Source organism: Streptomyces sp. NPDC041814 (assembly GCF_055590565.1).
The window spans coordinates 110,005-165,127 of the sequence record NZ_JBVJAM010000010.1 but is presented as its reverse complement, the minus strand read 5'-3'; the positions used below and the strand labels follow the sequence as shown (position 1 = coordinate 165,127).

The window sequence follows — 55,123 nt, the reverse complement described above, 5'->3', positions numbered from 1 at the left end:
GTCGAACGAGGAAATTCCACGGGCCCCCTTATGAATCGGCACGGCCGTCACCCGACACCGATAACTCCCCGTAAACTCCTGCCGCCAACCGCACGGAGCATGTCGTAAATACGTCAACCGGGATGCGTATTGGGGCATCTTGGGGTGATTCACGGGGGCTGACCGGCCTCCCCGAGTGCGCTAACTTGGTCCACGCCACAGACTTAGCGATCCCCGGGGGGGGAAATGAGTAAGTCGGACAAAGGTAGCGGAGTCAACGAAAGAGAGCTAAGGCTCCTGCAACTCCTGTATTCCGGATATGAGGACGCCCGGGCAGCGCGCGCCCTGGGCCTGAGTCACCGCACCGTGCAGCGTGATGTGAAAGGGCTGATGCTCAAGGTCGGCGTGAACAGCAGGCTGGCGCTCGGCGCTCGGGCGCAGGAACTCGGCTGGCTCGACCGGCCCCGTGGGAGCGGTGAGGGCCGGCACCCCGGAGCGCCGTGGGAACAGGAGGCGGCCGACCGGAGTGCCGCCTAGCTGAAAAGCGGGCGCCGGGCCGGGGGCGGACACACAAGTGGGCGCCCCCGGCCGGGGGCGCCCACCTCGCGATGCGTCGCGGCTACACGTCGAGCTGGTCCGCGACCGCTCTCAGCAGACCGGCGATCTTGGTGCCCGCGGCCTTGTCGGGGTAGCGGCCGCGCTCCAGCATGGGCGTGATGTTCTCCAGGACGGTCGTCAGGTCCTGGACGATCGACGCCAGCTCGTCCGGCTTGCGGCGCTGTGCGGCCGCGACGGACGGGGTCGGGTCGAGGATCGTCACGGAAAGCGCCTGGTCACCCCGCTGTCCGGCGACCACGCCGAATTCGACGCGCTGACCGGGCTTGAGAGCGTCGACTCCGGCCGGGAGCACGGACGAGTGCACGAAGACGTCGCTGCCGTCGTCGCGGGAGAGGAAGCCGAAGCCCTTCTCACTGTTGAACCACTTGACCTTGCCAGTCGGCAAAGCACGCACCCCATCTCAACCCGTATGCCGGAACGAATGCCCTCAGCAGGTCAGGCCGTCCTGTGGTCGTGCTCCCCTGCTGGCTGAAGCCTCCACAGGGGAAGTACCCCTCGTCAAGCCTGGTCATCCGGACTGTGTCCGGAAACGGCACCTGCTTCACCCGGACACGGTTTCGCCCCGTCCGGGAACTACCCTGAAGGGGTGAGTACCAAATCTTCCGGCGCGGGCGACCGGCTGGTCCGGATCGGCGCGATCGTCTTCTTCATCGGCGCCCTCTCCACCCTCGCCACCATGGCCCCGCTCTTCCTCGGCACCCATCCGCTGCCGTCCGTCGCCTGGTCCCTCTGCATGCTGATGGGCGTCGGCTTCCTGATCGCCGCGGCGGGCGTCATCCGCTCGGCCCGGGCGGGGTCGCGGGGGCAGTAGGCCCCTGCTCCCGGGCGCACAGGGGGCTTTGACGGCCCGACAGGGGTGTTTCGGGGCGGCCGGCCCGCGTCAGCGCGCGGTGCGCTTCGTGTGCGCGTCGAGCCAGGCGGGGAGTTCGGTGAGGGAGGCGAGGACGGTGACCGCTCCGGCCGTGCGCAGTTCCTCCGCGTCGCAGGGGCCCGTCGCGACGCCCACCGGGACGGCGTTCGCCGCCTGGGCGCCCCGGACGTCGCCGATGTGGTCGCCGACGTAGACCGTGGCGCCGTGCTCCTTCAGCGCGACCGCCTTCTGCTCGGCCCAGAGGTCGCCCGCGATGACGTCGGGCTCGATGCCGAGGTGGGCCAGGTGCAGCTTGGCGTTCGGCTCGTACTTGGCGGTGACGACCATCGTGCGCCCGCCGCGCTCCCGTATCGCCTCGATCGCCTCCCGGGCGCCGGGCAGGGCGAGGGTCGGCTCGATGGCGTACGTGGGGTACATGGCCCGGTAGCGGTTCGCCACGGCGGGGACGTCGGCGGCGGGGAACCAGTTCGCGAGCTCGTCCTCCAGCGGGGGACCGAGGCGGCTCACCACGAGGTCGGTGTCGATCGGGGTGCCCGTCTCGGCGACGAGGGCGTCGTAGACGGCCTTGATGCCGGGGCGGGAGTCGATGAGGGTCATGTCCAGGTCGAAGCCGACCGTGAGGGGTGCGGGGCTCATGCCCCCATTGTGCCGGGCCGTCCGGCGCCCGGGGCGGGTCCGGGCCCGCCCCGGGCGCCGCCCTCCTACCGTCGCCTCGCCCGCCACACCAGGAACAGGGCCGACGTCACCGCCGCCGCGCGGACCGTGACCGGCCATACGTCGCCCAGCGCGTCCCGCATGCCGTGTTCCGGGATCGGGGCGCCCCAGCGGCCGTCCATGCGGCCCCAGAGCCAGACCAGGGCGGCCGCCGCGACCACGCCGGGGAGGCCCATCGCGGCCCACTTCGCTTCCGCGCGGGACAGTTTGCGGGAGCTGTACGCGAGCAGCCAGCCGCCCGCGAGGGCCAGCAGGGAGCCCATCACCGCGCCGACCACGAGGAGCGCCGCCGCCAGCAGCAGTACGGGGTGGCCGAAGCCCCGGCGGGGGGCCGCCTCCGGGGCCGCCGGGGCCGGGCGGGCGCGGCGGAGCCGACGGCGGCGGGCCTTCTCCGGAGGGGCCTCCGGCTCCTCCGCCTCGTCCGGCGCCTCGTCCTCCGCTTCCTCCTCCGGCTCCGCCTCCTCCTCGGGCTCCGGCGGCCGCAGCAGCGCCGGGATCTCGACGCCGCCCCGGAACCCCGGCACCTCCGTCCCCGGGCCGAACTCCCCGAACGCACCGGGCCCGGTCTCACCGAACGGCCCGGGCTCGTCCCGCCACCACTCGTCGTCCCCGGCGTCCGTTCCGAGCTCGTCCATGCCCACCCGGTGCGGGGCGGAGGCGTCGGAGGCGTCCGGGACCACCCGGTCCGGCACCGGAGCGTCGGCGCCCCGGGCCGCCCGACGCTGGGCGAAGGGCCCCTTGCCCGTGCGACGCGGCCCCGAGGCACCCTTGCCCGCACCGCGCGGGACAGCGGCGTCCGGGTCGGCTCCGCGCGACGCCGAAGCGTCCTGGCGCGTCCCGCCGTCCGCGGCGTCCGGGCCCGGCCGAGGCGGACCGGCCGCGTCCACGCCGCGCGCCGCCGCCGCGTCCCCGCGCGGCGCGGCGTCCGCCCCCCGCCGCCCCCCGCCGCGGAGACTCGCGCGGCGCGGTTCAGGGATTTCCGGCGGCTCCGGGCGCTCCGACGCCCCCGCCCTCGCCGCTGCCGCCACCAGTTCGTCCGGGGTGCCGAGCGTGCTGATGATGCGGCGGACCTGGCCGGGGGTGTGGGCCCGCTGGGCCTCGCGGCGCCGGTCGATCTCCGTGCGGAGCTCCGTTACGAGGCGCATTCGCGCGCTCGACGGCAACTGTTGCTGCTGAGCCAGGTCGCCGACCCGGCTCAGGTAGTCGTAGACGAGCTGGTCGCTCTCGATCCCCACGCGTCGCTTCCCCTCGGTTCCCCGCCACCGGCCTGCACCGACGGTAGCGCCCTCAGGGCTGTCCGGAGCGGCTACCGTGGGGCGGATGGGGACGACCACACCACCGCGGACGCTCGCCGAGGCACTGCGCGCCCGGGACGACGAGTCACTGGCCGGGCTGCTGCGGGCGCGGCCCGATCTCCTCTCCCCCGTTCCGGGTGACATCACGCAGCTCGCCACCCGCGCGGGCACCCGCGCGTCCGTGGTGCGCGCCCTGGAACGCCTGGACCGGTTCGCCCTCCAGGCCGCCGAGGCGCTCGCGGTGGCGCCCGACCCGGCCCCGTACGACACGCTGCTCGGGCTGCTGACCGGCGACGGGCAGGACGACGGCGAGCAGCGCGACGGCGTGGGCGCCGCGATCGTGGCGGCGCTGCCCGGTGCGCTCGGGACCCTGCGCGAGCAGGCGCTCGTATGGGGCGACGACGACCGGCTCCGGCTCGTACGCACGGCGCGGGAGCTTCTGTCGCCGTCGCCGCAGCACCCCTCCCCCACCGGCCTCGGGCCGACCGTCGCCGAGGCCACCGCGGGCATGTCGCCCGGCCGGCTCCAGGAGATCCTGACCGCCGCCGGGCTGCCCGCCACGCACGACCCGGTGTCCGCGGTGGCGGCCCTGACCGGGCTGTTCACCGACCGGGCCCGGATGGGCGGCCTGCTGGACACCGCGCCCATGGAGGCCCTGGCCGTCCTGGACCGGCTCGTGTGGGGGCCGCCGTACGGGGAGGTCACGCCGAATCCCACGCCGCCCGTGAAGTGGCTGCGCGACCGGGGCCTGCTGCTGCCCGTCTCGACCCGGACCGTCGTGCTGCCGCGCGAGGCGGCCCTGCATCTGCGGGCCGGGCGCGCCCACCGGACACCGGAGCCCCGGCCGCCGGCCGTGACCGCCGTCGCCGAACGCGATCCACAGGCTGTGGACAGCGCTGCGGCCGGCCAGGCGTTCCTGGCGGTGTCCACCGTCGAGGAGCTGCTGAAGCACTGGAACGGCGGCGGCCCGGCCGTCCTGCGCGCGGGCGGGCTGAGCGTCCGGGAGCTGCGGAAGACGGCCGCCGCGCTGGACGTCCCGGAACCGGCCGCCGCGTTCTGGGTGGAACTCGCCTACGCGGCCGGACTGCTGGCCTCCGACGGCGAGGCGGACGAGCGGTACGCGCCGACCCCGGCGTCCGACGAGTGGCTGGAGCTGCCCGCGCAGGAGCGCTGGGTCTCCCTCGCGACCGCCTGGCTCACCGCCACCCGGACCTCCGGCCTGGTCGGCGGCCAGGACGCGAAGGGGCGGGCGCTGTCCGCGCTCGGCCCCGACCTGGACCGCTCCGCCGCGCCGGAGGTACGCCACCGGGTCCTCGCCCTGCTCGACGCGCTGCCGCCCGGCACCGCACCCGACCCCGAGTCCGTGCTCGCCCGGCTCCGCTGGGAGCGGCCGCTGCGCGGGGCCGCCGCCGAGGGGACCACGGATCTGCGGTCCCGGATCGCCCTGTGGACGCTGAACGAGTCGGAGCTCCTGGGCATCACCGGGCGCGGCGCCCTCGCCGCCCAGACCCGCGCCCTGCTCACCGAGGGGCCCGCGAAGGCCGCCGGGCTGCTCGCTCCGCTGCTGCCGGAGCCCCTGGACCACGTCCTGCTCCAGGCGGACCTGACGGCCGTCGCGCCCGGTCCGCTGGAACGCCCGCTGGCCGCGATGCTCGGCACGCTCGCGGACATCGAGTCCAAGGGCGGGGCGACGGTGTACCGCTTCACGCCCGGGTCCGTACGCCGGGCCCTCGACGCCGGGCAGACCGCCGTCGAACTGCACGCCTTCCTCGCCACGCACAGCCGTACGCCGGTGCCGCAGCCGCTGAGCTATCTCATCGACGACGTGGCCCGCCGCCACGGGCACCTCCGGATCGGCGCGGCGTCCTCGTACGTACGCTGCGACGACGAGGCCGTGCTCGGCGAGATCCTGGCCGACAAGCGGTCCGCCGCACTGCGGCTGCGCCGGATCGCGCCGACGGTGCTGGCGGCGCGGGCCGATCCGTCCTCGCTGCTCGACGGGCTGCGCGAGATGGGGTACGCCCCCGCCGCGGAGTCCGCCGACGGCGACGTCCTGATCACCCGGGCCGGGGCCCACCGCACCCCGCCCCGCTCCGCGCCCGCCCCCGTCCCCGAGGGCCCGCCCGTGCCGGACACCACGCTGCTCGGCGCGGCGGTCCGGGCGATCCGCGCCGGGGACGACGCGGCGACGGTCGTCCACGCCCAGAAGGACACCGCCCCCGCGACACCGCCGGGCGCGCTGCCCCGCACCACCGCGGCGGAGACCCTGGTCACCGTCCAGGCCGCCGCGATGACCGGCTCCGCGGTGTGGATCGGCTACGTGAACGCGGAGGGCGCGGCCAGCCAGCGCGTGATCGCCCCGGTCCGTGTGGAGGGCGGCTACGTGACGGCGTACGACCACACGGCGGACGAGATCCGCACGTACCCGCTGCACCGCATCACGGGCGTGGCGGAACTGGCGGAGTAGGGCGAGCTGTTTTCCCCGGTCCGGAGCAACCGCGCGAGGCCCCCGGTCCGGTCCGGGCCAACGACACACCGCCCCCACATGCGGCACACTGGAGGTTTCCCCCGAGCCGGAAGGGCCAACGCGCGTGAGCGGACCCCTCATCGTCCAGAGCGACAAAACGCTCCTCCTCGAAGTCGACCACGAGCAGGCCGACGCCTGCCGTCGGGCCATCGCGCCGTTCGCCGAGCTGGAGCGGGCGCCCGAGCACATCCACACCTACCGGCTGACCCCGCTCGGGCTGTGGAACGCCCGCGCGGCCGGGCACGACGCCGAGCAGGTCGTGGACGCGCTCGTGACGTACTCCCGGTACCCCGTGCCGCACGCGCTGCTCGTCGACATCGCCGAGACGATGGACCGCTACGGCCGCCTCACCCTGTCCAAGCACCCCGTGCACGGGCTCGTCCTGACCACGACGGACCGGCCGGTGCTTGAGGAGATCCTCCGGTCGAAGAAGGTCCAGCCCCTGGTGGGCGCGCGGATCGACCCGGACACCGTCGCCGTGCACCCCTCCGAGCGCGGCCAGGTCAAGCAGACGCTGCTCAAGCTCGGCTGGCCCGCCGAGGACCTCGCCGGTTACGTGGACGGCGAGGCGCACCCGATCGAGCTGGACGAGGACGGCTGGGCGCTGCGTCCGTACCAGCAGCAGGCCGTCGACGGCTTCTGGCACGGCGGCTCCGGCGTCGTCGTGCTGCCCTGCGGCGCGGGCAAGACGCTCGTCGGCGCGGGCGCGATGGCGCAGGCCAAGGCGACGACGCTGATCCTCGTCACGAACACCGTCTCCGCCCGGCAGTGGAAGCACGAGCTGGTGAAGCGGACCTCGCTGACCGAGGACGAGATCGGCGAGTACAGCGGGACCCGCAAGGAGATCCGGCCGGTCACGATCGCCACGTACCAGGTGCTCACGACCCGCCGGAAGGGCGTCTACCCGCACCTGGAGCTGTTCGACTCCCGCGACTGGGGCCTCGTGATCTACGACGAGGTGCACCTGCTCCCCGCCCCCGTCTTCAAGTTCACCGCCGACCTCCAGGCCCGCCGCCGCCTCGGCCTGACCGCGACCCTGGTCCGCGAGGACGGCCGCGAGTCGGACGTCTTCTCGCTCATCGGGCCCAAGCGGTTCGACGCGCCGTGGAAGGAGATCGAGGCGCAGGGCTACATCGCCCCGGCGGACTGCGTCGAGGTCCGGGTCAACCTCACGGACTCGGAGCGGCTGGCGTACGCGACCGCCGAGGCCGAGGAGAAGTACCGGTTCTGCGCGACCACCGCGACGAAGCGGAAGGTCACCGAGGCGCTGGTGCGCAAGCACAAGGGCGAGCAGACCCTGGTCATCGGGCAGTACATCGACCAGCTGGACGAGCTGGGCGAACATCTGGACGCCCCGGTGATCAAGGGCGAGACGAGCAACGCGCAGCGCGAGAAGCTGTTCGAGGCGTTCCGGCAGGGCGAGCTGAACGTGCTCGTGGTGTCGAAGGTGGCGAACTTCTCCATCGACCTGCCGGAGGCGACGGTCGCCATCCAGGTGTCGGGGACGTTCGGTTCGCGCCAGGAGGAGGCCCAGCGCCTGGGCCGGGTGCTCCGGCCGAAGGCCGACGGGCACGAGGCGCGGTTCTACTCGGTCGTCGCACGCGACACGATCGACCAGGACTTCGCGGCGCACCGCCAGCGGTTCCTGGCCGAGCAGGGCTATGCGTACCGCATCGTGGACGCGGACGAGCTGCTGTCGGAGAGCTGAGGGAGCGGCACGGGTGCGGCGGTCAGCGCCGCCGCACCCCCGCCTCCTCCGCGTACTCGCCGAGGACGACGACGCCGAAGGCGGCCTGCGCGAAGACCTTCACGGCACGCAGGGCGCCGGAGGCGCGGTTGTGGGGGTGACCGGGGGCCGCGGTGGCCCCGGTCCTTCGCGGGTCAAGGGTGACGGTGCTCATGTATCCATGGTGCTCCGGACGGGTGCGCCGGGGCGTCGCCCCGCAGACGGAACCGCGACGCCCCGCGCGTACACCTCCGGTCGCACGGCACCCCCTACGGGAGGACGGCTTCCCCTACGGGACGGACGGGCCCCGGTCCTCGGAGCCGTAGGAAAACCATTCGCGTCCGCCCCCGCCCCCCGGTACACTCCCCGGTCTGCCCGCCTCCCGCACCGTGGTACCGGCGGCCCCCGAGGGGCCCTTCCGGCAGCCGGGGGAGCGCCGCCGACCGGACGGAAACCGGCCGACAACCGTACGCACGATCGATCCCCGAGCGGACCGCACACCCCGAGGGTGGGACGCGGTCCGCCGTCCTGCGTTGAATGCCGGAGGCAACACCGTGCCCGCGCACGAATTCGAGAGCGACACCACCACCGACCCCCTCGCCCACGAGCGCGCCCATCTCGCGGCGTCCCGCGCCGCGTTGCGCGCCATGCGGGAGGACGCCCAGGCCCTGGACATCCGCGATGTCACCGCGAACTGGGTGAACGCGGCGGTGCTCCAGGCCCAGATCGACGAACGCATCAAGTCGCTCGCGGACCTGGCCCACACCCCGCTGTTCTTCGGGCGCCTGGACTATCTGCACGTCGTCGGGGCGGAGCAGGCGGAAGGCGCGGAGGGCGAGCAGTTCTACATCGGGCGCCGCCATGTGCACGACGCGCAGGGCGACCCGATGGTGATCGACTGGCGCGCCCCGGTCTCCCAGCCGTTCTACCGCGCGTCCCGCAAGGACCCGCTGGACGTCGGCCGCAGGCGCCGCTTCGGCTACACGGGCGGCGACCTCACCGCGTACGAGGACGAGCACCTGACCGACCCCGCCGAGGCCGAGCAGACCAGCAAGCTGCTCCAGGCGGAGATCGAGCGCCCCCGCGTCGGCCCCATGCGGGACATCGTCGCGACGATCCAGCCGGAGCAGGACGAGATCGTCCGAAGCGAGCTGGGCGGCACGGTCTGCGTGCAGGGCGGCCCCGGCACCGGGAAGACCGCCGTCGGCCTGCACCGGGTCGCGTATCTGCTGTACGCGCACCGCGAGCGCCTGGCCCGCACCGGCACCCTGGTCGTCGGCCCGAACCGGTCCTTCCTGCACTACATCGAGCAGGTGCTCCCCGCCCTCGGCGAGCTGGAGGTCAAGCAGGCGACCGTCGAGGACCTCGTCACCGCGCAGGTCGAGGTCCGCGGCGCGGACGAGGCCCCGGCCGCCGTCGTGAAGGGCGACGCCCGCATGGCGGAGGTCCTGCGGCGCGCCCTCCGCTCGCACGTCACCCCGCCGACCGAGTCGGTGATGGTGGTGCGCGGCTCGCGGCGCTGGCGCGTACCGGCGTACGAGATCGAGGAGATGGTCCAGGAGCTGCTGGCCCGGGACATGCGCTACGGCGCCGCCCACGAGGCACTGCCCCAGCGCATCGCGCACGCCGTCCTGGTGCGCATGGAGCAGGCGGGCGAGGCCCCCGACGACCGGGTGCAGAACGCGGTGGCCCGCAACCCCGCCGTGAAGGCGGCCGTGAAGGCGGTCTGGCCCGCCGTGGACCCGGCGAAGCTGGTCCTGCGGCTGCTGTCCGACGCGGACTTCCTGGCGGAGCACGCGGACGGGCTGCTCACCGAGGACGAGCAGAAGGCGATCCTCTGGGCCAGGCCCGCCCGCAGTGTGAAGACCGCCAAGTGGTCGGCGGCGGACGCGGTGCTGATCGACGAGGCGGCCGACCTGGTGTCGCGTACGCACTCGCTCGGCCATGTCGTGATCGATGAGGCGCAGGACCTCTCCCCCATGCAGTACCGCGCGGTGGGCCGCCGCTGTTCGACCGGTTCGGCGACCGTGCTCGGCGACCTGGCGCAGGGCACGACGCCCTGGTCGACGCAGAGCTGGGAGCAGGCGCTGCACCACCTGGGCAAGGCGGACGCGCTGGTGGAGGAGCTGACGGCCGGATTCCGCGTGCCGCGCGACGTGATCGCGTACGCGTCGCGGCTGCTCCCGGTGATCTCGCCGGGGCTGACGCCGGTGGAGTCGGTGCGTGAGTCGCCGGGGTCCCTCTCCGTACGCGAGGTGACGGAACTGGACGCGGCGGTCGTCGCGGCCTGCGAGGAGTCCCTGACGCACGAGGGCTCGATCGGCCTGATCGCCGCCGACGCCCGCGTCCCGGCCCTGGCCGACGCGCTCACCGCGGCCGGGCACACGTACCTCTCCCCCGGCCAGGAGACGACCGCCGAGACCCGGCTGACCCTGGTCCCGGCGTCGCTGGCGAAGGGCCTGGAGTACGACTACGTGGTGCTGGACGAACCGGCCGCCGTGGTCGACGGCGAGCCGGACGAGCGCACGGGCCTGCGCCGGTTGTACGTGGCGCTGACCCGTGCGGTCTCCGGGCTGACGGTGCTTCACTCGGCGCCGCTGCCGGAGGAGTTGGCGTAGCCGGGAAGTGAACGGGGGCGGGGGGACCGTTGTCCACCCCCGCCCCCGCCCGGTCTATTCGGCGGCGCAGGCCCGCCCGTTCAGCTTGACCGTGCCCGGGTCCGCCGCCGGGCCGGTACGGCTGCTGTTGAACCCGAAGTCCACGGAGGCACCGGGCGCGATGGTCCGGTTCCACGACAGCGGCGTCGCCGTCACCGTCCTGTCGAACTGGCTGATCGCGGCGCTCCAGGTGTGGCTGAGCTTCTGGTCACCGGGCAGCAGCCAGGTCAGGGACCACGGGGTGACGGGCTCGGTGCCGGTGTTCTTCACCGTGACCGTGGTGGTCGAGCCGGTGCTCCACGGGTGCGAGGAGTACGTCACCTTGCAGGCCCGCTCCGGACCCGTGGCGTCGCCCGCGTCGTCCAGGTAGGAGGCGATGTAGGCGAGCGGGGCGTTCCAGTTGATGGCGACCTCGTTGGTGGCGTACGAGCCGTTGTCGTCCAGGTAGCACATCGCGGCCGCACACCCCTTGAGCTTCGAGGCGGCCTCCGGGTCGCCCGAGGTCGGGGCGGTCAGGTTGGGCCCGCCCGCGAGGGACCCGGCGGGCGGGTGCGGCAGGGACGGGTCGGACTCGTGCGCCCAGAACCGGTGGTGCTGGTTCTGCGAGAACCGCTCGCCGTAGCCGGTGACGTACGACTGGTTGAGCGGGTTGCGCCCGAAGAGGTAGTCCGCGCCGCGCAGCACGGCGTCCCGGTAACCGGCGTCACCGGTGAGGTCGGCGGCGGCCGCCAGCACGATCATGTTGTTCAGGACCTGGCTGTTCGAACCCCAGGCGTAGTTCTGGTCCTTGGGCGCGTACGGCACGCCGTACAGCTGGTCCTCGGTCTGCGCCTTGTACCGGTCGGCGGCCGTCGTCACGACGTTCCGCACGTCCGCGAGCTGGTCGGCCGTCAGGTCGTTCGGGACCGTGGCCAGGGTCAGCACGCCGAGCCCGGCGGTGCCGCCCCACCACATGCCGCCGTCGGCGGGGAAGGCCCCGTCCACGTCACCGTGCAGCGGCGAGTCCAGCAGCGCCTGCCGGTACGCGTCCTTGCCGGTCGTGGTGAACAGCTCGGCGGCGGCCCAGTAGAACTCGTCGCTCACGTTGTTGTCCTCGTACGTCCCGCCCCCGACACCGTCGGCCGGGCTGGCGAGCACGTCCGGGTGCGCCTTCGCAGCGGTCCACGCCGTCTCGGCGGCGGTACGGCACTGAGCGGCGAAGTCCGCGTCGAACGGGGCGTAGAGGCGGGCGCACTGGGCGGCCGTCGCGGCGAGGTTCAGGGTCGCGGCGGTCGTCGGCGGGTGCAGTTCGCGCTGCTCCGGGTCGAGTTCGGGGCGCATCGGAAGGCCGGTCCAGTTGGCGTCGTGCACCTTGTGGTGGACCATGCCCGCCAGCGGCTCCCCGGCCGGGACCTGCATGCGCATCAGGAACTCCAGCTCCCAGCGCGCCTCGTCCAGGATGTCCGGGACGTCGTTCCCGTGCTCCGGCACCCGCAGCGCGCCGTCGCCCAGCTCGGCGGACTCGGCGCCGTCGGCGGTGAGCGTGCGCTCGTAGGTGTCCATCAGCTCGGCGACCGCGATGCCGCCGTTCACGACGTACTTGCCGTGGTCCCCGGCGTCGTACCAGCCGCCGCGCACGTCGAGCCGGTAGTCGCAGACGCCCGCCTGGCACGGCACGTCCGTGTCGCCCTTGTTCGGCGCCACACCGAGGTGCCCGGCCGGGCGCGCGTACTCCTCGCCGACCAGGTCCGCGTCGATCGCGATGCCGCTGCGGTTCTGGTAGAAGTACGCGAGCGAGTCTGACCGGAGGCTGTCGTACAGGTCCGCCCGGATCGAGAAGGGCTCGCTGACCTGCCCGTCCGCCTCGATCGTGAAGCCGTCGCCGGTGGCGGTGGCGTCGCTGAAGTCGAAGGTGTGCACGTTCTGCCGCGAGGTCGGGTCCTCGCCGCCCGGGGTGGTCGTCCCGCTGGCGACGGCCGTCCCGTCGGCCGCCTTCAGCGTCCACGGCAGCGGGTCGGTCGCGTCGGTGACCAGGGTGCCGGTCTTGGGGCCCTTGGGGAGGTAGCCGACCTGGTTGACGCGGACGGGCGACCCGGTGTCGGGCACGTACACGGGCGGCTCGGCGCCCCCGCGCAGCGACACGTCGTCCACGCAGAAGGTCGCCGCCTCCGCGCCCCCGCCGACCTGGAACGCCACCTGCGCGCCGTCCTGGTCGGCGGACGCGGTGAAGACGTGCGTGTAGGCGGTCGCCTCGGCGCCGATGTGATCGGTCGCGGACAGATCGGCGGTGTACGGATCGGTCGCCATCTGCACGTTGGTGTGAATGGACAGCGGTGCGGTCGAACTCGCCGTGTACGTAAGGGTGTACGCCTCCCCGGCGACGAGCGGGATGTCGTTCTGCCCGATGATCGCGTCCCACGGGTTGGCGGTCCCGCCCGGCACGTCGGCACACAGCCGCCCGTCGACGACGGCGACCGGTGCGTTGGCCGTCGACCACCAGGGCGCGGTCCCGGCGGAGAAGTCACCGTTGACGACCTGCTCCGGCGCGGGGTCGCCATCGGCGGCGACGGCGCCCGGCGCGGTCAGAATCCCACCGCAGAGGGCGGCAACGGCCAGCACGCCGAGCGCACGCCTTCGGCGCCGGACGGAGGAGGGGGGTGAGGAGGCGTTCACCGGAGGCCTTTCGTCGTGGGGACGGACGACAACGAGATGGGAGCGCTCCCACGACACACGGGCATGCCGGGGAGGCGCGCCATGGGAGCGTTCCCATCACCGCGAGGCCATTGTGGGGCGGGGGGCGGCAGTTGCGCCAGGGTCATGACAGGGCGACGTTCCGTCGCGGGGTGAGTGGGCGCCGCCGAGGTGCCCCGGTCCGGGCCGAGGGTTCCGTCCTCAATCGCCGGACGGGCTGGGTTCCCCCGGGTCCGGCGCCCCATTTCAGCGCCACCACCAAACCCAGCGCCGCTGACACATTCAGCCCCTCCGGCGCTTGAGGAGCGGGGGTCCGGGGGCAGCGCCCCCGACACCACGACCCGCGCGGGGGACGAACTAGGCGCGGAGGCGAACCGGGCACCGCCGACACATCCAGCCCCTCCGGCGATTGAGGAGCAGGGGTCCGGGGGCAGCGCCCCCGAAACCGCGGCGCCACGCACGCGGGCGGGCCCAGCGCCACCACCAAACCCAGCCCCTCCGGCGATTGAGGAGCGGGGGTCCGGGGGCGGCGCCCCCGCAGGAACGGCGCGCGACGGGCGCACCCGGGGCGGCACCGCACCACCCCCAGGCCCCGCGCCTAGCGGTCGAGCACCGCCCGCCACTCCCGCACCGCATCCGCGTCCACCGGCCCCGCCCAGCCCTTCGGGCGCGCGGCGCCGCCGATGTGGACGGCGTCGATGCCCGCGTCCAGGAGCGCCGGCAGGTGCTCAAGCCGCAAGCCGCCCCCCACGAGAATCCGCGGCTCGTACCCGGGCCGGCCCCGCCGCCCCGCCTCGGCCACCAGTGTCGGTATCCCCGCGTCCACCCCGGACGCCGCCCCGGCCGTCAGATACGTGTCCAGCCCCGGCAGGTCCGCGAGCGCCTTGCGCAGCGCGTCCCGGTCGGCCGCCCGGTCGATCGCCCGGTGGAACGTCCACCGGCAGCCGTCCAGCACGGCGACGAGCCGTTCGACCGCGACCAGGTCCGGGTTCCCGTCCGCGTCGAGGAAGCCGAGGACGAACTCGTCCGCCCCCTCGGCCCGCAGCTCGCGCGCCTTGCGTACGAGTATCTCGACGTCACCGGCCGCGAAGCCGTCGGCGACCCTGAGCATCACCCGCAGCGGAATGTCCACCGCGGCGCGGATCGCCGCGAAGGTCGCACAGGACGGGGTGAGGCCGTCCGCCGCCATGTCGGTGACCAGCTCAAGCCGGTCCGCACCACCCGCCTGGGCGGCGACCGCGTCCTCCGCGTCGAGAGCGATCACCTCCAGGACTGCACGGTTGCTCATGGGAACCCAATCCTCCAGGAAGCAGCTACAGGTCTAGTCCAATGACCCAGCCTACGGGGCGGTAGGCCCACGGCGCAGCCCTGACCGTGAACGTGAAGATACGCGAGCCCGAACGGGCGGCGGCCGACCGACCGGCCCACCCCGCGCACACCGCGAAGGATCACCCTTGCCCCGACATAGGGGGTGGGGGTATACATGAAGGAGAGAGATACCCCCGGGGGGTACCTAGAGCGGGTACCCAGGGACCACCACGAGGAGGCCACCGTGTCAGCGCCCACAGCGCAGACCGCGCACACCGCGCGCACCGCGCAGCCCGCCCAGGCCGAGGTCGAGCTGGCCATCGGCGGCATGACCTGCGCCTCCTGCGCGGCCCGTATCGAGAAGAAGCTCAACCGGATGGACGGCGTCACGGCCACCGTCAACTACGCCACGGAGAAGGCCCACGTCACCTATGACGGCGCCGCCGCCTCCGTACAGGACCTCGTCGCCACGGTCGAGAGGACCGGCTACACCGCGCACGAGCCCGCACCCCCGGCGCGTACGGGGGAGGACGAGGCCGCACGCGCCCCGCAGGAGGCCGACACCTTGCGGCAGCGGCTGATCACGGCCGTTCTCCTCGCGGTGCCGGTGATCGCGATGTCGATGATCCCGGCGCTCCAGTTCGACAACTGGCAGTGGCTCGCCCTCACCCTCACCGCGCCCGTCGTCACGTACGCGGGCTGGCCGTTCCACCGGGCGGCGTGGACCAACGCCCGGCACGGCGCGGCGACGATGGACACGCTCATCTCGCTCGGCACGTCCGCCGCGTTCCTGTGGTCGCTGTGGGCGCTGTTCTTCGGCACCGCCGGGATGACCGGCATGACGCACCCGTTCGAGCTGACCATCGGCCGCACCGACGGCGCGGGCAACATCTATCTGGAGGCGGCCGCCGGGGTCACCGCGTTCATCCTCGCCGGGCGCTATTTCGAGGCCCGGTCGAAGCGGAAGGCGGGCGCCGCCCTGAAGGCGCTCCTCGAACTGGGCGCCAAGGAGGTCACCGTCCTGCGCGACGGCCGCGAGGTGACCGTGGACACGGCGGACCTCCACGTCGGCGACCGCTTCCTCGTACGCCCCGGCGAGAAGATCGCCACGGACGGCACCGTGGTCGAGGGCTCCTCGGCGGTGGACGCGTCCATGCTCACCGGCGAATCCGTCCCGGTCGAGGTCGGTGTCGGCGACACGGTGACCGGCGCGACGCTGAACGCGGGCGGCCGCCTCGTGGTCGAGGCGACCCGCGTCGGCGCGGACACCCAGCTGGCCCGGATGGCGAAGCTGGTCGAGGACGCGCAGAACGGCAAGGCGGCGGCCCAGCGCCTCGCGGACCGGATCTCGGCGGTCTTCGTCCCCGTGGTCATCGCGCTCGCGCTCGGCACCCTGGGCTTCTGGCTGGCGGACGGCGCGGGGCTGACGGCCGCGTTCACGGCGGCGGTGGCGGTCCTGATCATCGCCTGCCCCTGCGCCCTCGGCCTCGCCACCCCGACCGCCCTCATGGTCGGCACGGGGCGAGGCGCCCAGCTCGGCATCCTGATCAAGGGCCCCGAAGTCCTGGAGTCCACCCGCCGCGTCGACACGATCGTCCTGGACAAGACCGGCACCGTCACCACCGGCCGCATGACCCTCCAGGCCGTCCACACCACCCCCGGAACCACCGAGACCGACGCCCTCCGCCTCGCCGGAGCCCTCGAACACGCCTCCGAACACCCCATCGCCCAAGCGGTCGCCACCGGAGCCGCCGAACGCACCGGCACCGCTCTCCCCACTCCGGAGGACTTCGCGAACGTCCCCGGCCTCGGCGTACAGGGCGTGGTCGACGGCCACGCGGTCCTCGTCGGCCGCGAACAGCTCCTCGCGGAGTGGGAGATCCGGCTCCCGGCGGACCTGGCCGCCCGCAAGGCCGAGGCGGAGGCCGCCGGACGGACGGCCATCGCGGTCGCCTGGGACGGCGAGGCGCGCGCGGTGTTCGAGGTGGCCGACGCGGTGAAGGACACCAGCGCCGAGGCGATCACCCGCCTGCGCCGCCTGGGCCTGACGCCCATCCTGCTGACCGGCGACAACCGGGCGGTGGCGGAGTCGGTCGCGGCCGAGGTCGGGATCACCGAGGTCTACGCGGAGGTCATGCCGCAGGACAAGGTGGACGTCGTCAAGCGCCTCCAGGCGGAGGGCCGCTCGGTGGCGATGGTCGGTGACGGCGTGAACGACGCGGCCGCGCTGGCCCAGGCCGACCTGGGCCTGGCGATGGGCACGGGCACGGACGCCGCGATCGAGGCGGGCGACCTCACCCTGGTCCGCGGCGACCTCCGCGCGGCCCCGGACGCGATCCGCCTGGCCCGCCGGACGCTGAGCACGATCCGGACGAACCTGTTCTGGGCGTTCGCGTACAACGTGGCAGCGCTTCCGCTGGCCGCGGCGGGCCTCCTGAACCCGATGATCGCCGGAGCGGCGATGGCGTTCTCCTCGGTCTTCGTGGTCGGCAACTCGCTGCGCCTGCGAAGGTTCCGGGGCACACCCGGCCCGTCCGCCACACCCAGCCCGTCCGGCGTTTGAGGACGGAACCGTTCACGGGGCGTCCCCGAACCCACGGGGGCGCCCCGGAAAGCCGCCTACGCAATCCCCATCCGCGCCTCCAGGCGCCCCCGCACACCCGGCCACTCCTCCCCCGTAATGGAGAAGATCGCCGAATCCCGCAACCGCCCCTCCTCTCCCGGCACCCACGACGGCGACCAGTTCCGCAGCACACCCTCGAACGTGGCGCCCACCGACTGGATCGCTGCCCGCGAGCGCTGGTTGCGCGCATCGGTCTTCAGGTCGACGCGCGAGACGCCCCACTCCTCGAACGCGTGCCGGAAGAGCAGGTACTTGGACTCGGTGTTCACCCCGGTCCCCTGCGCGGACGCGGCGAGCCAGGTGAAGCCGACCTCGATGGCGGTGAGGCTGTCGTCATCCATCCAGTACCGCGGCTCCCAGAACGCGGTGGCCCCGATGACCTGCCCCGATGCCCGGTCCACCTGGACGTACGGCGCCAGCTTCCCGGCGGCAGCACGCCCCAACTGGGCGTCGATATAGCCCTCGACCTCCCCGGGCCCGGGCACCCAGGTGTATCCGTACGAGCTCCGGTTCTCCTGCCCGGCCCGCAACAGCCCTTCCGCATGCCGGTGTTCCAGCGGTTCGAGCCGCACCCGAGAACCTTCCAGAACCGGCCCCACCAGCACAGAAGTCATCGCTCACCCATCCAGTCGGAAGCAGGGAATCAACGGGCCCGAGCCCGCACGCAGATTCCCAGAGCCGCGCCGCCGATGTCGCGCGAATAAGGCCGTCCGGACCCACCGCCCCCTGCCCCCAACCCTGTTGTCGGTCCCCCCGTCTACGCTCGCCGCATGACATTCATCGACAGTGCGTACGAGTTCCCCGGCCACGAGGTCAACCTCGTGTTCGCGCGGGGGTTGTCCCGGGACGCGCTCGTGGCAGGGCTGCGCGAGCAGGACCGTGAGCCGCTGGCCGATGGCGAGGCGGGGGGCTGGGCCTGGGCGGTGCATGACATGGCCAACTGGGAGACCGAGGACTACGACAACATCGACTACACGCGCCTCTGCGCCCCTCGGGGCGAGGTCGTGGTCATCGTGACCGAGCCGTGCAGTGCCAAGGCGCACGGTCCGGACTTCACGTATCTGCGCGACGGGAAGTGGATCGTCCACTTCAGCTTCGAGGACGTGGAACAACGCGTCGGCGACAACCCGGACCACATGTCCGCCGAACTGCTCGCGGCGAACCTCATCGGCCCGGACGCGGAATGCCTCGCCTGGGAGACCGATCCGAGTCACGACTGCGACGCACACGAATCCGGCAAGGAGGAGCGGATCATGCGCGCGATAGCCGCCTGCTTCGCCCTGCCCTCGCCGCCGCTGGCCCGCGAGGTGGCAGCGCTGTGAGCACCGTCGCCCTCCCTCCGGACACGTTCGTCACGTACGCGAGGGGCCTCGCCCTTCCCACGCTGAGCGGGATCTACGCGGACCTCGGCCTCCCCGCTCGTACGGCGGGCGCGTCCGACGGCTGGGTCTGGCTGACGCACGACGCGGCCACGGCCAAGGGCGGCGACGTCGCCACCCAGGCGGGTTATCTCACCGGCTTCCGTTACGAGGAACGCTTCGGCCGCCCCAACCCCGTGGACACCGTGTTCCTCGCCTCCACCCCGGCCTGCGAGTGCCCCCACGGGCAGAACTACTCGGTCCCCCACTGCGAGGCGCACCCGTTCCAGTTCATCCACAGCAGGCGCGGCTTCTCGACCACGTACTTCAACCTGGGTGCCCGCCGCGAGACCCGCCGCCACGGCGACCTGCTGGTGCGCGAGCTGCTGGCCGCCGGAATCGTCGGCCGGGAGACCCCGCGTTACGAAGCGGAGCCCGGGTTCAACGCGGACGGCGCCGCGACCCTGCGGATCATCACCGACCACTTCGGCCTACCCTCGTGCGCATGACGGACGACCGCACGCAGGACGAAGCGCTCCGCACCCGCTGGCACGACACCCTCGTGGCGGCCCGGGGCGGTGCGGACGGCCCCGATCCGCTCCCGTACGCCGACCATCTCCTGGGCCGCTGGGCCGAGCCCCAGCGCAAGTACCACACGACCGCCCACCTCGCGGCAGTGCTGGACCGGATCGACACGCTCGCCGGGCACGCCGCCGACCCGGACGCCGTACGCCTGGCGGCCTGGTTCCACGACGCGGTGTACCGGCCCGACCGGTCGGAGAACGAGGAGCGCAGCGCGGTGCTCGCCGAGCGGGCGCTCCCGGAGGCCGGCGTGCCGGACGCGGTGACCGAGGAGACCGCCCGGCTCGTCCGGCTCACCGTCACGCACGACCCGGCCCCCGGCGACACCAACGGCGAGGTCCTGTGCGACGCGGACCTGGCCATCCTCGCGGCGCCGCCCAAGGAGTACGGGGAGTACGCGGCGCAGGTCCGCGAGGAGTACGGGTTCGTGCCGGACGAGGCGTTCCGGGAGGGCCGGGCGGCGGTGCTGCGGCAGCTCCTGGGACTGCCGCGGCTGTTCCGCACGCCGTACGGCACGAGGGAGTGGGAGCCGAGGGCCCGGCAGAATCTGCTGACGGAGCTCGAACTGCTCACGCGCTGACCAGGTGCGGCGGGCGGCGACGCACCGGCACGGGCACCGGCAGACCGGGGAATGTCAGGAACGTTTCCGCTGTTGCCACCTGTCATGCCTGACTCCGCCGTGCGCGCCCCTTCCCGTATGCCCCTGGCCGTATACATTCTCGGCCTCTCGGTCTTCGCCCTGGGCACGAGCGAGTTCATGCTCTCCGGGCTGCTGCCCCCGATCGCGGACGACATGAACGTGTCGATTCCGCGCGCCGGACTCCTCATATCCGCGTTCGCGATCGGCATGGTGGTCGGCGCCCCGCTGCTCGCCGTGGCGACGCTGCGACTGCCGCGCCGCACCACGCTCATCGCGCTGATCTCGGTCTTCGGCCTCGGCCAGGTCGCGGGTGCGCTCGCGCCGACGTACGAGGTGCTGTTCGTGTCCCGCGTGGTCAGCGCGTTCGCGTGCGCCGGTTTCTGGGCGGTCGGGGCGGCCGTCGCCATCGCGATGGTGCCGGTGAACGCGCGGGCCCGCGCCATGGCCGTGATGATCGGCGGTCTCTCGATCGCGAACGTGCTGGGCGTCCCGCTGGGCGCCTTCCTCGGCGAGAACCTGGGCTGGCGGTCGGCGTTCTGGGCGGTCGGCGCGGCCTCGGCGGTGGCCCTGGTCGGCGTGGTGACGCTGATCCCGCGCATCCCGCTGCCCGACGAGAAGCCGCAGCTCAAGCGGGAGATGGGCATCTACCGCGACCGCCAGGTGTGGCTGTCGATCGTGATCACCGCGCTCGCGGCGGGCGGCGTGTTCTGCGCGTTCAGCTATCTTGCGCCGCTGCTCACGGATGTAGCCGGTCTCGACTCGGGCTGGGTGCCGACCGTGCTGGCGCTGTTCGGCGTGGGCGCCCTGGTCGGTACGACGATCGGCGGCCGGGTCGCGGACGCGCACCTCTTCGGGGTGCTGCTGAGCGGGATCGCGGCCTCCACGGTCTTCCTGTCGGCGCTGGCGCTGTTCGCGTCGAACCAGGCGGCCGTGATCACGCTGTCGTTCCTGCTGGGCCTGTCGGCGTTCTACACCGCGCCCGCGCTCAACGCCCGGATGTTCAACGTGGCGGGCGCCGCGCCGACGCTGGCGGGCGCGACGACGACCGCCGCGTTCAACCTGGGCAACACGGGCGGCCCCTGGCTCGGCGGCGCGGTGATCGACGCGGACTTCGGCTTCGAGGCGACCGCCTGGGCCGGGGCGGCGATGACCGTGGCGGCGCTGGTGGCCGTGGTGGTCTCGCTCCGGCTCCAGCGGGCGCGCGGCACGGCCGCCTCCCGGCTGGTGGCGCGGGGTGCGGGGGCGCCGCTCAAGGGGGCGCCGGCGGAGTCGACGGAGTGCGCGACGGGCTGAGCCGGGTGCTCAGGGCGCCGGGCGCTCGGGCGCCGGGCGCTCGGGCGCCGGGCGCCCCTTGGGCCTCCGCAGGCCGGCTTCCGTGAGCCGGCGGACCAGCTCCTTCGAGCCGATCTCCCGCGCCCCGGCCCGCACCGCGTCCTCGTAACGGGCGGCCGGGATGTCGTAGTGGTCGCGCTCGAACGCCCGCGCCGGGGCGCCGATGGACGCCGCGAAGGCGTGCAGTTCCTCGAAGGACACATCGCTGACCAGGTGCGACCAGAGGCGCCCGTGGCCGGGCCAGGTCGGCGGGTCGATGTAGAGCGTCATCGCCTCACCGCCGGAGTATCCCGCTGAGAGCGCCGACCGGGGCGACCGCCACCGCGGCCTTGGTACAGACCCAGTGCGGGTGCGGCCCGAGCTCCGGCTCCACCTCCAGCGCGTGCGGGTCCCCCGCGTCGCAGACCGGGCAGAGCGGCCATCGGCCGTACGCCTCCAGGAGCGCGTCCTGCACGTCCTGGGCGATGAGGCCGGCGACGAACTCCGTGCCCTCCGGCCACTGCTCCACCCACCACCGGCGGTGCGTCACGGCGTCCTCGACCATGGACACGATCTGCGCCTCGGCGACGTCCCCGGCGGCGAGGTCGGCCATGACGAGGGCGCGGGCGGTGTGCAGCGCCTGTTCAAGGCGGTCGGGCTCCGGCGGATTCTGCTCCATGCAGCCATTGTCCACCCCTCCGGCGGCGTCAACGGTTTTCGCCAAAGGTCACACCAAAGAGGGTTGACGCACCCCGGACTTGAAAATATCTTTCAAAGGTGACCAATGACCTGAAGGAAAGTTTCAGTACGGACTCGCCTCCGGCTCCGGCGGCCCTCGCCGCCAAGGTGCGGACGCTGGCGCCGTCCATGACCCGCTCCATGCAGCGCGTCGCCGAGGCCGTCGCCGGCGACCCCGCGGGCTGCGCCGCCCTGACGGTCACCGGTCTCGCCGAGCTGACGGGCACCAGCGAGGCGACGGTGGTCCGCACCGCCCGCCTCCTGGGCTATCCGGGCTATCGCGACCTGCGCCTCGCGCTCGCCGGTCTCGCCGCCCACCAGGAGTCCGGCCGCGCCCCCGCCGTCACCGCGGACATAGCGGTGGACGACCCCATCGCCGACGTGGTCGCCAAGCTGGCCTACGACGAGCAGCAGACCCTCGCCGACACCGCCGCCGGGCTCGACACGGTGCAGCTGGGCGCGGCGGTCGCCGCCGCCGCCACCGCGCGCCGGATCGACATCTACGGCGTGGGCGCGTCCTCCCTCGTCGGCCAGGACCTGGCCCAGAAGCTGGCCCGGATCGGCCTCATCGCCCACTCCCACACGGACCCGCACCTCGCCGTGACCAACGCCGTGCAGCTCCGCTCCGGCGACATGGCCATCGCGATCACGCACTCCGGCTCGACGGGCGACGTCATAGAGCCGCTGCGCGTCGCCTTCGACCGGGGCGCGACGACGGTCGCGATCACCGGCCGCCCCGACGGCCCCGTCACGCAGTACGCGGACCACGTGCTGACGACGTCCACGGCGCGCGAGAGCGAGCTGCGCCCGGCCGCGATGTCGAGCCGCACCAGCCAGCTCCTGGTGGTCGACTGCCTGTTCATAGGCGTCGCGCAGCGTACGTACGAGACGGCTGCCCCGGCCCTCGCCGCCTCCTACGAGGCGCTGGCCCACCGCCACACCCCGCGCACCCGCTGACCGTCACCCGGACGCCCTCCGGCAGCGCCCCGCACCCGCCCCGCATCCGCACGCCGTACGAGAAAGCAGAGCCGCTCTCCATGACCTCCCTCACCGACGCCACCCCCGACGGCTACGGCGAGCTGCGCGCCCAGCTCGCGACCCTCACCACCGAGGAGTTCCGCCCGGAGCTCGCCGAGATCGACCGGCTGGCCACCGCGGACATCGCCCGGATCATGAACGGCGAGGACCAGACCGTCCCGGCCGCCGTCGCCGAGCGGCTGCCCGAGATCGCCGCCGCGATCGACGCCACCGCCGAGCGCATGGCCCGCGGCGGTCGCCTGATCTACGCGGGCGCGGGCACCGCGGGGCGGCTGGGCGTGCTGGACGCCAGCGAGTGCCCGCCCACGTTCAACACGGACCCGGCCGACGTCATCGGCCTGATCGCGGGCGGCCCGTCCGCCATGGTCACCGCCGTCGAGGGCGCGGAGGACAGCAAGGAGCTGGCCGCCGCCGACCTGGAGGCGCTGGAGCTCACCGCCGACGACACGGTGGTCGGCATCTCCGCCTCCGGCCGTACGCCGTACGCGATCGGGGCCGTGGAGCACGCCCGCGCGAAGGGCGCCCTGACCCTCGGCCTGTCGTGCAACGCGGCCTCCGCGCTGGGCGCCGCCGCCGAGCATCCCCTGGAGGTCGTCGTCGGCCCCGAGCTGCTGACCGGCTCCACCCGCCTCAAGGCGGGCACGGCCCAGAAGCTCGTGCTCAACATGATCTCGACCATCACGATGATCCGCCTCGGCAAGACGTACGGGAACCTCATGGTCGACGTGCGTGCCTCCAACGAGAAGCTGCGGGCCCGCTCCCGGCGCATCGTTGCGCTGGCCACCGGCGCGTCCGACGAGGAGATCGAGGCGGCGCTCGCCGCCACGGACGGCGAGGTGAAGAACGCCATCCTGACGATCCTCGGCCAGGTCGACGGCCCCACGGCCGCCACGCTCCTGACCGAGTCGGACGGCCACCTCCGCGCCGCGCTCGCCGCCGCTCCCCGCACCACCTGACCTAGGGGCCTGTCCGGCGGATCAGGGCCGGGGTCGCGACGCCTGGCACGGCACCTCGCCGCGCCCTATCCGACCCTGATCCGCCGGACAGGCCCTACGCACCACCTCCCCCGCACAGCAAGGCACCACGCACCATGGCTACAGAAGACAAGAACCGCGCCACTGCCGCCGCGATCCTTCCGCTCGTCGGTGGCGCCGCGAACGTCAGCTCCATCGCCCACTGCATGACCCGGCTCCGGCTCGGTCTGCACGACCGTTCGCTCGTCCAGGACGACGCGCTGAAGGCCGTCCCCGCGGTCATGGGCGTGGTCGAGGACGACACGTACCAGATCGTCCTCGGTCCCGGTACGGTCGCCCGCGTCACGCCGGAGTTCGAGAAGCTGGTCGAGGAGGGCAAGGCGGAGGCCCCGGCCTCCCCGGCCCCCGCCCCGGCCGACGCAGCCCCGCTCACGGCGGAGGAGCTGGCCGCGCAGGGCGCCGCGATGAAGGCGGCCCGCAAGTCGAAGAACGCGACGCCGTTCAAGCTGTTCCTGCGCAAGATCGCCAACATCTTCGTGCCGCTGATCCCGGCCCTGATCGGCTGCGGCATCATCGCCGGGCTCAACGGCCTACTGGTCAACCTCGAATGGCTGCCCTCGGTCACCCCGGCGCTCGCCGCGATGGCCTCCGGCTTCATGGCCCTGATCGCGGTCTTCGTCGGCTACAACACCGCGAAGGAGTTCGGCGGCACGCCGATCCTGGGCGGCGCCGTCGCGGCGATCATCGTCTTCCCGGGCGTCGCGAACATCGAGGCGTTCGGCCAGAAGCTCTCCCCGGGCCAGGGCGGCGTGCTCGGCGCCCTGGGCGCGGCGGTCCTCGCGGTGTACGTGGAGAAGTGGTGCCGCCGCTGGGTGCCGGAGGCGCTGGACGTGCTGGTCACGCCGACGCTGACGGTCCTCATCTCCGGCCTGGTCACGATCTTCGGCCTGATGTACGTGGCGGGCGAGGTCTCCACCGCGATCGGCGACTTCGCGGACTGGCTGCTGTCCAACGGCGGCGCGGGCGCGGGTCTGATCCTGGGCGGCTTCTTCCTCCCGCTGGTCATGCTCGGCCTCCACCAGGCGCTGATCCCGATCCACACGACGCTGATCGAGCAGCAGGGCTACACGGTCCTCCTCCCGATCCTCGCCATGGCCGGTGCGGGCCAGGTCGGCGCGGCCATCGCCACGTACTTCCGCCTCCCGCGCAACGAGTCGATCCGCAAGACCATCAAGTCCGCCCTGCCCGCCGGTTTCCTGGGCGTCGGCGAACCCCTGATCTACGGCGTCTCGCTCCCGCTCGGCCGCCCGTTCATCACGGCCTGCGTGGGCGGTGCCTTCGGCGGCGCGTTCGTCGGCTTCTTCAACCAGCTGGGCGACGCGGTCGGCTCCACCGCGATCGGCCCGTCCGGCTGGGCCCTGTTCCCCCTGCTCGACGGCAACCACGGCCTGGGCGCCACGATCGCGATCTACGCGGGCGGCCTCGTCGTCGGCTACCTCGCGGGCTTCCTGGCGACGTACTTCTTCGGCTTCAGCAAGGAACTCCTGGCGGAGTTCAACGTGAGCCAGGAGGAGGCAGCCCCGGCAGCGGCCCCGGACCCGGCCACGCCTTCCGAAACGGCGAAGGCGCCGGCGGCGGTCTGAGACACGCACGGAACGGAGCGGCGGCCCCTTCACCACGGGGGCCGCCGCTCTGTCGTCACGGCTCGGTTCTTGCCGGAACCGAGGGGAATGGCCGGAAACTTTCACCAGGGATGACTGGAAGTCGCCCCCTCCAATGAGGGTGGGCGCGGGTCGATGTGAACACCAGCTGATTCAAGCCTGAATCACTCCCGTCCCGCTGGTGACACCCATACGCGGAGAATCCCTGGGGGGACATTGTCTTCCGCTACACCCGGCCGTTTCGGTCCCGCTGGCGCGAAGCGCGCGAGACGCATCTCGGCCTGCACGGCACTCGTTCTCTCCGCCGGCATGCTGCTGGCGGCTCCGGCCTCGGCCGACGACGCCTCCAAGGGCTCCGGCGGCCCCGAGACGCCGGCCATTACGAAACCGCGCCTGGACCTGAACGGCAACGGCGACAACGACCTCCTCTACCGAGGCGTGGACGGCGTCCTGTACGTCAAGGCGGGGGGGTCCACTCCGGACTACCCGTTCCGGATCCCCGCCACCGACGAGCGGGAGATGCACAAGGACATCATCCCGCTGGGCGACCTCGACAACGACGGCCCGCCCGCGCTCGTCACGCTGTCCCAGACCGGCACGCTCACGCTGTACCCGAGCGCGGGCGAGGAGAGGGCCTCCCCCGCCACCTGGTCCGGTGAGGGCTGGCAGAAGTACAACAAGGTCCTTTCCCCGGGCGACCTGACCGGTGACGGCCGCAACGACCTGCTCGCGCGCACGCCTTCCGGGGACGTCTACCTCTACGCCTCCACCGGCGCCGTCAAGGGCGAGCCCTTCGCGCCCGCGGTCGAGGTGGCCTCCGGCTGGGAGACGTACGACCAGATCGTCGGCCTCAACGACAGCAACGGTGACGGGTTCGGCGATGTCGTCACCCGCACCAGGGGTGGCGACCTGTACTTCTTCGCGGGCACCGGCGACGCGGCGAAGCCCTTCAAGACGCCGACCAAGAGAATTGGCTACGGCTTCCAGATCTACAACCAGCTCGTGGGTGTCGACGACCTCAACGGAGACGGCCACGGCGACCTCATGGGCCGCAAGCCGAACGGCGACACGTACATCTACCGGTCCACCGGTCAGGGCACCTTCCGCACGCGTGTCGCCGATACCTTCGGCTGGCAGAAGGCCGCCCTGTTCGTCGGCCAGGGCGGCAACCCCGACTTCGGCAAGCACGAGGCCGTGGGCACCACCGACAACGGCAGTTCGTGGTGGTACGACTCCAGGAACAACGGACAGTTCTACCCCCGCACGTTCCACTACGCCGACGGGTCCGGGCTGACGAGGCTCGTCTCCTCCCTCGACGCCGACGGCCGGGCCGAACTGCTCCAGGTCCAGGACGGCCGGCTGACCATCGGGGACCACTCATTCGGCAGCGGCTGGGGCGGCTACGACGATCTCATCGGACCGGGCGACCTGAGCGGTGACGGCAAGGGCGACCTGCTGGCCCGCGACGCCAAGGGCGACCTGTACCTGTATCCGGGCAACGGCCTCACCGCGTTCGGCGCCAAGATCAAGGTCGGCTACGGCTACGGCACGTACCGCCACATCGTCGGCGCCGGCGACCTCACCGATGACGGCAGGACCGATGTGGTGGCCGTCGCCAAGGACGGCACGCTGTACCTGTACGAGGGCACGGGCAAGGCGTCCGCGCCGCTGAAGGCGCGCGTGAAGATCGGCTACGGCTTCGACATCTACTCCAAGTTCGCCGCGCCCGGCGACATCAACGGGGACGGCAGGGCCGACCTGATCGGTGTCAACGGCTACGGCGACCTGTACCGCTACACGTCCACCGGGACCGGCACGATCAGCAAGCGCATACAGATCGGCTACGGCTTCGACATCTACAACGGCCTGTACTGATCACCACACCGACCAAGGCGGTGGCCCCCTCGGGTGAGGGGCGCCGCCGCTTTGCCGTACGCCTCAGGCCGGAAAGCCGTCCGTGGGCAGCGTGACGCCGAAGGGCGCGGGAAGCGCGAGCGGCTTACCGAACGGCACCGCGTCGGAGTGCTTGTACGTGCCGTGCTCGCCCGGCTCCGTGAACAGGGTGGCCACGGCACCCCGGGTGTCGAACCGGTCGATCAGCAGGTACATCGGCACACCGGCCCGGGCGTAGGCCCGGTACTTCTTCGTACGGTCCTCGCGGGCGTTGCCCTTCGAGGTGATCTCCACGACGAGGATTGCTTCGGAGGCGTCCATGGGGGCGCTGACATCGGGGTCGGCAGCGTCGATCAGCTCGGACGGCATGACCACGAGGTCGGGGACGTACAGCTTGTCGAGGGGCGCGACGTGCACGCCCAGCGTCTGGTAGATCTCCAGTTCGTCCGGCAGATTCCCGTAGAGACAGCGCTGCACCTTGGCTGCGATCCCGTTGTGATGTGCATGCGGCGGCGGTACCAAGACGATCTGCCCTTCGTCGATCTCGGCGCGCCATCCCTCGGGCACGTCCAGCTCCTGCCAGGTGCGCAGGAGGTAGTCCCACTGGCGGCCTTCAGGGTCCTGCTGGTGTTCGACCATCGCGGCGGTCATCGCGGGTCCCTCCTTCTGAAGCCTGTCCGGGGAGCGTAGATCGACGGTTTCACGGCGCGAGACCGTTTTCCTCAGCGTCCCACGTTCGTGTGGGCGGCGCACCGAGCGCCGCTCACCGCTGCCGCTGAACCAACCCCATCAACGCCCCGTGCGTCTCCCGGTCCGCAGCCACGATCAGCCCGCCCGCGCCCTCGTCCACCGGCAGCCCGTCGAGCCCCGTCACCACGCAGCCCGCCGCCTCGCAGAGCGCGATGCCCGCCGCGAAGTGGACGCTGTCCAGGCGGAGGCCAGGGCCGCCGTCGGTGATGTACGCGGCCCGGCGCCCCGCCGCCACCCACGCTACGGCCACCGTGCTGGAGACGACGCGCGGACGGAACCCCGCGACGAACTCCGGCGCGGCCATGAGCTCCACCGCCCGGAACCCCGGGGCGTGCGGGAACGGCGGGTCCAGGTTCAGGTCCACCAGCCGGGAGCCCGCCGAGGGCATGAGGCGGTCGTTCCGGCCGTCCGAGCCCCGGACCCACGCGCCGGTCCCGTCCGTCCAGAAGACCTCGCCGCTGAACGGATCGGCGGAGGCCGCCGCCACGATGCGGGAGGAGGCGGCGTCCCGGAGCGCGACGTTCACCGCGACCAGCATGTTTCCCACGGCGTAGTTGAGCGTCCCGCACAACGGGTCCACCAGCCACCGGCGCCCCGCCCCGGCCGCCCCGGTGGCCCCGCTCTCCTCACCCGTCACCGCATCATCCGGCCGGGCCGCGCGCAGCACGTCGAGGACGGCCTCCTCCGCCGCGATGTCGGCGGCCGTGGCGAAGTCACCGCCGCCCTTCTCGTACCGCGTCAGCGACGCCCCGTACATCTCGCGTACGACCGCCGCGCCCGCCGACGCGGCCCGAAGGGCCACCTGCGCATCACTGTCCATGATCACCATCCCCGCAGGCTAACTCCGGCCCCTTGACGCCCCGTTCACCCACCGGCGCCGGACCGCCCCGCACGCGCCCGCCCCTCCCGCAAGGGAGGCGACGCCGCAGCCGAGCCCGCCTCCCACGCGCTCACCTGGGCAACTGCCCTTCCCGGTTGATCTCCGTCACCCGCGCCCGCAGCACCGCCCCGGGCGTCGCCTGCCGTACGGAGTCGGCCGGGCAGTCCCACACCACCCCGCCGCCCGGCGGCCGCAGCCGCACGTACGGCCCGACGCGCCCCAGCACCCGGCCGATCCGCCCGTCCCGCACGTCCACCGCGAAGGACCCCGGCTCCGGCGTACAAGCCTCCAGGCCCTCCCCGCCCGTCATGACGCCGCCGCCTTCTCCTCCAGCACCCGGCTGAGCTGCTGCGCCGCCGCGAGATTGCAGCGCCCCAGGTCCACCAGGACCGCCGGGTCCTCACCCGCACACGAGGCCGCGTCGATCCGCAGCGAGGGCAGCTTCACCCCGGCCCGCGCGAAGCGCTCCTTCAGCAACGCCACCAACTCCTCGGCCTCCCGAATCTTCGCCACTGCCGCCCTGCGCCGTTCCGTAGTCGTCATGATCCATTCCTTCCACACTGAGTAACGACGATGCATACCCAGAGTGGTGATTCTCTCGCTAGCCTGGAAGTGGCGCAGGCCCAACAACCGCACGTGTGTAACAGGGAGTTGTCATGCCAGGTCCCAGGAAACTGGATCCCTCCTCTTCTCCTCGCGCTCTCCTGGGTGCGGAACTCCGCCACCGGAGAGAACGCGCGAACCTCTCCCAGACCGACCTGGGCGAGCTGCTGTACGTCAGCGGCTCCTTCATCGGCCAACTGGAGAACGGCCACCGCCGCATGCAGATGGACCAGGCGCTCAAGCTTGACGACGTCCTGAAATCGGACGGCTTCTTCAAGCGCAACTGCGCGGCCTTGAAGAAGTCGAAGTACCCGGATCACTTCGCGGAAGCGGCGGAGGCGGAGGCGCGCGCGACGGAGATCAAGGAGTACGCGCCACAGCTCATCCCGGGCCTGCTGCAGACGGAGGCGTACGCGCAGGCCGTGTTCAGGAGCGGGCTTCCCACAGCCGCCGAGAGCACGATCGAGGAACTGGTAGCCGCCCGCCTCGAACGAACTCAGATCCTCGCCGATCCAACTACGCCGTTGTTGTGGGCCGTGTTGGACGAGGCGGTATTACGTCGACGAGTGGGCGGCCCGGACGTCATGGCAGCGGTGCTCCGCCACATCGCGGGGCTGATGAAGCGGCACCGGATCATCGTGCAGGTGCTGCCGTTCGACGCAGGCGCACACATGGCCCTGGAGGGCTCACTCAAGCTGATGGCGTTCCCCGACGCGCCGCCACTCGCGTATCTACAAGCCCTGGGCACCGGGCAGTTGCAGGACGATCCAGCGACGGTCCGACAGTACGAACTGACCTACGATCTGGTCGTGGCCAGCGCGCTCTCACCGGCAGCGTCCCTGGCGTTGATCGAGTCGGTGGCGGAGGATTACGAGCATGAGGCGCAACAGTTCTAACTACGACCTGTCCACGGCCATCTGGTACAAGTCGAGCTACAGCGGCGCGAGCGGCGGCGACTGCGTAGAGGTCGCCACCTGGCGCAAGTCCACGTACAGCGCTGGCGACGGCGGGGACTGCCTCGAAGTCCTCGACGGCGTCCCGAACGCGGTCCCCGTCCGCGACTCGAAGGTCACCGACGGCCCGGCCGTCGTCTTCGCGACGGCCGCCTGGCAGCAGTTCGTCACCGACCTCAAGCGCGCCTGACGCGACGAGACCCGAAGGCCGGTACCACCGACGCACGCGGCGGTACCGGCAGCCTTGACCTCAACCACGCTTGAGGCAACACGATCTGATCCATGCAGACAGCCACGGAATGGATCAGCAAGAACGCCCACGCCCTCACCGCGAGGAAGCCCGACGAGCCCCTGGACGACCTGCGGCCGCTCGCCCCGCTGGTGCGCGACGCGAAGATCGTGGCGCTGGGGGCCTCGACCCGGCAGACCCGCGAACTGTCGGAGACGGCGCACCGGATCGTGCGCCTGCTGGTGGAGGAGGAGGGGTTCCGGAGCGTCGTCCTGGAGGGCGACGACCCCGGCAGGCTCGGCCTGGCGGCATACGTCGCCACCGGCGAGGGTAACCCGGCGGCCATTCTGGCGGAGGCGCGGGCGTTCTGGCGTACGGCGGAAATCCTCGAACTCGTACGGTGGATGCGGGCGTACAACGAGCGCCACCCTGCCGACCCGGTACGCCTCGCGGAGCCACCGGCCGCACAGGCGAGCACCCTGGCGGAAGCGGAACGCGCACTCGCCGACGGGGCGGCCTGGTGGCAGCGGCACACGGGAGACAAGGTCGTCTACTGGGGCGGCATGGCGCACACCGCCATCGGCACCCCGCGCACCGTGTCCACGTCCCCCACCGAGCCCCCGCAGACGCACCGGAACATGGGCGGTTACCTGCGCGAGCGCATGGGTACGGCCTTTCGCTCCATCGGCCTCACGATGCCCATGCCCACCCCGAACCCGGCCTTCGTGGACACCGTCCTGAGCGAGGCCGCCGGAACCAGGACCGCCTACTTCCTGGACCTGACCCTCCCCCGCCCCGAGCCGGTGCGCCGCGTCCTGGACACCCCGACCCGCACCCGCCTGATCGGCCCCACCTACGACCCCCGCCACGACGAGGCCCACCACATGTCCGGCGCCGGCCTCACCGCGTGGTTCGACGCGGTCATCCACACCCAGAAGGTGACGCCGTACCGGCCGCTGCCCTGAGGCCGACGAACGTTCAGATGAGAGCGCTATGCGACTCAGCGGCATGCCGGCACCTTATTCACAAGATCCACTTTCGATACGCGGCCCACTGCCCCGGGGCTCAAGCCGCGAGTTCCGAGCGCTCTTTGAGTGGAATGGTTGGGAGGGCCTGTACCCGCCCTCCCACCCCTCGTTACCCGCAAGGGTTCACTTTTGGCGACCGAGTTGCGACGGACGGTAGGCACGCTTTAGCTTCAGCGAGGACAAAGACCTTGAAGTCGGCCCCCGCCGGTGTTGCCACACCGCCAGGGGCCTGACCACCTCGATCGAAGGCTGACGGAGACGATCAGATGGCTGACGACCAGTCTAGTAGCGCGCCCTTCCCCCACCACCCGATGGCGAACCCCGGATACGGCAAACGTTCCGCCCCTGACCAACGCCCCCGCACGGGGCAGGACTTCACGCACCTCCATCCTCGTGACGCCGCCATCGCCTCGTACATCGACGGGCTGTGCGATGGCGCCGACATCTCCGTGAAGGCACTGGCCAAGGCGCTTCCGTACGGGCAGTGCGCGGTCCGGACGTCGCTGAACCGCCTCCAGGAGGCGGGGCACCTGCGGCGGGGCAGCGAGTGCGTGGCGAGCGGGGTGAACCTGCTGTGGGTGACCCGGACGTTCTTTTCCCGCACCGCGCGCGACGACACCTGGTGGGCGGGCTTCAGCCGGGGCGACGTACCCAAGGAGACCCAACGGGACACGCGCTCAAGGGCGTTCATCCTGCTCGCGGCCCTGGGCCGCCAGGCCCCCATGCTGTCGCTGTCGCACCGGGAGTGCGTGGCGCTCGAACCGCAGGCGTCGGAGTGGCTGCGCAGGGGCGCCACGGAGCCGGAAGTCCTCCGGGCCCTTTCCACCGGGCTCCCGGACGTAATCCACCACCCGGCGGCGTTCGTCGCCAAACGCCTCCAGACGAAACTTCCCCCGGCCCGCGAACCCCACCCGGTCCTGCGCACCCTGGAATGCAGCGAGTGCCGCGCCCCGGGCGCCCCCGAAGCGCTCCCGGGCGGCAAGTGCCGGGCCTGCGCGGGCAGACCCGCCCGTGACACCCCGGCCCTCCCCGCCCAACAGGTCCGGGCCCAGGCCCGCGCCGTACGAGCGGGCCTGATCCCCAAATCGGACCGCCCCAAGCGCTGACCGCTCAGGCGGAACCCCGGAACTCCACCAGGAGCAGCGCCGAGTCGTCGTCGGGCGGGCCGCCGGTGAAGGCGGCGACGTCCGTGCGGACGAGCCGGAGGACGTCCTCGGGCTCGTCCGCCGTCAGCAGCGGTCCGACGCGCTCCCGGACGGGGTAGAAGCGTCCCTCGCCGTCCCGGGCCTCGCTCAGGCCGTCGGTGTAGAAGAACAGCCGGTCGCCGACGTGCAGGGTGGTGGCCCGGGTGACGCTGTCGCGGAGGTCGGCGGGGCCCGTCAGCGCCGCGAGCCCGAACGGCGGCCCCGGCTCGCCCGCCGCGACGGACACGACCTCGCCGTCGCTCGTGCGGAGGAGGGGCGGCGGGTGGCCGTGGTTGTGGACGAGCAGGCCGCCGTCCTGCCCGATCTCCGCGAGGATCGCGGTCACGAAGCGTCCGCCGTCGGTCCTGCGTTCCAGGGCCGCTTCGATGCGACGGCCGACGTCGGCCAGCTCCGGGGCCCCGGGGGCGGCCTCCCGGAAGGCCGTGAGGACGACCGAGGCGCAGCGGACGGTCTCCAGGCCCTTGCCCTGGACATCCCCGACGACCAGGCGCACCCCGCCGGAGCACGGCTCCACGTCGTACAGGTCCCCGCCGATGCGCGTGGCGCGCCCGGCGGAGACGTACGAGGTCCCGAGCCGGACCGGCCCGATCGCCGGGGGGACCGGGGTGAACAGCACGTCCTCCAGGGTGCGGGCCACATCCCGTACGTCGATGAGCCGCCGCTCGACCTTGAGGCGCGCCCAGGCCGCGTAGACGGAGGCGAGGGTGACGTACGCGATGGCGAACAGGGCGACCCACATGCGCAGCTGCCCGAAGCGGTCGGCCTTCCACGCGAACACCAGGCACAGCAGGACGGCGAGGCCGCCCATCGCGGCGACGTCGCGCACGGACCCCCGCGCCGAGGCGATCGCGGGCCCGGCAGCGTAGACGGGCAGCAGGTTGTACTCGGGCCCGGTCACCGCGTCCACGACCGCGGTCCCGAACATGACGGCCAACGGCAGCCCGCGCGGCGACCCGACCACCCGCCCCCAGCGCCTTCCCATCAACGCACCTCCGCGCCACTCGACCCACCCCAGAATGTCACGAAGGGGATGAAACGGGCTTCTGGCGAACGGCGCGTCCGGCCCGGGACGCGCCGCTGCCCCCGCACCCGTGGACGGCGCGGAGGCAGCGGTGGGCGGTGGGTCAGTGGGTGGTGGGGATGACCGTGGGGCAGAACTCCTCGTAGACCAGGTTGCCCGAGGGCAGGAGGAAGCCGTAGTAGAGGGCGTCGCCGGTCCTCGGACCGACGATGCCGTCCACCGAAAGACCGTAGCGGCGCTGGAAGTCGGTCAGGGCCGCGTAGGTCGCCTGCCCGTACACGCCGTCGCGGACGATTCCGTACCCCGCCAGCTGCAACGCCCCCTGCACACAGGCGACCGCGTCGCCGCGCTGGTCGGGCTTGATGTACGCGACGCCCACGTCGGCCTGGGCGACTCCGGCGAGCGAGGTGACGGCGATGGCGGCGGCGCCGAAGGCGAGGGCTCCGCGACGGAGGGCGGTCTTGATCATGGAAGGACTCCCCATCTCATAAGCGGTCACGGGCCGCCCCGGCAGGGCAGTCCGCGACTCGGACAGGGAACATGCTCAGGACCGCGCCACCCGTCCCACCAGGACTTCCCGTCCCCGAGACATCCCGGGCCGGCGCCCCCCGGCCGACCGGCGCGTCCACTCCCGTCCCGCCGCTGTCCCGAAGCCTCCCGCCCCCGTCCCGCGCCGGTCCCGGTCATGGGACGCGACGCCCCGCAGCCCGGGCCGCCCCTACGCCGGACGCACCTCCGCGAACACGCCCCGCACCTCCACGTCCTCCGGCGTGCGCCACGGGCCCGAGACGTGACCCGTCGCGTCCCCCGGGGCGTCCTGGGCGGGGCGCAGGACGCGGTTCACGTGGAGGGTCGCGCCGGGGACGGAGAGGTCCGTGCCCTCGGGGCCGTCGGTCGCCCGGGTGAGGACGGGGCCGAAAGGGGTGCCCGTGCGGGAATGGGTGATCGTCGGGTCAGGCGTGTCGCTGACGCTCTGGGCCTGGGGTTCGACGCGGCCGTCGAGAAGGGCGGACAGCTGCGCCGCCAGGACCGGGTCGTGGCAGCCGTCGTACACCCAGCGCTCGCCCAGCACCCCGTGCGTGGTCATACCGACGAGCGCGTCCTCCGCGCCGTCGAGCGCGGCGCCCCGGTAGGTGAGCGGCACGAAGTACGGCACCGGCTCGGCGCCCGAGGTGTCGGTGACCACCATGAACTCGATGCCCACCGCACCCTGCGGGTCGTCCAGCCGGAAGCCGCCGGACTTCACGAGGGACGGGCGCGTGGAACCCACGTACCAGGGGCGGGTCGGAAGCCAGGTGGTGAGCAGTTCGAGCTTGGTGGGCGACAGGGTGGTGCGGTGGATGACGGCCATGCCGAAGGTCTCCCGAGGGTCGCGTGGACAGCTGGTTGCCCTGTGCGCAGGCGTCGTTGTCAGACCCTGGCGCTATGTTGAGCCTATGACCTCTGGGGAAGGGACCAGCGTGCACATCAGGCCGCAGCAGTTCCACGAGACCGCCGGTCTCGATGACTGGCGCGTCGTCGGAGAGGGCGCGTGCGCCCACTTCCGCACCGGTGGATCGTTCGCGGCCGGGACGCGCTTCGCGCAGGCCATCGGCGAGCTGCCGGACCTCGGCGACGACCACCCCGACATCGACGTGCGGCGGGACGGCGTGACCGTCCGGCTGATCACGCTCACCGATGAGTATTTCGGGATGACCAGCCGTCATGTCGAGGTGGCCCGGCGGATATCCGAGGCCGCCCGGGCCCACGGCCTGACCGCCGACCCGTCCTTCGTGCAGACCGTGCAGGTCACCCTCGACGCCCTCGACGGCCCCGCCGTGGTCGCGTTCTGGCGCGCCCTGCTCGGCTACGAGCACCGCGCCGGCAGCCCCGAGGACCTGGTCGACCCGCGCCGCCGCGGCGCCCCCTTCTACTTCCAGCACATGGACACCCCGCGCCCCCAGCGCAACCGCGTCCACGTCGACGTATGGGTGCCGCACGACCAGGCCGAGGCCCGGATCGCCGCGGCCCTGGCCGCCGGGGGCCGGCTGCTGAACGACGCGGACGCCCCGCACAACTGGGTCCTCGCCGACCCCGAGGGCAACGAGGCGTGCATAGGGGTGGCCGGCCCGCCCGGACCGGCCACCGACTAGCGCCCGCGCCTGCGCCTCACCAGCCGGACGGCGCCGGGGGCGGGACGACCTCCGGCCGGTCGTCGCAGGTGATCGTGTTGGGCAGCAGCCACGGCGCGAGCCAGCCGCCGTCGTTGCCGCCCAGGTCCGTCAGGCCGAACTCGGACCCCGTAGCGGGGAAGTTGAACGAGCCGCAGTTGTTGACGCCCACGGCGCCCACGTTGCGCGCGTCCACGTTCTCGAAGGTCGCGCCGCCGGCCGCGCGGGCGCTCAGCACCGAGGTGCCCGCGCCGTCGACCCTGATGTCCTTGAAGTGGATGTTCTCGATGACGTACTGGTCCTTCACCGCCCAGTCCGAAACGAGCATGACCGCGTTGTACGTGCTGTCCAGGAAGTCGTTGCCGGTGACCCGGATATCGGCGCCGTCGATGCTCCGGTCCAGGGCGTAGACCCACAGCGCGCCGAGCCCGATCTTCCAGTTGAGCTCGAACGTGCCCGCCCGGACCGTGGTGTTCCGCGCGAGGTCCACCTTCCCGGCGAAGGGCTCGGCGCCGAAGCGGGAGCCGAGGTGCAGGGCGCTGCCCTCGCGGACCGGGTCGGCGACGAGGTTGTCGGAGACGGTGATGTCGCTGCCGCCGTAGATCGCGATGCCGTTGGCCAGGACCGGGGTCTGCACGGTGTTGTGGTCGAAGGTGTTGCGGGCGTTCGTCGTCTTCTCGGCCCACATGGCGAGGCCGTCGTCGCCAGAGTTGCGGACGAACGTGTTCGTGACACGCGAGTCGGTCACCCCGGTGTGGAAGTTGATGGCGTCCGCGATCTGGTCCACGATCACGGTGTCGGAGACCTTCAGGTTCTTCATCGGGCCGTCGAACCACATGCCGACCTTGGTGTGGCGGATGTGCAGCCCCTCGATGGTCGAATCGCTCATCGCGCCGCCGATCGCGTTGACCTGGTCGGTGTCGACGCGCTCGCGCACGTCGCCCTCGATGGCGAAGCCGGACAGATGCACGTTGCGGCTGCCGCCCTCGGCCGCGGACTTCCCGTAGAAGCCGACACCGGTGCGCGTGGACCCGTCCGCGGCGGGCTCGTCGAGCGCGACCTCACGGCCCTTGATCTTCGTGTACCAGCTGCCCGCGCCGGTGATCGTCACGTCGTCCACGACGATGTGCCGGTCGACCCGGTACGTCCCCGGCGGGATGTACACCTTCAGGTGCGTGCGCCGGGCGAAGGAGATCGCCTTCTCGATCGCCCCCGCCGCGTCCCGCCGCCCGGTCGGGTCGGCACCGAACGCGAGGACGTTGGCGGCGAGGAGCTCGACGTGCGGCAGCCCGACGCGCTCGGAGTCCAGCAGGTCGACGGCCGTCCACGCGGCCCCGCTCCCGGCCGGCACGGTCAGCCGTACGGTGTCGCCCGCGCGGTACGTACGGCCGAGCAGGAGGCGCTGCTCGTCGTAGAAGTGGCTGGGCCGGAACGGCTTGTCCACGACCGGGGCGGGCGTCGTCGCGGCGGGCACGCAGCCGCACTCGGTGATCCACCAGTCGGGGTGGAGGAGCCCGGCGCCCGGGTCGTTGGAGAACGGGTACTGGTTGTACAGCCAGGAGTACTGCGAGGTCAGCGTCATCGTGGACCGCTTGGAGCCGTTCACCGAGACGTCCAGCGGCGCCGTGATCCCGCCGCCGCCCGGCGCGTCCGGGATGCTGTAGCGCACGGTGATCGCGTTGGCCGCCTCGGGCAGCGTGAACTCCACGTGCTGCCCGGGCGCCAGCTTGACCGCCCTGCGGCCCGACGCCTCGGACGGCAGCGTGTACGCGTCCCGGTCCGGGCCGATGACGGTGCCGTTCGTGACCGCGTTCTCGGCCTCCTGCTCCGCGAAGGCCACCTCCGCGCCGCGCCCCCGCACCAGCGCCGGGTCGAGCGCGGCGCGCGTGACGACCGGGGCCGCGGGGGTGGCGGGCCGGGGCCCGGCGAGCGCGGGCGCACCCGCCAGCACCCCGAACCCGAGGGCGGCCGCGGTCACCGAGGCGACCGTGGACGCGTTCAGCCCGGCCCTGCGCGGTCTTCGTACCGCCGCCGCGTCGGCGGCCAACTTCCGTGACATCGCATGCCCGTTTCTCTGAGTTCCGGTGTCAACGGCCGGGCGCGCGTGGGGAGTCGCCGCCGTCATGAGTGAGCCGACAGTAGGGCGGCGACCCACCTACCCACAAGCTCTGTGCAGCCTTTTTTCCGAGTGATGCAGCGCAAGTACGTTGCACTGTCATTTTTTTGCGCAACGTACGCAACCGCCCTTAGGCGCCCACGCTTGTTCGGACCTTGTCCGTCCGATCACTGGTCTCACGGCCTACTGGCCGGTATACAGACGAGGTTGGGTCCGCCGGGCACGAGCCGCCGAGCGGCCGGGTGCCTTCTGAGGCCCCCGTGCGCCCTGGCCGCCGCCACCCGTCCGCGGACTGCCGGAATTTCTGGGGAGGGCATTGATGATGCATCGGACGCGTCCGGGCCGGGCCGTATCCAAGCGCCGCACCGCCATCGCGCTGGCCGCGCTGAGCAGTTGCGCGCTCACGGCAGGTCTCACCGGCACGGCGTCGGCCGCGCCGGGGGGCGCGCACGGATCGCCGCGCACCTCCTACGTGGCGCTCGGCGACTCCTACACGTCCGGCCCCCTGATACCCACGCAGGTCGACGCCAACTGCGCCCGTTCGGACAACAACTACCCGTCGATCACCGCGCGGGAGCGCCGCGTCTCCTCGTTCACCGACGTGAGCTGCGGCGGTGCGACGACCGCCGAGATGTGGCAGGCGCAGGGCACCAACGGACCGCAGCTGGACGCGGTGAAGAAGGACACGGACCTCGTGACGCTCCAGATCGGCGGCAACGACGTCGGCTTCGGGTCCATCATCGGCACCTGCGCGACCCTCAGTGCCAAGGACCTCACCGGCAACCCCTGTCAGCAGCACTACGGGGCCTCGGGCTACGACGAGTTGACGCTGAAGATCCTCCGGACAGCGCCCAAGATCGCCCGCGTACTGCGGGAGGTGCACCACAAGGCACCCCACGCGCGCGTGGTCGTCGTCGGCTACCCGGACCTCCTTCCCGAGGACGGCACCGGCTGCTTCCCCCAGGTCCCGTTCGCCGCGAAGGACTTCCCGTACCTGCGGGACACGGAGAAGCGCCTCAACCTGATGCTGCGCGCGGTGGCGCTGCTGAACCGGGCCGACTACGTCGACACGTACGGGCCGACGGTGGGCCACGACATGTGCAAGGCACCCGCCGACCGGTGGATCGAACCACTGAGCCCCGCCTCGCCCGCCGCACCGGCCCATCCCAACGCGAAGGGCGAGGAGGTCATGGCCCAGGCGCTCCTGAAGACCCTCGACAAGGGACGCGGGCGCCACTGACCCCTACGCGGTCGGCCCCACCGCAAGCGTCAACTCCGAGTCCGTGTGCACCGTCACCCGTACGGGCACGAACTCCGTCGCGTCGGTCCGGGACTCCCCCGTGCCCGGGTTCAGGGCGTAGCGCGGGTGGGGAGCCGGGCCGATCTGCAAGCGGACGCGGTGACCCGGGGCGAAGCGGTGGGCGGCAGGGGTCATCGGGACCGTGACGCCGACCGGGTCCGTGCCCGTGGTGCGGACCCGGGCCAGGCCGTCGCAGACGTTGACCGACCGGCCCTCGGGGTCCACGTCGCACAGCCGCACGAACACATCGCCGTGCCCCGTGTCCGTGGCGGCGCTGATCCGTGCCGAGACCGGACCGAGGACGGTGAGCGGTTCGGCCAGGGCGGGCCCGGTGAACGTGAGGACGTCCGCGCGCGCCTCCACCGACACGTTGTCCCGCGCCCCGGCCGTACGGGAGAGCAGCGCGCCGCCCAGCGTGGGGACCGGGCCGTCCGGGTCGTGGCGGAAGGAGGCGACGGGAGCGTTGTCCGTGGGCGCCTCGCGGGTGAGGTGGCCGTCGGCGGTCGGATACCAGGAGGCCGTGGACGCCTCCGGGGGCCACGCGTCCAGGTCCCGGGCGCCCGCCTCCGCACCGCCCACGTGCACGCGTACGGGCGTCGGGCGCAGACCGGACGGGTCGTCGCACAGATGGGCCCGGAGCCAGGCCAGGGACTCGGCGAACACCTCGGCCCAGCCCGCCTGGAGTGCCGAGGTGTGGGTCCACGGGCCGACGAGCAGGGACGCCTCGCCGCCCGCCCGGCGCAGCCGCCCGTACTGCGCGAGGGCCTGGTCCACGAGGGCGTCGTGCCACCCGGTGACGAGGGCGGTCGGCACGGCCGCCCGGTCCGCCGCCCCGGCCAGGGACGCGCCCTCCCAGTACGGGTCGTCCGCGTCCGGGTGGGCCATCACCTCGTCCAGCCAGGGGATCTCACCGCCGAGCGCGCCCGCGTACGCCCCGCGCAGCGGCCGCGCGGTGACGGCGGAGCGCACCCGGCGCTGGAGGCGAAGGGTCGCCCGGAGGAACGCGCCCATGCCCCGGTGCTGATAGGTCATGCCGGCACCCACGGCGAGCGCGGTCTCCAGATTGAGGACGCCTTCGGTGTGGAAGAGGGCGTACGGGTCGTGCAGCCCCACCTGCACGACCATGGCCTTCAGCTCCGGCGGCGGATCGAGGGCCAGCGCCCACTGGACGTACCCGAGGTAGCTGGGACCCACGGTGCCGAGGCGCCCGTCGAACCAGGGCTGTTCGCGCAGCCAGCCGACCGCCGCGAGGCCGTCGGCCGGCTCGTTGCGCCAGAGGTGGAAGCCGCCGCCCGAGCCGCCCGTGCCGCGGCAGCTCTGCAGCACCACGTGGAAGCCCTGCTCCGCGAAGAGGATGCCGTACTGCGGGGACCACGGCACTCCCCGCCCGTACGGCGTACGGACCAGGAGGGTCGGGAAGTCGCCCTCGGCGCGCGGGAAGTAGTGGTCGGTGACCAGCGGGCTGCCGTCGGCGGCGGGCACCGTCAGGCCGCGCTCGACGCCCACCTGGTGGAGCGCGTCGGGCAGACCGCGCCAGGACGCGCGCATCAGCCGGGAGGCGAGCGGCGGCTTCGCGGACGACGGCGTCCATGCGGCCCGGGGGCGGGCGTCGTGCGTCGGTCGGGTCATCTTCGCCTCCATCGGTACGTCACGCAGCGGTGCGGCAGACCCCGCACTCCATTCTCGTACTAAGTACGAGAATACTGGATGCTTGGATGGACCACGGAGGGACCCGGGTGAGAGAGGCTGAGCACGTGACCCGCACCGAAGGTGCCGGAGGCATCGATCCGCGAGATCTCTGGCGGGAGCAGGACCGGCCCCGGCGCGGGCGCAGACCCGCCTTCAGCCGCGAGGCGATCACGGCCGCCGCCGTCGCCGTCGCGGATGCCGAGGGGATCGACGCGGTCACCATGCGGCGGGTCGCCGCCGAGGTGGGCGCGGGCGTCATGTCGCTGTACAGCTACGCGCCCGACAAGGAGACGCTGCTCGACCTGATGATCGACCACGTCTCCGGCGAGCTGCCCACGTCCGGACCGCTCACCGGCGACTGGCGCGCCGACCTCAAGACCCTCGGCCGCCACCAGCGCGCGAACATGCTCCGCCACCCCTGGCTGCCCGCCGCCGTGCAGGCCCGCCGCACCCTGGGCCCCCGCACGCTCGCCTTCGTGGAGCACGCCCTCGCGGCGCTGCGGCCCATCGGGCTCGACGGGGCGGCCCGGCTGGAGATCTTCGCCCAGCTCACGTCCTTCGTGGCGGCCCATGTGGCCTACGAGGTCGGCCAGGCGCGGGCGGCCCGGGAGCCCGGGCGGGCGGCCGCCGAGGCGCTGTATCTGGCGGAGGTCGCGGCGGACGGCGATCATCCGGAGCTGGCGGAGGCACTGGCGACGGCCGGACGGCCGGTCACCCCGGACGCCATGTTCGACCGCTTCCTCACCCGTCTCGTGGACGGCCTCGACGCGGGCTGAGCCCGTGCGCGTACACACGACGGAACACGCGTGCACACAACGACACCGGCCCCCGGGGACGAATCCCCGGGGGCCGGTGTCTTGGTACTGCTGGAACTACCGATCCGTCAGGATCAGAAGTCCATGTCACCGCCCGGCATGCCGCCCGGAGCGGCCGCGGCGGCCTTCTCCGGCTTGTCGGCGATGACGGCCTCGGTGGTGAGGAACAGCGCGGCGATCGACGCGGCGTTCTGCAGCGCGGAGCGCGTGACCTTCGCCGGGTCGAGGATGCCCTCGGCGATCATGTCGACGTAGTCGCCGGTCGCGGCGTTGAGGCCGTGACCGATCGGCAGGTTGCGGACCTTCTCCACGACGACGCCGCCCTCAAGACCACCGTTGACGGCGATCTGCTTGAGCGGGGCCTCCAGGGCGAGCTTCACGGCGTTGGCGCCGGTCGCCTCGTCACCCGAGAGCTCCAGCTTCTCGAAGACGGCCGAGGCCTGGAGCAGAGCCACGCCACCACCGGCGACGATGCCCTCCTCGACGGCGGCCTTGGCGTTGCGCACCGCGTCCTCGATGCGGTGCTTGCGCTCCTTGAGCTCGACCTCGGTGGCGGCACCGGCCTTGATGACGGCCACGCCGCCGGCCAGCTTCGCCAGGCGCTCCTGGAGCTTCTCGCGGTCGTAGTCCGAGTCGGAGTTCTCGATCTCGGCACGGATCTGGTTGACGCGGCCCTGGACCTGGTCGCTGTCACCGGCGCCGTCGACGATCGTCGTCTCGTCCTTGGTGATGACGACCTTGCGGGCGCGGCCGAGCAGGTCGAGACCGGCGTTCTCCAGCTTGAGGCCGACCTCCTCGGAGATGACGGTGCCGCCCGTGAGGATGGCGATGTCACCGAGCATGGCCTTGCGGCGGTCGCCGAAGCCCGGGGCCTTGACGGCGACGGACTTGAAGGTGCCGCGGATCTTGTTGACGACCAGGGTCGACAGGGCCTCGCCCTCGACGTCCTCGGCGATGATCAGCAGCGGCTTGCCGGACTGCATGACCTTCTCCAGCAGCGGAAGGAGGTCCTTCACGTTGCTGACCTTGGAGTTGACGATCAGGATGTACGGGTCGTCCAGGGACGACTCCATGCGCTCCATGTCGGTGGCGAAGTACGCCGAGATGTAGCCCTTGTCGAAGCGCATACCCTCGGTGAGCTCCAGCTCCAGACCGAAGGTCTGGGACTCCTCGACGGTGATGACGCCTTCCTTGCCGACCTTGTCCATGGCCTCGGCGATGAGCTCGCCGATCTGGGTGTCGGCGGCGGAGATGGAGGCGGTCGAAGCGATCTGCTCCTTGGTCTCCACGTCCTTGGCCTGCTCCAGGAGGGCGGCGGAGACGGCCTCGACGGCCTTCTCGATGCCCCGCTTGAGAGCCATCGGGTTCGCACCCGCGGCCACGTTGCGCAGACCCTCGCGAACGAGCGCCTGAGCGAGAACGGTGGCGGTGGTCGTACCGTCGCCGGCGACGTCGTCCGTCTTCTTGGCGACCTCCTTGACCAGCTCCGCACCGATCTTCTCGTACGGGTCCTCCAGCTCGATCTCCTTGGCGATGGACACGCCATCGTTGGTGATCGTGGGGGCGCCCCACTTCTTCTCGAGGACGACGTTGCGACCCTTGGGGCCAAGGGTGACCTTGACGGCGTCGGCGAGCTGGTTCATGCCGCGCTCGAGACCGCGCCGGGCCTCCTCGTCGAACGCGATGATCTTGGCCATGTGAAGTGGTCCTCCCGGACAGGGGTGGATTGCTCCGGACCGAGTGGCGCCCGCGACGGACGGCCTGCGTGCCCTGCGGTTCCTTCCCCGCCTGGCGTGCGGGCCTCACCGGCCCGGTCCAAATTCTGTCACTCTCACCTGGAGAGTGCTAAGCCAATGATTAGCACTCGACCCCGTCGAGTGCAAGCGCCGAAGGCTCCTTGAGGGGTGGTGGCCGGGCGACGGGAGGGCGCAAGCGCCTCCGGCCGGAGCGTGGACAACCCCCGACCGCCCCCGGCACGCTCCCGGCACGACGAAGGGCCCGTACCCCTAGGTACGGACCCCTCGTACGTGCGTGGCGTCGCGGCCGACGTGCCGTGCCGCGCTTCAGCCGACGGCGAGCTTGACCATGTCCGCCTGCGGCCCCTTCTGGCCCTGCGAGATCTCGAACTCGACCCGCTGACCTTCTTCGAGGGTGCGGTACCCGTCCATCTGGATCGCGCTGTAGTGGACGAATACATCCGCACCACCGTCGACCGCGATGAAGCCGTACCCCTTCTCCGCGTTGAACCACTTGACGGTGCCCTGAGCCATGCCTAACTCCCCTGTAACGTGTGTGCGCCGAAGCGCGTCGACCGCGGCTGAATGTATCTGCCCAACTGCCCTGTGCAACAGGTCAATCGGACGACAATTCTGCGCAGCGCCGATCGCCCGAATACGAGGAATTCATAGGTTTGCAGGGCAAGTCGGGCCCGACAAAGGCGACTTAAGGCGCAAGAGGCGCAGGCACATTGGCTGCTTCTGATCGTGGCGCGGCGCATTCTCATATGCGAGGGGCACGGGCAGCGAAGGGGACTTCCCACACTCTACCCCGCTCAACCATGCAGAATTGCCCCCTCCGCTTCTCTCGCGGAGGGGGCAATTACGGTGACGCAACGGAGCCTTGGACTCAGCAGCCGCCGGCCACGGCGGGGATGATCGAGACGCCGGCACCGTCCGGGGTCGCCGCGTCGAGGCCGCCTTCAAAGCGCACGTCGTCGTCGTTGACGTACACGTTGACGAAGCGGCGCAGCTTGCCCTGGTCGTCCAGCACGCGGGCGGCGATGCCCGGGTGGTCCTTCTCCAGCGAGGCGATGACCTCGGAGAGGGTCGCGCCCTCGGCCGGAACCTCGGCCTGGCCGCCGGTGTAGGTGCGGAGGATGGTGGGAATGCGGACCTTGACGCTCATGGCGGTGCCTTCCTGGTGTCTCGGGTGGTCAGCTGGTGGCGAGTCCGGCGGCGCGGAAGGCGTCCAGGCTCGGGCGGATCGTGGCAGTCGCCTGCGAGGTGTCGGCCACCGCGTCCAGCGTCTTGAGGCCGTCGCCCGTGTTCAGGACGACGGTGGTGAGCGCCGGGTCGAGCAGGCCGGCCTCGATCAGCTTCTTCGTCACGCCGACCGTCACCCCGCCCGCGGTCTCGGCGAAGATGCCCTCGGTACGGGCCAGCAGCTTGATCGCGTCCACGACCTGCTCGTCGTTGACGTCCTCGACCGCGCCACCGGTGCGGCGGGCGATGTCCAGGACGTACGGGCCGTCGGCCGGGTTGCCGATCGCGAGGGACTTGGCGATCGTGTTCGGCTTCTGCGGGCGCACCACGTCGTGACCGGCCTTGAAGGCGGTGGAGACCGGGGAGCAGCCCTCGGCCTGGGCGCCGAAGATCTTGTACGGCTTGTCCTCGACCAGGCCGAGCTTGATCAGCTCCTGGAGGCCCTTGTCGATCTTCGTGAGCTGCGAACCGGACGCGATCGGGATGACGATCTGGTCGGGCAGCTGCCAGCCGAGCTGCTCGCAGATCTCGTACGCGAGCGTCTTGGAGCCCTCGCCGTAGTAGGGACGCAGGTTGACGTTGACGAACCCCCAGCCCTCGCCCAGCGGGTCGCCGATGAGCTCGGAGCAGAAGCGGTTGACGTCGTCGTAGTTGCCCTCGATGCCGACCAGCTCACCGCCGTAGACCGCGGCCATGACGACCTTGCCCTGCTCCAGGTCGTGCGGGATGAACACGCAGGACCGCAGACCGGCGCGGGACGCGGCGGCGCCGACCGCGCCGGCGAGGTTGCCGGTCGAGGAGCAGGAGAGCGTGGTGAAGCCGAAGGCGCGGGCGGCCTCGACGGCGATGGCGACGACGCGGTCCTTGAAGGAGTGCGTCGGGTTGCCGGAGTCGTCCTTCACGTACAGGCCGCCGGTCACGCCCAGCTCGCGGGCGAGGTTGTCGGCCTTGACCAGCTTGGTGAAGCCGGGGTTGAGATTGGGCTTGTCGGCCACGTCGGCGGGCACCGGCAGCAGCGGCGCGTAACGCCAGATGTTGTTCGGGCCGGCCTCGATGCGCTTCTTCAGCTCGTCGGAGGAGCCGCTCGGCAGGTCGTACGCCACTTCGAGCGGCCCGAAACAGGACGCACAGGCGAAAATGGGACCGAGTGCGAATCGTTCACCGCACTCGCGGCAGGAAAGAGCCGCGGCGGGACCGAGGTCCACGGAAGATTCGGTGCTTGCTGCGACGGTTTCAACAGCCATGATGGCGAGGCCCTTTCTCCTCATCTTCCTCACGGCGCTTTTCGCCGCGAGACGGAATTGGCACCTTCCCCACCTGACCTCGCGGTCGGCAGGAGGGTTGCCGGGACTTCAACGGGCCGTTCCCTCTGTCCCTCTGGATGAGCGCTGTGGCGACGGATCATGGATCCGTGCGTTTGTCGGCGGACCGACCCCGGCATGCGATGGCCGTCCGCGTTGTTCAAGACTGTAACCGAAGGACCGGACGGGTGAGATAGCCGTCCGTACCGCGAGATGGATCACATACAGGGAGTATCGACCGTGCTCGAAGAGGTCGAACGCTGGCTGACCAGGCGTTCCTGGTCGGCCGCCGACCACCCGCCGGCGAGCGTGCGGACCGCCGCGAACGGTACGGGCGTGAGCGTCATTCTACCGGCCCTCAATGAGGCCGCGACCGTCGGCGACATCGTCGCGACGATCCGGCGGGAGCTGATGGAACGCATTCCGCTGGTGGACGAGCTCGTCGTGATCGACTCGGGCTCCACGGACGCCACCGCCGAGGTCGCCCGCCGCGCGGGCGCCCGGGTCGTCCACCGCGACGCGATCCTGCCCCGCCTCCCCGCCGTCCCCGGCAAGGGCGAGGTGCTGTGGCGGTCGCTCCTGGTGACCAGCGGCGACATCCTGTGCTTCGTCGACGCGGACCTGAAGGACTTCTCGGCCGACTTCGTCTCCGGCATCGTCGGCCCGCTGCTCGCACACCCCGAGGTGCAGTTCGTCAAGGCGATGTACGACCGGCCGCTCGGCGAGCTGCCCGGCCAGGGCGGCCGCGTCACCGAACTGGTGGCCCGGCCCCTGCTCAATCTGCACTGGCCGCTCCTCGCGGGCTTCGTCCAGCCGCTGGGCGGCGAGTACGCCGTCCGCCGCTCGCTCCTGGAGCGGCTGCCGTTCCCGGTCGGATACGGGGTCGAGCTCGGCCTGCTCGTGGACGCGCTGCACACCGTGGGCCTCGACGCCCTCGCCCAGGTGGACGTCGGCGTCCGCGTCCACCGCCACCAGGACGGCCAGGCGCTCGGCCGGATGGCCGCCGCGATCTACCGCACCGCGCAGGTGCGGCTCTCCCGGGGCCATCTGGTGCGCCCCACGCTCACCCAGTTCGAACGCGGGCCGGACGGGTTCGTTCCGCGCACCTACCCCGTCGACACCCAGGAGAGGCCGCCCATGTGCGAGATCGAGGAGTACGTGGCACGCCGCGCGGCCTGATCACGACCCCACGCCGTCCGACTTCGTACGTTTGGGCGGATCGGGTTCGGGCTAGATTCCGGCCATGGTCTCCGAGCACGCCCCCCAGCCCGCTGCCCAGGTTCTCGTCGCGTCCAACCGCGGCCCCGTCTCGTACGCCGTGGGCGACGACGGCACCCTCGAAGCGAAACGGGGCGGGGGCGGGCTCGTCTCCGGCCTCAGCGCCGTGGACGACAAGATGTGGGTCTGCGCCGCCCTCGGCGACGGCGACCGCGAGGCGGTGCGCCGGGGGGTCGGCGAGCCGGGGGTCCGGATGCTCGACATCGACGCCGGGGTGCACGCCGACGCGTACAACGGCATCGCCAACTCCGTGCTGTGGTTCGTCCACCACATGCTGTACCAGACGCCCGTCGAGCCCGTCTTCGACGCGGAGTTCCGCAGGCAGTGGGTGTCCTTCGAGACGTACAACCGGGCCTTCGCCGAGGCGCTGGCCCAGGAGGCGGGCGAGGGCGCGGCCGTCCTCGTGCAGGACTACCACCTCTCGCTGGTCCCCGGCATGCTCCGCGAGCTCCGCCCCGACCTGCGGATCGGCCACTTCTCGCACACCCCGTGGGCGCCCGTCGACTACTTCCGGCTGCTGCCCGACGACATCGCCGAGCAGCTGCTGCGCGGCATCCTCGGCGCCGACCGCGCCGCCTTCCTGACCCGCCGCTGGGCGGACGCCTTCATCGGCTGCTGCACGGAGATCCTGGGCGGCACCGGCCGCACCCGCGTCGGGGTCCACGGCCTGGGCGCCGACGCCGGATTCCTGCTGAGCCGGTCGCACGAGGCGGACGTGGACGAGCGGATGGCGGCCCTGCGCGAGCAGATCGGGCCCGACCGGAAGACCATCGTCCGGGTCGACCGCACGGAGCTGTCCAAGAACATCGTCCGTGGCCTGCACGCCTACCGCACCCTGCTGGACGAACGCCCCGAGTGGCGCGAGCGCGTCGTGCACGTCGCCTTCGCCTACCCCTCGCGCCAGGACCTCGCGGTCTACCGGGAGTACACCGCGGAGGTCCAGCAGGTCGCCGACGCGATCAACAAGACGTACGGCACGGCCGGCTGGACCCCGGTCGTCCTGCACGTCAAGGACGACTTCGCCCGCTCGCTCGCCGCGTACCGGCTGGCCGACGTCGCCCTCGTCAACCCGATCCGGGACGGCATGAACCTGGTCGCCAAGGAGGTCCCGGTCGTCTCCGACGAGGGCTGCGCGCTGGTCCTGTCGCGGGAGGCCGGCGCGTACGAGGAGCTGGGCGAGCACGCGTTCACGGTCAACCCGTACGACGTCTCGGCCACGGCCGACGCGCTGCACGAGGCGCTCACGCTCCCGGACGACGTCCGGGCCGCCCGCACGGAACGGCTGGCCGAAGCGGCGACCGCGCTGCCGCCGCAGCAGTGGTTCCTGGACCAGCTGGAGGCGCTGCGGCGCGACTAGGGCGTGTTGAGGCGGCCGGCGAGGTCCCGCAGGTACTCGACGACCGCGCCCGGCCCCGGCAGGGCCAGGTCCGCGCGCTCGGCGAGCTCCGGCGCCTCGGCGCTGCCGCTGCAGATGAGCAGCCCCGGAACGGCGTCCTCGTCCCGCGTCCGGAGCTCCTCCACGGCCGCGAACGCGGCGAGGTCGCCCAGGTCGTCGCCCGCGTACAGGACGGACGTGGCGCCGATCTCACGCACGTACTCGGTGAGCGCGACGCCCTTGTCCATGCCCGGCGGGCGCAACTCCAGGACCAGCCGCCCCGGTTCCACGATCAGCCCGTGCCGCGCGGCCAGCTCGCCGAGGGGCCCGCGCAGCGCGTCGAACGCGGCCTGCGGGTCGGCGGCACGGCGGGTGTGCACGGCGAGGGCGCGGCCCTTGTCCTCGGTCCAGGTCTCCCCCTCCGGGTCGAACCGCGCGAGTACGCCGGGGAGTTCGGCGCGCACGGCGTCGACGCCCGGGTGCGGGGCGGGGGCGTGCACGGTCCCGGTCACGGCGTCCCAGCGCTCGGCGCCGTAGTGCCCGAGCACGACGAGGTGGTCGAGCCCTTCGACCCCGGCGACCCCGGCGTACCGCACGGCGACCTCGGCGGGGCGCCCGGTGATCACGGCCACGGACGCGACCTTCGGGGCGAGGGCGGCGAGCGCCGCCACGGCTCCGGGGTGCGCCCGCGCCTGCTCGGGGTCCGGCACGATGTCCGCCAGCGTCCCGTCGAAGTCGAGCGCGACGAGGGCCTGGGCCGGCCGGGCAAGGATGGCGTCCAGACCGGTGCGGCCTGCGATTGTCTGTGGGGTGCCCATGTCCTTGAGCGTATCGCCGCGCGTCCCCGATGCGGGGAGGCAAATCAAGCCCCTGCGGCGTTTGAGCAGCGGGGCCCGGGGCGGAGCCCCGAAAGCAGGCCCGCCGCAGGCGGCACCCGCACGCGCCCCCCTACCGCCGCCCCCGCCGAGCCTCCCGCACGCGCCGAAGGCGGTTCACCGTCACCGGATCCTCCTCCAACGCCCGCCGGTCATCCAGCAACGCGTTCAGCAGCTGGTAATACCGCGTCGGCGACAACCCCAGCCGCTCCCGGATCGCCCGCTCCTTCGCCCCCGCCCCCGCCCACGACTGCCGCTCCACCGCCAGCACCGCACGATCGCGGTCGGACAGCGGCGCGGACTCGGCAGGGCCGTTCGGGGGGTGGGCGGTCATATCAGCCAATATATGGCGCGACCCGCCCCCGCGGAACGCGGAGGCTACTCCGCCGCCTCCGCCTTCGCCGCATCCCGGGCTATCCGCTCCAGCACGCTCCGCGGGTCCGCCCCCGGCTGCACCGCCCCGCCGATGTTCTCCTTGATCGACTCGCTCGCCGCCGCCCAGGAGGTCTTGCCGAACGGGTAGAACTCCGACTCCGACAGCGCCGCCAGGAACTGGTGCAGCGGCTTGTACTTGTCGTCGTCCTCCATCGCCGCGGACGCGCTGTTCGTGGGCGGCAGCAGGTCGTACATGTCGGCGAACTCGATCACGTTCTTGTCGCTGAACAGGTAGTCGAAGAACTTGCCGATCTCGACCCGGTGATCGTTCTGCTTGAAGCCCATGATCCAGTCGGCGACGCCCATCGACCCCTCGGTGGGACCGTGCTCACCCGGAAGCGGGACCATGCCGACCTGGACGCCCTGCTTCTGCGCCTCCTCCATCAGCGTGGGGTGGCCGTTGAGCATGCCGACCTTGCCCTTCGAGAACTCCTCGAACGCCTTGGCGCGGTTCAGTTTGCCGGGGGCGACCGGGCCGACGAGCCCCTTGTCCACGAGGTTCGACTTCAGCCAGTCGAACGTCCTGACGTTCTCCTCGGAGGCGATGTCGTACGAGCCGACCTCGTCGGTGTAGACACCGCCCCCGCTGAGCATCCACATCAGGGTCTCGGCCTGGGACTCCTCCGGGCCGAGCGGCAGCGCGAAGGGGTAGGACACCCCGCGCTGCTTGAGCGCGGCGGCGTCGGAGGCTATGTCGCTCCAGGTCTTGGGGGCGTCGAGACCCGCCTGCGAGAAGAGCTTCTTGTTGTAGAAGAGCAGCCGGGTGGAGGCGACGAACGGCAGCCCGTACTGGATGCGGTTGACCTGCCCCGCGTCGATCAGCTTCGGCAGGAAGTTGGCCTGGGTGGGGATGCTCAGCATCTCGTCGGCCGAGTAGAGCTTCCCGGCCTTCGCGTAGTCCGCGTAGGCGCCGATCTGCGCGATGTCGGGGGCCTTGCCGTCCTTGACCATCTTGGCGACGTCGCGGTCGATGTCGGTCCAGGGCAGGACGGTCACGTCCACCTTGATGCCGGGGTGCGACGCCTCGAAGCTGCGGGCGACGCCGTCCCAGTACTTGTCGGACTTGTTCGCCTCGCTCGTGCCGTAGTCGGCCGCGACCACCTTCAGCGTCACGTCGCCGGAGCCACCGCTCGCGCCGCAGCCCGACAGCGTCGCCGTCATCCCCATCACGGCGACCGCCGCCGTCAGTCCCAAGTAACGCCGCTGCACAGCTCAGTCCGTCCTCGTCGATTACACCGCCCACGGCACCCACGTCCGCGCGGGGCACTCCGGGTGAGCTGCGATTTTCCCCGCCACCGGCGTAGAGGTCTACACCACGGAGGTATCGCTTCCACAACGCAGCAGCATTGCACGGGGCCCGTGGCGACTGCTAAGTAGGTCTCGACGCACGGGTCTTATTGGTCCAGACCTATAGCCGACGGTACGTCAGTTCTCTTACGGACCCGTTCCGTCGCCCCGACCCCGCCCAGCCGCAAGGAGCCGCTCCGCATGTCGCGTACCGCATCTGAGATTGCCACCCAGCCCAGCTGCTGGCGGCGTGCCGCACAGGCGGGCGCGGAGTTCCAGGGGCTTCCCAAGCCGGGCGAGCGCGTCGCCGTCACGGGGTGCGGCACCTCGTGGTTCATGGCCATCGCGTACGCGGCCCTCCGGGAGGCCGCGGGGCAGGGCGAGACGGACGCGTACGCCTCCTCGGAATTCCCGGTGGGGCGGCCGTACGACCGGGTCGTCGCGATCACCCGCTCGGGTACGACGAGCGAGGTGCTGGCGCTCCTGCGCGAGCTGCGCGGGAAGACCGCGACCGTCGCGCTGACCGGCGACCCGGAGACGCCCGTCATGGAGGCCGCCGACGCGGTCGCGGTGCTGGACTGGGCGGACGAGGAATCAGTGGTCCAGACCCGGTTCGCGACGACCGCGCTCGCCTTCCTGCGGGCGGGCCTGGAGGCGGCCGGTCCGCTTCCGGCGGGCGTGAAGACGGTCGCCGAGGCGGCGGTCGACGCGGAGCTGGCCGTGACCGAGCCGCTGGCCGAGGCGGTGGTCGCGGCCGAGCAGTGGACGTTCCTGGGGCGCGGCTGGACCTACGGCCTCGCCCAGGAGGCCGGGCTGAAGATGCGCGAGGCGGCCGGCGCCTGGACCGAGTCGTACCCGGCGATGGAGTACCGCCACGGCCCGATCGCCATCACCGGTCCGAACCGGGTGGCCTGGGTCTTCGGCGCACTGCCCGAGGGGCTGGCCGGTGAGGTCGCGGCGGTCGGCGGGACGCTCGTCGCGCACGGCACGGCGGACCCCATGGCCGACCTGATCCGTGCGCAGCGGCTCGCGGTGGTCCTGGCCGAGTCGAAGGGGTACGACCCCGACCACCCCCGCAACCTCTCGCGCAGCGTGATCCTGCCGGAGCAGCCGTAACCGGTACCGGGATTTTGTATGGATGCGCAACAAACAGCACTAGTGGACTAGACCTTTTGGGTTGCTCGGGCGAAACTGTTCCACGTGAAACACGTCATCGCCCTCGATGTGGGCGGCACCGGAATGAAGGCCGCACTGGTCGGGGCCGACGGCGCCCTGCTCCACGAGGCACGGCGCGCGACCGGGAGAGAGCGCGGCGCCGACGCCGTCGTGGAGTCGATCCTCGCCTTCGCCGCCGAGCTGCGGGCGTACGGCGAGGAGCACTTCGGCGAGAGCGCCCTCGCGGCCGGTGTCGCCGTGCCCGGCATCGTCGACGCGGAGAAGGGGATCGCGGTCTACGCGGCGAACCTGGGCTGGCGCGACGTACCCATGCGGCAGCTGCTCGGCGAACGGCTCGGCGGCGTGCCCGTGGCGCTCGGCCACGACGTCCGCACCGGCGGACTCGCCGAGGGCCGGATCGGTGCGGGCCAGGGCGCCGACCGCTTCCTCTTCATCCCGCTCGGCACCGGGATCGCCGGAGCCATCGGCATCGCCGGGGCCATCGAGGAGGGCGCCCACGGCTGCGCGGGCGAGATCGGCCACATCGTGATCCGGCCGGACGGCCCGGACTGCGGCTGCGGCCAGCGCGGCTGCCTGGAGACCCTGGCCTCCGCCTCCGCCGTCAGCCGCGCCTGGGCTGCCGCGTCCGGCGACCCGAAGGCGGACGCCGCCGACTGCGCCAAGGCCGTCGAATCCGGCGACCCGAAGGCCGTCGAGGTCTGGCAGAACGCCGTCGACGCGCTCGCCGCCGGACTCGTCACCGCACTCACCCTGCTGGACCCGCGCACGCTCATCATCGGTGGCGGGCTCGCCGAGGCCGGGGAAACCTTGTTCACACCACTCCGGGCGGCCGTCGAGGAACGCGTCACGTTCCAGAAGCTGCCCCACATCGTCCCGGCGGCCCTCGGGGACACCGCCGGATGCCTGGGCGCAGGGCTGCTCGCCTGGGATCTACTCTCCACGGAGGTATCCGCCTGATGGCCGGACGCGCAGACAGCACCGTTCTCGCAGGGGCCCGGGTGGTACTGCCCACCGGCACGGTCGAGAACGGCCGGGTGACCGTCGAGGGCACCCGCATCTCCGGCACCCAGGCCGAGAACGCCCCGGTCCTGGACCTCTCCGGCCACTGGATCGTCCCCGGCTTCGTGGACATGCACAACCACGGCGGCGGCGGCGCTTCCTTCACCTCCGGCACCGTGGACGAGGTCCTGACCGGCGTCCGCACCCACCGCGAGCACGGCACCACCACCCTCGTCGCCTCCACCGTCACCGGCGAGATGGACTTCCTCGCCGAGCGCGCCGGCATCCTCTCGGAACTGGTCGAGCAGGGCGACCTCGCAGGCATCCACTTCGAGGGCCCCTTCATCTCGCCCTGCCGCAAGGGCGCCCACAGCGAGGCCCTGCTGCGCCACCCGGACCCGGCCGAGGTCCGCAAGCTGATGGACGCCGCGCGCGGCACCGCGAAGATGTTCACCCTCGCGACCGAGCTGCCCGGCGGCATCGAGTCCGTGCGGCTGCTCGCCGAGCACGGCGTCATCGCGGCCATCGGCCACACCGACGCCACGTACGAGCAGACCGTCGAGGCGATCGACGCGGGCGCCACCGTCGCCACGCACCTCTACAACGCGATGCCCGGCATCGGCCACCGCGCGCCCGGCCCGATCGCCGCGCTCCTGGAGGACGAGCGGATCACCGTCGAGCTGATCAACGACGGCACCCACCTGCACCCGGCCGCGCTCGAACTGGCCTACCACCACGCGGGCGCCGACCGCGTCGCCCTCATCACCGACGCCATGGACGCCGCCGGCTTCGGCGACGGCCGCTACCAGCTCGGCCCGCTCGCGGTGAACGTCGAGAACGGAGTCGCCCGACTGGTCGAGGGCAACTCCATCGCCGGCTCCACCCTCACCCTGGACACCGCCTTCCACCGCGCCGTCACCATCGACCGCATCCCGGTCGAGGACGTCGTCACGTCCATCTCCGCCAACCCGGCGCGGCTCCTCGGCGTGTACGACAAGGTCGGCTCGCTGGAACCCGGCAAGGACGCCGACCTGGTCGTTCTGGACGCGGACTTCCGCCTCAAGGGCGTCATGCGCAAGGGCGAGTGGATCGTCCGGCCCGAGGCCGCGGCGGGCTGAGGACCTACGTAACGAAGAGACGGCGGTTGGCCCCGAGGTCTGGGCCGACCGCCTCCTCTTTGGCATGATCGCTTGGGAAACCAGCACGGAAAGCGCGTTCCGGCAAGGACTCAGCGCGCAGCACGGAACGAACGCGAAAGGGCGGCCGCGGTGATCCTCACGGTCACGCTGAACACGGCACTCGACCTCACCTACTCCGTCCCCGCCCTCGTCCCGCACTCCAGCCACCGGGTCACCGACCTCTCCGAGCGCCCCGGCGGCAAGGGCCTCAACGTCGCCCGCGTCCTCACCGCCCTCGGCCACGACACCGTCGTCACCGGCTTCGCCGGCGGCGCCACCGGGGCCGTCCTGCGCGACCTGCTGGCCGCGCTCCCCC

General features: G+C 72.1%; 52 protein-coding genes and 1 riboswitch (1 of these 53 cut by a window edge). Of the genes, 27 read left to right on the top strand and 25 right to left on the bottom strand.

What is annotated here, in order from left to right; all coding sequences use genetic code 11:
* The first annotated feature begins 225 nt into the window (after positions 1-225).
* Complete coding sequence (locus ACZ6C6_RS24945; RefSeq protein ID WP_469205469.1) at positions 226-516, top strand: LuxR C-terminal-related transcriptional regulator; 291 nt, start codon at positions 226-228, stop codon at positions 514-516.
* Positions 517-598: 82 nt separating this feature from the next.
* Here the strand turns inward: ACZ6C6_RS24945 and ACZ6C6_RS24940 are convergent, their stop codons facing one another.
* The gene (locus ACZ6C6_RS24940; protein WP_365679099.1) at positions 599-982 is read right to left on the bottom strand and encodes a cold-shock protein; all 384 of its coding nucleotides are present in this window, start codon (positions 980-982) and stop codon (positions 599-601) included.
* Positions 983-1,183: 201 nt separating this feature from the next.
* Between ACZ6C6_RS24940 and ACZ6C6_RS24935 the strand changes: the two genes are divergently transcribed.
* On the top strand, positions 1,184-1,408 hold the full coding sequence (locus ACZ6C6_RS24935) for a hypothetical protein (RefSeq protein ID WP_469205468.1): 225 nt from the start codon (positions 1,184-1,186) through the stop codon (positions 1,406-1,408).
* A gap of 69 nt (positions 1,409-1,477) precedes the next feature.
* Here the strand turns inward: ACZ6C6_RS24935 and ACZ6C6_RS24930 are convergent, their stop codons facing one another.
* A complete protein-coding gene (locus tag ACZ6C6_RS24930; RefSeq protein ID WP_469205467.1) occupies positions 1,478-2,104 on the bottom strand; it encodes an HAD family hydrolase in 627 nt (208 codons plus the stop codon).
* A gap of 65 nt (positions 2,105-2,169) precedes the next feature.
* Positions 2,170-3,417, bottom strand: coding sequence for a hypothetical protein (locus ACZ6C6_RS24925; RefSeq protein ID WP_469205466.1), 1,248 nt, complete (start codon positions 3,415-3,417; stop codon positions 2,170-2,172).
* Between the two features lie 85 nt (positions 3,418-3,502).
* On the opposite strand from ACZ6C6_RS24925, the gene ACZ6C6_RS24920 reads away from it, so the two are divergent.
* Together ACZ6C6_RS24920 and ACZ6C6_RS24915 are read left to right on the top strand one after the other, a co-directional pair.
* Positions 3,503-5,944 carry a helicase-associated domain-containing protein gene (locus ACZ6C6_RS24920; RefSeq protein WP_469205465.1) on the top strand — a complete coding sequence of 814 codons (2,442 nt, stop codon included), beginning with the start codon at positions 3,503-3,505 and terminating at the stop codon, positions 5,942-5,944.
* A 124-nt stretch (positions 5,945-6,068) separates the two neighbouring features.
* On the top strand, positions 6,069-7,712 hold the full coding sequence (locus ACZ6C6_RS24915) for a DNA repair helicase XPB (RefSeq protein WP_018101536.1): 1,644 nt from the start codon (positions 6,069-6,071) through the stop codon (positions 7,710-7,712).
* Positions 7,713-7,734: 22 nt separating this feature from the next.
* On the opposite strand, the gene ACZ6C6_RS24910 is transcribed toward ACZ6C6_RS24915, so the two are convergent.
* Positions 7,735-7,905, bottom strand: coding sequence for a hypothetical protein (locus ACZ6C6_RS24910; protein WP_185992977.1), 171 nt, complete (start codon positions 7,903-7,905; stop codon positions 7,735-7,737).
* Between the two features lie 379 nt (positions 7,906-8,284).
* On the opposite strand from ACZ6C6_RS24910, the gene ACZ6C6_RS24905 reads away from it, so the two are divergent.
* Positions 8,285-10,348: a HelD family protein gene (locus tag ACZ6C6_RS24905; RefSeq protein ID WP_469205464.1), complete on the top strand. Its 2,064-nt coding sequence runs from the start codon at positions 8,285-8,287 to the stop codon at positions 10,346-10,348.
* Between the two features lie 54 nt (positions 10,349-10,402).
* On the opposite strand, the gene ACZ6C6_RS24900 is transcribed toward ACZ6C6_RS24905, so the two are convergent.
* Both ACZ6C6_RS24900 and ACZ6C6_RS24895 read right to left on the bottom strand, forming a co-directional pair.
* Complete coding sequence (locus tag ACZ6C6_RS24900; RefSeq protein ID WP_469205463.1) at positions 10,403-13,039, bottom strand: glycoside hydrolase family 9 protein; 2,637 nt, start codon at positions 13,037-13,039, stop codon at positions 10,403-10,405.
* Positions 13,040-13,655: 616 nt separating this feature from the next.
* Positions 13,656-14,345 carry a copper homeostasis protein CutC gene (locus ACZ6C6_RS24895; RefSeq protein ID WP_469205462.1) on the bottom strand — a complete coding sequence of 230 codons (690 nt, stop codon included), beginning with the start codon at positions 14,343-14,345 and terminating at the stop codon, positions 13,656-13,658.
* A gap of 264 nt (positions 14,346-14,609) precedes the next feature.
* On the opposite strand from ACZ6C6_RS24895, the gene ACZ6C6_RS24890 reads away from it, so the two are divergent.
* Complete coding sequence (locus tag ACZ6C6_RS24890) at positions 14,610-16,928, top strand: heavy metal translocating P-type ATPase (protein ID WP_469205461.1); 2,319 nt, start codon at positions 14,610-14,612, stop codon at positions 16,926-16,928.
* A 56-nt stretch (positions 16,929-16,984) separates the two neighbouring features.
* Here the strand turns inward: ACZ6C6_RS24890 and ACZ6C6_RS24885 are convergent, their stop codons facing one another.
* Positions 16,985-17,602 carry a GNAT family N-acetyltransferase gene (locus ACZ6C6_RS24885; protein WP_469205460.1) on the bottom strand — a complete coding sequence of 206 codons (618 nt, stop codon included), beginning with the start codon at positions 17,600-17,602 and terminating at the stop codon, positions 16,985-16,987.
* Positions 17,603-17,758: 156 nt separating this feature from the next.
* Here ACZ6C6_RS24885 and ACZ6C6_RS24880 point away from each other — a divergent pair, with 156 nt between their 5' ends.
* The 4 genes from ACZ6C6_RS24880 (at position 17,759) to ACZ6C6_RS24865 (ending at position 20,861) form a co-directional block, all read left to right on the top strand.
* Positions 17,759-18,310 carry a hypothetical protein gene (locus tag ACZ6C6_RS24880; protein ID WP_469205459.1) on the top strand — a complete coding sequence of 184 codons (552 nt, stop codon included), beginning with the start codon at positions 17,759-17,761 and terminating at the stop codon, positions 18,308-18,310.
* Positions 18,307-18,855: a hypothetical protein gene (locus tag ACZ6C6_RS24875; RefSeq protein ID WP_469205458.1), complete on the top strand. Its 549-nt coding sequence runs from the start codon at positions 18,307-18,309 to the stop codon at positions 18,853-18,855. The genes ACZ6C6_RS24880 and ACZ6C6_RS24875 overlap by 4 nt, the downstream gene beginning before the upstream one ends.
* Positions 18,852-19,508: an HD domain-containing protein gene (locus ACZ6C6_RS24870; RefSeq protein ID WP_469205457.1), complete on the top strand. Its 657-nt coding sequence runs from the start codon at positions 18,852-18,854 to the stop codon at positions 19,506-19,508. The genes ACZ6C6_RS24875 and ACZ6C6_RS24870 overlap by 4 nt, the downstream gene beginning before the upstream one ends.
* A gap of 117 nt (positions 19,509-19,625) precedes the next feature.
* Positions 19,626-20,861: a Cmx/CmrA family chloramphenicol efflux MFS transporter gene (locus ACZ6C6_RS24865; protein WP_469205456.1), complete on the top strand. Its 1,236-nt coding sequence runs from the start codon at positions 19,626-19,628 to the stop codon at positions 20,859-20,861.
* Between the two features lie 9 nt (positions 20,862-20,870).
* Here the strand turns inward: ACZ6C6_RS24865 and ACZ6C6_RS24860 are convergent, their stop codons facing one another.
* On the bottom strand, positions 20,871-21,170 hold the full coding sequence (locus ACZ6C6_RS24860; RefSeq protein WP_469205455.1) for a DUF4031 domain-containing protein: 300 nt from the start codon (positions 21,168-21,170) through the stop codon (positions 20,871-20,873).
* Positions 21,171-21,174: 4 nt separating this feature from the next.
* Positions 21,175-21,558 carry a hypothetical protein gene (locus ACZ6C6_RS24855; protein WP_469205454.1) on the bottom strand — a complete coding sequence of 128 codons (384 nt, stop codon included), beginning with the start codon at positions 21,556-21,558 and terminating at the stop codon, positions 21,175-21,177.
* A gap of 98 nt (positions 21,559-21,656) precedes the next feature.
* On the opposite strand from ACZ6C6_RS24855, the gene ACZ6C6_RS24850 reads away from it, so the two are divergent.
* The 4 genes from ACZ6C6_RS24850 to ACZ6C6_RS24835 all read left to right on the top strand — a co-directional run bounded on the left by ACZ6C6_RS24850 (position 21,657) and on the right by ACZ6C6_RS24835 (position 27,165).
* Positions 21,657-22,574 (top strand): MurR/RpiR family transcriptional regulator, encoded by a 918-nt coding sequence (locus tag ACZ6C6_RS24850; protein ID WP_469205453.1) that lies wholly within the window; start codon positions 21,657-21,659, stop codon positions 22,572-22,574.
* A gap of 80 nt (positions 22,575-22,654) precedes the next feature.
* Positions 22,655-23,611: an N-acetylmuramic acid 6-phosphate etherase gene (gene murQ, locus ACZ6C6_RS24845; RefSeq protein WP_469205452.1), complete on the top strand. Its 957-nt coding sequence runs from the start codon at positions 22,655-22,657 to the stop codon at positions 23,609-23,611.
* Positions 23,612-23,745: 134 nt separating this feature from the next.
* Positions 23,746-25,272: a PTS transporter subunit EIIC gene (locus tag ACZ6C6_RS24840; protein WP_469205451.1), complete on the top strand. Its 1,527-nt coding sequence runs from the start codon at positions 23,746-23,748 to the stop codon at positions 25,270-25,272.
* A gap of 327 nt (positions 25,273-25,599) precedes the next feature.
* Positions 25,600-27,165: an FG-GAP repeat domain-containing protein gene (locus ACZ6C6_RS24835; RefSeq protein ID WP_469205450.1), complete on the top strand. Its 1,566-nt coding sequence runs from the start codon at positions 25,600-25,602 to the stop codon at positions 27,163-27,165.
* 63 nt (positions 27,166-27,228) lie between these two features.
* Here the strand turns inward: ACZ6C6_RS24835 and ACZ6C6_RS24830 are convergent, their stop codons facing one another.
* The 4 genes from ACZ6C6_RS24830 to ACZ6C6_RS24815 all read right to left on the bottom strand — a co-directional run bounded on the left by ACZ6C6_RS24830 (position 27,229) and on the right by ACZ6C6_RS24815 (position 29,356).
* Positions 27,229-27,834, bottom strand: coding sequence for a Uma2 family endonuclease (locus ACZ6C6_RS24830; RefSeq protein ID WP_469205449.1), 606 nt, complete (start codon positions 27,832-27,834; stop codon positions 27,229-27,231).
* A gap of 112 nt (positions 27,835-27,946) precedes the next feature.
* A complete protein-coding gene (locus tag ACZ6C6_RS24825) occupies positions 27,947-28,753 on the bottom strand; it encodes an inositol monophosphatase family protein (protein ID WP_469205722.1) in 807 nt (268 codons plus the stop codon).
* A gap of 130 nt (positions 28,754-28,883) precedes the next feature.
* Positions 28,884-29,123, bottom strand: coding sequence for a hypothetical protein (locus ACZ6C6_RS24820; protein WP_365679151.1), 240 nt, complete (start codon positions 29,121-29,123; stop codon positions 28,884-28,886).
* A complete protein-coding gene (locus ACZ6C6_RS24815) occupies positions 29,120-29,356 on the bottom strand; it encodes a hypothetical protein (protein ID WP_469205448.1) in 237 nt (78 codons plus the stop codon). The genes ACZ6C6_RS24820 and ACZ6C6_RS24815 overlap by 4 nt, the downstream gene beginning before the upstream one ends.
* A 113-nt stretch (positions 29,357-29,469) precedes the next feature.
* Here ACZ6C6_RS24815 and ACZ6C6_RS24810 point away from each other — a divergent pair, with 113 nt between their 5' ends.
* From ACZ6C6_RS24810 to ACZ6C6_RS24795, 4 genes are all read left to right on the top strand, one after another.
* Positions 29,470-30,312 (top strand): helix-turn-helix domain-containing protein, encoded by an 843-nt coding sequence (locus ACZ6C6_RS24810; protein ID WP_469205447.1) that lies wholly within the window; start codon positions 29,470-29,472, stop codon positions 30,310-30,312.
* A complete protein-coding gene (locus tag ACZ6C6_RS24805; protein WP_469205446.1) occupies positions 30,293-30,559 on the top strand; it encodes a DUF397 domain-containing protein in 267 nt (88 codons plus the stop codon). The genes ACZ6C6_RS24810 and ACZ6C6_RS24805 overlap by 20 nt, the downstream gene beginning before the upstream one ends.
* A gap of 92 nt (positions 30,560-30,651) precedes the next feature.
* The gene (locus ACZ6C6_RS24800) at positions 30,652-31,563 is read left to right on the top strand and encodes an erythromycin esterase family protein (RefSeq protein WP_469205445.1); all 912 of its coding nucleotides are present in this window, start codon (positions 30,652-30,654) and stop codon (positions 31,561-31,563) included.
* A 374-nt stretch (positions 31,564-31,937) separates the two neighbouring features.
* Positions 31,938-32,732, top strand: a complete 795-nt coding sequence (locus tag ACZ6C6_RS24795; protein ID WP_469205444.1) for a hypothetical protein — start codon at positions 31,938-31,940, stop codon at positions 32,730-32,732.
* Between the two features lie 4 nt (positions 32,733-32,736).
* Here the strand turns inward: ACZ6C6_RS24795 and ACZ6C6_RS24790 are convergent, their stop codons facing one another.
* The 3 genes from ACZ6C6_RS24790 to ACZ6C6_RS24780 all read right to left on the bottom strand — a co-directional run bounded on the left by ACZ6C6_RS24790 (position 32,737) and on the right by ACZ6C6_RS24780 (position 35,203).
* Entirely contained in the window at positions 32,737-33,813 is a 1,077-nt protein-coding gene (locus tag ACZ6C6_RS24790) for a PP2C family protein-serine/threonine phosphatase (RefSeq protein WP_469205443.1), read from the bottom strand.
* A gap of 142 nt (positions 33,814-33,955) precedes the next feature.
* Complete coding sequence (locus ACZ6C6_RS24785) at positions 33,956-34,321, bottom strand: peptidoglycan-binding domain-containing protein (RefSeq protein ID WP_469205442.1); 366 nt, start codon at positions 34,319-34,321, stop codon at positions 33,956-33,958.
* A 249-nt stretch (positions 34,322-34,570) separates the two neighbouring features.
* Positions 34,571-35,203, bottom strand: a complete 633-nt coding sequence (locus tag ACZ6C6_RS24780; RefSeq protein ID WP_469205441.1) for a maltokinase N-terminal cap-like domain-containing protein — start codon at positions 35,201-35,203, stop codon at positions 34,571-34,573.
* An 85-nt stretch (positions 35,204-35,288) separates the two neighbouring features.
* On the opposite strand from ACZ6C6_RS24780, the gene ACZ6C6_RS24775 reads away from it, so the two are divergent.
* Positions 35,289-35,984, top strand: coding sequence for a VOC family protein (locus tag ACZ6C6_RS24775; RefSeq protein WP_469205440.1), 696 nt, complete (start codon positions 35,289-35,291; stop codon positions 35,982-35,984).
* A gap of 16 nt (positions 35,985-36,000) precedes the next feature.
* Here ACZ6C6_RS24775 and ACZ6C6_RS24770 read toward each other — a convergent pair whose 3' ends face one another.
* Positions 36,001-38,061, bottom strand: coding sequence for a glycosyl hydrolase family 28-related protein (locus tag ACZ6C6_RS24770; protein ID WP_469205439.1), 2,061 nt, complete (start codon positions 38,059-38,061; stop codon positions 36,001-36,003).
* Between the two features lie 376 nt (positions 38,062-38,437).
* On the opposite strand from ACZ6C6_RS24770, the gene ACZ6C6_RS24765 reads away from it, so the two are divergent.
* Positions 38,438-39,358 (top strand): SGNH/GDSL hydrolase family protein, encoded by a 921-nt coding sequence (locus tag ACZ6C6_RS24765; protein ID WP_469205438.1) that lies wholly within the window; start codon positions 38,438-38,440, stop codon positions 39,356-39,358.
* A 3-nt stretch (positions 39,359-39,361) separates the two neighbouring features.
* On the opposite strand, the gene ACZ6C6_RS24760 is transcribed toward ACZ6C6_RS24765, so the two are convergent.
* Positions 39,362-41,047, bottom strand: a complete 1,686-nt coding sequence (locus ACZ6C6_RS24760) for a CocE/NonD family hydrolase (protein WP_469205437.1) — start codon at positions 41,045-41,047, stop codon at positions 39,362-39,364.
* Between the two features lie 125 nt (positions 41,048-41,172).
* Here ACZ6C6_RS24760 and ACZ6C6_RS24755 point away from each other — a divergent pair, with 125 nt between their 5' ends.
* Positions 41,173-41,883, top strand: a complete 711-nt coding sequence (locus tag ACZ6C6_RS24755) for a TetR/AcrR family transcriptional regulator (RefSeq protein ID WP_469205436.1) — start codon at positions 41,173-41,175, stop codon at positions 41,881-41,883.
* Between the two features lie 113 nt (positions 41,884-41,996).
* On the opposite strand, the gene groL is transcribed toward ACZ6C6_RS24755, so the two are convergent.
* The 4 genes from groL to thrC all read right to left on the bottom strand — a co-directional run bounded on the left by groL (position 41,997) and on the right by thrC (position 46,147).
* Positions 41,997-43,619 carry a chaperonin GroEL gene (gene groL / locus ACZ6C6_RS24750; RefSeq protein WP_073862394.1) on the bottom strand — a complete coding sequence of 541 codons (1,623 nt, stop codon included), beginning with the start codon at positions 43,617-43,619 and terminating at the stop codon, positions 41,997-41,999.
* A gap of 366 nt (positions 43,620-43,985) precedes the next feature.
* Complete coding sequence (locus ACZ6C6_RS24745; RefSeq protein WP_003967346.1) at positions 43,986-44,192, bottom strand: cold-shock protein; 207 nt, start codon at positions 44,190-44,192, stop codon at positions 43,986-43,988.
* A 355-nt stretch (positions 44,193-44,547) separates the two neighbouring features.
* Positions 44,548-44,826 carry a MoaD/ThiS family protein gene (locus ACZ6C6_RS24740; RefSeq protein WP_018101573.1) on the bottom strand — a complete coding sequence of 93 codons (279 nt, stop codon included), beginning with the start codon at positions 44,824-44,826 and terminating at the stop codon, positions 44,548-44,550.
* A gap of 28 nt (positions 44,827-44,854) precedes the next feature.
* A complete protein-coding gene (gene thrC / locus ACZ6C6_RS24735) occupies positions 44,855-46,147 on the bottom strand; it encodes a threonine synthase (protein ID WP_469205435.1) in 1,293 nt (430 codons plus the stop codon).
* 17 nt (positions 46,148-46,164) lie between these two features.
* Positions 46,165-46,291: riboswitch (SAM riboswitch) on the bottom strand.
* A gap of 153 nt (positions 46,292-46,444) precedes the next feature.
* Here thrC and ACZ6C6_RS24730 point away from each other — a divergent pair.
* A complete protein-coding gene (locus ACZ6C6_RS24730) occupies positions 46,445-47,383 on the top strand; it encodes a glucosyl-3-phosphoglycerate synthase (RefSeq protein WP_469205434.1) in 939 nt (312 codons plus the stop codon).
* Between the two features lie 64 nt (positions 47,384-47,447).
* Positions 47,448-48,839, top strand: coding sequence for an alpha,alpha-trehalose-phosphate synthase (UDP-forming) (locus tag ACZ6C6_RS24725; protein ID WP_469205433.1), 1,392 nt, complete (start codon positions 47,448-47,450; stop codon positions 48,837-48,839).
* Here the strand turns inward: ACZ6C6_RS24725 and otsB are convergent.
* From otsB to ACZ6C6_RS24710, 3 genes are all read right to left on the bottom strand, one after another.
* The gene (gene otsB / locus ACZ6C6_RS24720; RefSeq protein WP_469205432.1) at positions 48,836-49,675 is read right to left on the bottom strand and encodes a trehalose-phosphatase; all 840 of its coding nucleotides are present in this window, start codon (positions 49,673-49,675) and stop codon (positions 48,836-48,838) included. The two genes, ACZ6C6_RS24725 and otsB, sit on opposite strands and share 4 nt — an antisense overlap.
* Positions 49,676-49,805: 130 nt before the next feature.
* The gene (locus ACZ6C6_RS24715; RefSeq protein WP_164401777.1) at positions 49,806-50,066 is read right to left on the bottom strand and encodes a DUF3263 domain-containing protein; all 261 of its coding nucleotides are present in this window, start codon (positions 50,064-50,066) and stop codon (positions 49,806-49,808) included.
* A gap of 44 nt (positions 50,067-50,110) precedes the next feature.
* Positions 50,111-51,334: an ABC transporter substrate-binding protein gene (locus ACZ6C6_RS24710; protein WP_469205720.1), complete on the bottom strand. Its 1,224-nt coding sequence runs from the start codon at positions 51,332-51,334 to the stop codon at positions 50,111-50,113.
* A 321-nt stretch (positions 51,335-51,655) separates the two neighbouring features.
* Between ACZ6C6_RS24710 and ACZ6C6_RS24705 the strand changes: the two genes are divergently transcribed.
* From ACZ6C6_RS24705 to ACZ6C6_RS24690, 4 genes are all read left to right on the top strand, one after another.
* Positions 51,656-52,570, top strand: coding sequence for an SIS domain-containing protein (locus tag ACZ6C6_RS24705; RefSeq protein WP_469205431.1), 915 nt, complete (start codon positions 51,656-51,658; stop codon positions 52,568-52,570).
* A 123-nt stretch (positions 52,571-52,693) separates the two neighbouring features.
* Positions 52,694-53,587, top strand: coding sequence for an ROK family protein (locus tag ACZ6C6_RS24700; protein ID WP_469205718.1), 894 nt, complete (start codon positions 52,694-52,696; stop codon positions 53,585-53,587).
* Positions 53,587-54,747, top strand: a complete 1,161-nt coding sequence (nagA, locus tag ACZ6C6_RS24695; protein ID WP_469205430.1) for an N-acetylglucosamine-6-phosphate deacetylase — start codon at positions 53,587-53,589, stop codon at positions 54,745-54,747. Before ACZ6C6_RS24700 ends, nagA begins: the two co-directional genes overlap by 1 nt.
* Before the next feature lie 150 nt (positions 54,748-54,897).
* Positions 54,898-55,123, top strand: the 5' end (the start) of a protein-coding gene (locus ACZ6C6_RS24690) for a 1-phosphofructokinase family hexose kinase (RefSeq protein WP_469205429.1). 719 nt of this gene lie beyond the right edge of the window; the window shows 226 of its 945 coding nt (coding positions 1-226); the start codon lies at positions 54,898-54,900; the stop codon falls past the right edge of the window.

Coding starts and splice junctions, on each gene's coding strand:
- ACZ6C6_RS24820 (WP_365679151.1), bottom strand. CDS start 29,123: ATGACGGGCGGGGAGGGCCTGGAGGCTTGTACGCCGGAGCCGGGGTCC.
- ACZ6C6_RS24895 (WP_469205462.1), bottom strand. CDS start 14,345: ATGAGCAACCGTGCAGTCCTGGAGGTGATCGCTCTCGACGCGGAGGAC.
- ACZ6C6_RS24945 (WP_469205469.1), top strand. CDS start 226: ATGAGTAAGTCGGACAAAGGTAGCGGAGTCAACGAAAGAGAGCTAAGG.
- ACZ6C6_RS24700 (WP_469205718.1), top strand. CDS start 52,694: ATGAAGGCCGCACTGGTCGGGGCCGACGGCGCCCTGCTCCACGAGGCA.
- ACZ6C6_RS24920 (WP_469205465.1), top strand. CDS start 3,503: ATGGGGACGACCACACCACCGCGGACGCTCGCCGAGGCACTGCGCGCC.
- ACZ6C6_RS24835 (WP_469205450.1), top strand. CDS start 25,600: ATGCTGCTGGCGGCTCCGGCCTCGGCCGACGACGCCTCCAAGGGCTCC.
- ACZ6C6_RS24805 (WP_469205446.1), top strand. CDS start 30,293: ATGAGGCGCAACAGTTCTAACTACGACCTGTCCACGGCCATCTGGTAC.
- ACZ6C6_RS24715 (WP_164401777.1), bottom strand. CDS start 50,066: ATGACCGCCCACCCCCCGAACGGCCCTGCCGAGTCCGCGCCGCTGTCC.
- ACZ6C6_RS24825 (WP_469205722.1), bottom strand. CDS start 28,753: ATGGACAGTGATGCGCAGGTGGCCCTTCGGGCCGCGTCGGCGGGCGCG.
- groL (WP_073862394.1), bottom strand. CDS start 43,619: ATGGCCAAGATCATCGCGTTCGACGAGGAGGCCCGGCGCGGTCTCGAG.
- murQ (WP_469205452.1), top strand. CDS start 22,655: ATGACCTCCCTCACCGACGCCACCCCCGACGGCTACGGCGAGCTGCGC.
- ACZ6C6_RS24780 (WP_469205441.1), bottom strand. CDS start 35,203: ATGGCCGTCATCCACCGCACCACCCTGTCGCCCACCAAGCTCGAACTG.
- ACZ6C6_RS24760 (WP_469205437.1), bottom strand. CDS start 41,047: ATGACCCGACCGACGCACGACGCCCGCCCCCGGGCCGCATGGACGCCG.
- ACZ6C6_RS24855 (WP_469205454.1), bottom strand. CDS start 21,558: ATGGAGCAGAATCCGCCGGAGCCCGACCGCCTTGAACAGGCGCTGCAC.
- ACZ6C6_RS24870 (WP_469205457.1), top strand. CDS start 18,852: ATGACGGACGACCGCACGCAGGACGAAGCGCTCCGCACCCGCTGGCAC.
- ACZ6C6_RS24910 (WP_185992977.1), bottom strand. CDS start 7,905: ATGAGCACCGTCACCCTTGACCCGCGAAGGACCGGGGCCACCGCGGCC.
- ACZ6C6_RS24885 (WP_469205460.1), bottom strand. CDS start 17,602: ATGACTTCTGTGCTGGTGGGGCCGGTTCTGGAAGGTTCTCGGGTGCGG.
- ACZ6C6_RS24740 (WP_018101573.1), bottom strand. CDS start 44,826: ATGAGCGTCAAGGTCCGCATTCCCACCATCCTCCGCACCTACACCGGC.
- ACZ6C6_RS24770 (WP_469205439.1), bottom strand. CDS start 38,061: ATGTCACGGAAGTTGGCCGCCGACGCGGCGGCGGTACGAAGACCGCGC.
- ACZ6C6_RS24930 (WP_469205467.1), bottom strand. CDS start 2,104: ATGAGCCCCGCACCCCTCACGGTCGGCTTCGACCTGGACATGACCCTC.
- ACZ6C6_RS24815 (WP_469205448.1), bottom strand. CDS start 29,356: ATGACGACTACGGAACGGCGCAGGGCGGCAGTGGCGAAGATTCGGGAG.
- ACZ6C6_RS24785 (WP_469205442.1), bottom strand. CDS start 34,321: ATGATCAAGACCGCCCTCCGTCGCGGAGCCCTCGCCTTCGGCGCCGCC.
- ACZ6C6_RS24765 (WP_469205438.1), top strand. CDS start 38,438: ATGATGCATCGGACGCGTCCGGGCCGGGCCGTATCCAAGCGCCGCACC.
- ACZ6C6_RS24790 (WP_469205443.1), bottom strand. CDS start 33,813: ATGGGAAGGCGCTGGGGGCGGGTGGTCGGGTCGCCGCGCGGGCTGCCG.
- ACZ6C6_RS24810 (WP_469205447.1), top strand. CDS start 29,470: ATGCCAGGTCCCAGGAAACTGGATCCCTCCTCTTCTCCTCGCGCTCTC.
- ACZ6C6_RS24775 (WP_469205440.1), top strand. CDS start 35,289: ATGACCTCTGGGGAAGGGACCAGCGTGCACATCAGGCCGCAGCAGTTC.
- ACZ6C6_RS24860 (WP_469205455.1), bottom strand. CDS start 21,170: ATGACGCTCTACATCGACCCGCCGACCTGGCCCGGCCACGGGCGCCTC.
- ACZ6C6_RS24800 (WP_469205445.1), top strand. CDS start 30,652: ATGCAGACAGCCACGGAATGGATCAGCAAGAACGCCCACGCCCTCACC.
- ACZ6C6_RS24880 (WP_469205459.1), top strand. CDS start 17,759: ATGACATTCATCGACAGTGCGTACGAGTTCCCCGGCCACGAGGTCAAC.
- nagA (WP_469205430.1), top strand. CDS start 53,587: ATGGCCGGACGCGCAGACAGCACCGTTCTCGCAGGGGCCCGGGTGGTA.
- ACZ6C6_RS24745 (WP_003967346.1), bottom strand. CDS start 44,192: ATGGCTCAGGGCACCGTCAAGTGGTTCAACGCGGAGAAGGGGTACGGC.
- ACZ6C6_RS24710 (WP_469205720.1), bottom strand. CDS start 51,334: ATGGGGATGACGGCGACGCTGTCGGGCTGCGGCGCGAGCGGTGGCTCC.
- ACZ6C6_RS24705 (WP_469205431.1), top strand. CDS start 51,656: ATGTCGCGTACCGCATCTGAGATTGCCACCCAGCCCAGCTGCTGGCGG.
- ACZ6C6_RS24840 (WP_469205451.1), top strand. CDS start 23,746: ATGGCTACAGAAGACAAGAACCGCGCCACTGCCGCCGCGATCCTTCCG.
- otsB (WP_469205432.1), bottom strand. CDS start 49,675: ATGGGCACCCCACAGACAATCGCAGGCCGCACCGGTCTGGACGCCATC.
- ACZ6C6_RS24865 (WP_469205456.1), top strand. CDS start 19,626: ATGCCCCTGGCCGTATACATTCTCGGCCTCTCGGTCTTCGCCCTGGGC.
- ACZ6C6_RS24830 (WP_469205449.1), bottom strand. CDS start 27,834: ATGACCGCCGCGATGGTCGAACACCAGCAGGACCCTGAAGGCCGCCAG.
- thrC (WP_469205435.1), bottom strand. CDS start 46,147: ATGGCTGTTGAAACCGTCGCAGCAAGCACCGAATCTTCCGTGGACCTC.
- ACZ6C6_RS24795 (WP_469205444.1), top strand. CDS start 31,938: ATGGCGAACCCCGGATACGGCAAACGTTCCGCCCCTGACCAACGCCCC.
- ACZ6C6_RS24725 (WP_469205433.1), top strand. CDS start 47,448: ATGGTCTCCGAGCACGCCCCCCAGCCCGCTGCCCAGGTTCTCGTCGCG.